At 58.9% G+C, this 50,369-nt stretch carries 46 protein-coding genes, 1 tRNA gene and 7 pseudogenes; 29 read left to right on the forward strand and 25 right to left on the reverse strand.

Annotation, left to right across the window (positions count from 1 at the left end; all coding sequences use genetic code 11):
- From P353_RS29975 to P353_RS17285, 5 genes and pseudogenes are all read left to right on the forward strand, one after another.
- Positions 1 to 264, forward strand: a pseudogene (locus P353_RS29975) (hypothetical protein); the annotation flags it as partial.
- 630 nt (positions 265 to 894) lie between these two features.
- The gene (locus tag P353_RS17270; RefSeq protein WP_034372163.1) at positions 895 to 2,361 is read left to right on the forward strand and encodes a S8/S53 family peptidase; all 1,467 of its coding nucleotides are present in this window, start codon (positions 895 to 897) and stop codon (positions 2,359 to 2,361) included.
- A 368-nt stretch (positions 2,362 to 2,729) separates the two neighbouring features.
- On the forward strand, positions 2,730 to 5,033 hold the full coding sequence (locus P353_RS28360; protein WP_034372165.1) for an AAA family ATPase: 2,304 nt from the start codon (positions 2,730 to 2,732) through the stop codon (positions 5,031 to 5,033).
- 308 nt (positions 5,034 to 5,341) lie between these two features.
- Complete coding sequence (locus tag P353_RS17280; RefSeq protein ID WP_198529092.1) at positions 5,342 to 5,980, forward strand: hypothetical protein; 639 nt, start codon at positions 5,342 to 5,344, stop codon at positions 5,978 to 5,980.
- 57 nt (positions 5,981 to 6,037) lie between these two features.
- Complete coding sequence (locus tag P353_RS17285) at positions 6,038 to 8,035, forward strand: patatin-like phospholipase family protein (protein WP_198529093.1); 1,998 nt, start codon at positions 6,038 to 6,040, stop codon at positions 8,033 to 8,035.
- A 625-nt stretch (positions 8,036 to 8,660) separates the two neighbouring features.
- Here P353_RS17285 and P353_RS29980 read toward each other — a convergent pair.
- The 3 genes and pseudogenes from P353_RS29980 to rdgC (P353_RS28885) form a co-directional block, all read right to left on the reverse strand.
- A complete protein-coding gene (locus P353_RS29980; RefSeq protein WP_232776631.1) occupies positions 8,661 to 9,020 on the reverse strand; it encodes a tyrosine-type recombinase/integrase in 360 nt (119 codons plus the stop codon).
- Positions 9,021 to 9,117: 97 nt separating this feature from the next.
- A pseudogene (locus P353_RS30270) lies at positions 9,118 to 9,237 on the reverse strand (integrase); the annotation flags it as partial.
- A 205-nt stretch (positions 9,238 to 9,442) separates the two neighbouring features.
- Positions 9,443 to 9,789, reverse strand: a pseudogene (gene rdgC, locus P353_RS28885) (recombination-associated protein RdgC); the annotation flags it as partial.
- 148 nt (positions 9,790 to 9,937) lie between these two features.
- Between rdgC (P353_RS28885) and P353_RS17295 the strand changes: the two are divergent.
- Positions 9,938 to 10,369, forward strand: coding sequence for a hypothetical protein (locus P353_RS17295; RefSeq protein WP_232776634.1), 432 nt, complete (start codon positions 9,938 to 9,940; stop codon positions 10,367 to 10,369).
- On the opposite strand, the gene P353_RS17300 is transcribed toward P353_RS17295, so the two are convergent.
- Entirely contained in the window at positions 10,363 to 10,572 is a 210-nt protein-coding gene (locus P353_RS17300) for a hypothetical protein (protein WP_034372263.1), read from the reverse strand. The two genes, P353_RS17295 and P353_RS17300, sit on opposite strands and share 7 nt — an antisense overlap.
- A 32-nt stretch (positions 10,573 to 10,604) precedes the next feature.
- A complete protein-coding gene (locus P353_RS29600; RefSeq protein ID WP_198529094.1) occupies positions 10,605 to 10,742 on the reverse strand; it encodes a hypothetical protein in 138 nt (45 codons plus the stop codon).
- Between the two features lie 152 nt (positions 10,743 to 10,894).
- Between P353_RS29600 and P353_RS17305 the strand changes: the two genes are divergently transcribed.
- From P353_RS17305 to P353_RS29300, 4 genes are all read left to right on the forward strand, one after another.
- Positions 10,895 to 11,122, forward strand: a complete 228-nt coding sequence (locus P353_RS17305) for a hypothetical protein (RefSeq protein ID WP_113707734.1) — start codon at positions 10,895 to 10,897, stop codon at positions 11,120 to 11,122.
- A gap of 1,497 nt (positions 11,123 to 12,619) precedes the next feature.
- Positions 12,620 to 12,784: a DUF4406 domain-containing protein gene (locus tag P353_RS29990; RefSeq protein WP_232776642.1), complete on the forward strand. Its 165-nt coding sequence runs from the start codon at positions 12,620 to 12,622 to the stop codon at positions 12,782 to 12,784.
- A gap of 1,172 nt (positions 12,785 to 13,956) precedes the next feature.
- Complete coding sequence (locus tag P353_RS17320) at positions 13,957 to 14,139, forward strand: CsbD family protein (RefSeq protein ID WP_034372173.1); 183 nt, start codon at positions 13,957 to 13,959, stop codon at positions 14,137 to 14,139.
- Between the two features lie 210 nt (positions 14,140 to 14,349).
- Entirely contained in the window at positions 14,350 to 14,655 is a 306-nt protein-coding gene (locus P353_RS29300) for a hypothetical protein (RefSeq protein WP_157839627.1), read from the forward strand.
- Between the two features lie 148 nt (positions 14,656 to 14,803).
- On the opposite strand, the gene P353_RS17325 is transcribed toward P353_RS29300, so the two are convergent.
- On the reverse strand, positions 14,804 to 15,199 hold the full coding sequence (locus P353_RS17325) for a hypothetical protein (protein ID WP_053284491.1): 396 nt from the start codon (positions 15,197 to 15,199) through the stop codon (positions 14,804 to 14,806).
- Between the two features lie 570 nt (positions 15,200 to 15,769).
- Here P353_RS17325 and P353_RS17330 point away from each other — a divergent pair.
- The 3 genes and pseudogenes from P353_RS17330 to P353_RS28385 all read left to right on the forward strand — a co-directional run.
- A complete protein-coding gene (locus tag P353_RS17330; protein WP_232776636.1) occupies positions 15,770 to 16,306 on the forward strand; it encodes an autotransporter domain-containing protein in 537 nt (178 codons plus the stop codon).
- Positions 16,307 to 16,630: 324 nt separating this feature from the next.
- On the forward strand, positions 16,631 to 16,777 hold the full coding sequence (locus P353_RS29605) for a hypothetical protein (RefSeq protein ID WP_196354151.1): 147 nt from the start codon (positions 16,631 to 16,633) through the stop codon (positions 16,775 to 16,777).
- A 398-nt stretch (positions 16,778 to 17,175) separates the two neighbouring features.
- A pseudogene (locus tag P353_RS28385) lies at positions 17,176 to 17,727 on the forward strand (IS5 family transposase); the annotation flags it as partial.
- 58 nt (positions 17,728 to 17,785) lie between these two features.
- Here the strand turns inward: P353_RS28385 and rdgC (P353_RS28390) are convergent.
- The 5 genes and pseudogenes from rdgC (P353_RS28390) to P353_RS17365 form a co-directional block, all read right to left on the reverse strand.
- Positions 17,786 to 18,192, reverse strand: a pseudogene (rdgC, locus tag P353_RS28390) (recombination-associated protein RdgC); the annotation flags it as partial.
- A gap of 348 nt (positions 18,193 to 18,540) precedes the next feature.
- Positions 18,541 to 18,758: pseudogene (locus P353_RS29995) on the reverse strand (hypothetical protein).
- Between the two features lie 639 nt (positions 18,759 to 19,397).
- On the reverse strand, positions 19,398 to 19,688 hold the full coding sequence (locus P353_RS17355) for a hypothetical protein (protein WP_034372186.1): 291 nt from the start codon (positions 19,686 to 19,688) through the stop codon (positions 19,398 to 19,400).
- A complete protein-coding gene (locus P353_RS17360; protein WP_230847801.1) occupies positions 19,685 to 20,572 on the reverse strand; it encodes an SPFH domain-containing protein in 888 nt (295 codons plus the stop codon). The genes P353_RS17355 and P353_RS17360 overlap by 4 nt, the downstream gene beginning before the upstream one ends.
- Positions 20,573 to 20,805: 233 nt before the next feature.
- A complete protein-coding gene (locus tag P353_RS17365) occupies positions 20,806 to 20,985 on the reverse strand; it encodes a hypothetical protein (RefSeq protein ID WP_034372189.1) in 180 nt (59 codons plus the stop codon).
- Positions 20,986 to 21,127: 142 nt separating this feature from the next.
- On the opposite strand from P353_RS17365, the gene P353_RS30190 reads away from it, so the two are divergent.
- The 6 genes and pseudogenes from P353_RS30190 to P353_RS17390 all read left to right on the forward strand — a co-directional run bounded on the left by P353_RS30190 (position 21,128) and on the right by P353_RS17390 (position 24,087).
- Entirely contained in the window at positions 21,128 to 21,514 is a 387-nt protein-coding gene (locus P353_RS30190) for an FMN-binding negative transcriptional regulator (RefSeq protein WP_269799969.1), read from the forward strand.
- Entirely contained in the window at positions 21,439 to 21,762 is a 324-nt protein-coding gene (locus P353_RS30195; protein ID WP_332835654.1) for an FMN-binding negative transcriptional regulator, read from the forward strand. The genes P353_RS30190 and P353_RS30195 overlap by 76 nt, the downstream gene beginning before the upstream one ends.
- A gap of 611 nt (positions 21,763 to 22,373) precedes the next feature.
- Positions 22,374 to 22,703, forward strand: coding sequence for a hypothetical protein (locus P353_RS17380; protein WP_034372195.1), 330 nt, complete (start codon positions 22,374 to 22,376; stop codon positions 22,701 to 22,703).
- A gap of 255 nt (positions 22,704 to 22,958) precedes the next feature.
- Positions 22,959 to 23,096 (forward strand): annotated as a pseudogene (locus P353_RS30360) (IS30 family transposase); the annotation flags it as partial.
- A 27-nt stretch (positions 23,097 to 23,123) separates the two neighbouring features.
- Positions 23,124 to 23,522 (forward strand): autotransporter outer membrane beta-barrel domain-containing protein, encoded by a 399-nt coding sequence (locus P353_RS17385; RefSeq protein WP_157839628.1) that lies wholly within the window; start codon positions 23,124 to 23,126, stop codon positions 23,520 to 23,522.
- 488 nt (positions 23,523 to 24,010) lie between these two features.
- Positions 24,011 to 24,087: transfer RNA gene (locus P353_RS17390), tRNA-Arg, on the forward strand.
- Between the two features lie 108 nt (positions 24,088 to 24,195).
- On the opposite strand, the gene P353_RS17395 is transcribed toward P353_RS17390, so the two are convergent.
- Together P353_RS17395 and P353_RS17400 are read right to left on the reverse strand one after the other, a co-directional pair.
- The gene (locus P353_RS17395; RefSeq protein ID WP_034372202.1) at positions 24,196 to 25,932 is read right to left on the reverse strand and encodes a M14 family zinc carboxypeptidase; all 1,737 of its coding nucleotides are present in this window, start codon (positions 25,930 to 25,932) and stop codon (positions 24,196 to 24,198) included.
- Between the two features lie 212 nt (positions 25,933 to 26,144).
- Entirely contained in the window at positions 26,145 to 27,983 is a 1,839-nt protein-coding gene (locus P353_RS17400) for a DEAD/DEAH box helicase (RefSeq protein ID WP_034372205.1), read from the reverse strand.
- Between the two features lie 264 nt (positions 27,984 to 28,247).
- Between P353_RS17400 and ettA the strand changes: the two genes are divergently transcribed.
- Both ettA and P353_RS17410 read left to right on the forward strand, forming a co-directional pair.
- Positions 28,248 to 29,909, forward strand: a complete 1,662-nt coding sequence (ettA, locus tag P353_RS17405; RefSeq protein ID WP_003063408.1) for an energy-dependent translational throttle protein EttA — start codon at positions 28,248 to 28,250, stop codon at positions 29,907 to 29,909.
- 48 nt (positions 29,910 to 29,957) lie between these two features.
- Positions 29,958 to 32,261, forward strand: coding sequence for a DUF1631 family protein (locus P353_RS17410; RefSeq protein ID WP_034372208.1), 2,304 nt, complete (start codon positions 29,958 to 29,960; stop codon positions 32,259 to 32,261).
- Here P353_RS17410 and P353_RS17415 read toward each other — a convergent pair.
- Positions 32,258 to 33,295, reverse strand: a complete 1,038-nt coding sequence (locus P353_RS17415; protein ID WP_052084920.1) for a P1 family peptidase — start codon at positions 33,293 to 33,295, stop codon at positions 32,258 to 32,260. The genes P353_RS17410 and P353_RS17415 overlap by 4 nt on opposite strands.
- A gap of 162 nt (positions 33,296 to 33,457) precedes the next feature.
- Here P353_RS17415 and P353_RS17420 point away from each other — a divergent pair, with 162 nt between their 5' ends.
- A complete protein-coding gene (locus P353_RS17420) occupies positions 33,458 to 34,294 on the forward strand; it encodes a MetQ/NlpA family ABC transporter substrate-binding protein (protein ID WP_034372211.1) in 837 nt (278 codons plus the stop codon).
- A gap of 206 nt (positions 34,295 to 34,500) precedes the next feature.
- Positions 34,501 to 35,343, forward strand: coding sequence for a MetQ/NlpA family ABC transporter substrate-binding protein (locus P353_RS17425; RefSeq protein WP_034372275.1), 843 nt, complete (start codon positions 34,501 to 34,503; stop codon positions 35,341 to 35,343).
- A 3-nt stretch (positions 35,344 to 35,346) separates the two neighbouring features.
- Here P353_RS17425 and P353_RS17430 read toward each other — a convergent pair whose 3' ends face one another.
- On the reverse strand, positions 35,347 to 36,549 hold the full coding sequence (locus tag P353_RS17430) for a leucine-rich repeat-containing protein kinase family protein (protein WP_034372214.1): 1,203 nt from the start codon (positions 36,547 to 36,549) through the stop codon (positions 35,347 to 35,349).
- A gap of 65 nt (positions 36,550 to 36,614) precedes the next feature.
- On the opposite strand from P353_RS17430, the gene P353_RS17435 reads away from it, so the two are divergent.
- Positions 36,615 to 37,592, forward strand: coding sequence for an SMI1/KNR4 family protein (locus tag P353_RS17435; RefSeq protein ID WP_034372217.1), 978 nt, complete (start codon positions 36,615 to 36,617; stop codon positions 37,590 to 37,592).
- A 7-nt stretch (positions 37,593 to 37,599) separates the two neighbouring features.
- Positions 37,600 to 38,103, forward strand: coding sequence for an ankyrin repeat domain-containing protein (locus P353_RS17440; protein ID WP_232776639.1), 504 nt, complete (start codon positions 37,600 to 37,602; stop codon positions 38,101 to 38,103).
- A 57-nt stretch (positions 38,104 to 38,160) separates the two neighbouring features.
- Here P353_RS17440 and P353_RS17445 read toward each other — a convergent pair whose 3' ends face one another.
- From P353_RS17445 to P353_RS17480, 8 genes are all read right to left on the reverse strand, one after another.
- Positions 38,161 to 38,529, reverse strand: a complete 369-nt coding sequence (locus P353_RS17445; RefSeq protein WP_034372277.1) for a copper-binding protein — start codon at positions 38,527 to 38,529, stop codon at positions 38,161 to 38,163.
- A 23-nt stretch (positions 38,530 to 38,552) separates the two neighbouring features.
- Positions 38,553 to 39,041: a DUF411 domain-containing protein gene (locus tag P353_RS17450; protein WP_034372221.1), complete on the reverse strand. Its 489-nt coding sequence runs from the start codon at positions 39,039 to 39,041 to the stop codon at positions 38,553 to 38,555.
- A 19-nt stretch (positions 39,042 to 39,060) separates the two neighbouring features.
- The gene (locus tag P353_RS17455) at positions 39,061 to 39,543 is read right to left on the reverse strand and encodes a cupredoxin domain-containing protein (protein WP_034372223.1); all 483 of its coding nucleotides are present in this window, start codon (positions 39,541 to 39,543) and stop codon (positions 39,061 to 39,063) included.
- A gap of 15 nt (positions 39,544 to 39,558) precedes the next feature.
- Positions 39,559 to 40,953 carry a multicopper oxidase family protein gene (locus tag P353_RS17460; RefSeq protein WP_034372226.1) on the reverse strand — a complete coding sequence of 465 codons (1,395 nt, stop codon included), beginning with the start codon at positions 40,951 to 40,953 and terminating at the stop codon, positions 39,559 to 39,561.
- A 1-nt stretch (position 40,954) separates the two neighbouring features.
- Positions 40,955 to 42,400: a TolC family protein gene (locus tag P353_RS17465; protein WP_034372229.1), complete on the reverse strand. Its 1,446-nt coding sequence runs from the start codon at positions 42,398 to 42,400 to the stop codon at positions 40,955 to 40,957.
- Positions 42,397 to 42,756: a hypothetical protein gene (locus P353_RS17470; protein WP_034372232.1), complete on the reverse strand. Its 360-nt coding sequence runs from the start codon at positions 42,754 to 42,756 to the stop codon at positions 42,397 to 42,399. Before P353_RS17470 ends, P353_RS17465 begins: the two co-directional genes overlap by 4 nt.
- Positions 42,757 to 42,871: 115 nt before the next feature.
- On the reverse strand, positions 42,872 to 43,333 hold the full coding sequence (locus P353_RS17475) for a hypothetical protein (RefSeq protein WP_034372235.1): 462 nt from the start codon (positions 43,331 to 43,333) through the stop codon (positions 42,872 to 42,874).
- Positions 43,334 to 43,438: 105 nt separating this feature from the next.
- Complete coding sequence (locus P353_RS17480) at positions 43,439 to 45,574, reverse strand: heavy metal translocating P-type ATPase (RefSeq protein ID WP_034372238.1); 2,136 nt, start codon at positions 45,572 to 45,574, stop codon at positions 43,439 to 43,441.
- Between the two features lie 39 nt (positions 45,575 to 45,613).
- Between P353_RS17480 and P353_RS17485 the strand changes: the two genes are divergently transcribed.
- Genes P353_RS17485 through P353_RS17500 form a run of 4 tightly spaced genes read left to right on the forward strand, consistent with a single transcriptional unit; the run spans position 45,614 to position 48,652 of the window.
- Positions 45,614 to 46,087, forward strand: a complete 474-nt coding sequence (locus tag P353_RS17485; RefSeq protein ID WP_034372241.1) for a Cd(II)/Pb(II)-responsive transcriptional regulator — start codon at positions 45,614 to 45,616, stop codon at positions 46,085 to 46,087.
- A gap of 57 nt (positions 46,088 to 46,144) precedes the next feature.
- Positions 46,145 to 46,948: an MlaE family ABC transporter permease gene (locus P353_RS17490; protein WP_034372244.1), complete on the forward strand. Its 804-nt coding sequence runs from the start codon at positions 46,145 to 46,147 to the stop codon at positions 46,946 to 46,948.
- A gap of 13 nt (positions 46,949 to 46,961) precedes the next feature.
- Positions 46,962 to 47,951, forward strand: coding sequence for an MlaD family protein (locus P353_RS17495; protein WP_034372247.1), 990 nt, complete (start codon positions 46,962 to 46,964; stop codon positions 47,949 to 47,951).
- A complete protein-coding gene (locus P353_RS17500; RefSeq protein ID WP_034372250.1) occupies positions 47,948 to 48,652 on the forward strand; it encodes a hypothetical protein in 705 nt (234 codons plus the stop codon). Before P353_RS17495 ends, P353_RS17500 begins: the two co-directional genes overlap by 4 nt.
- A 92-nt stretch (positions 48,653 to 48,744) precedes the next feature.
- Here the strand turns inward: P353_RS17500 and P353_RS17505 are convergent, their stop codons facing one another.
- Together P353_RS17505 and P353_RS29305 are read right to left on the reverse strand one after the other, a co-directional pair.
- A complete protein-coding gene (locus tag P353_RS17505) occupies positions 48,745 to 49,782 on the reverse strand; it encodes a porin (RefSeq protein WP_034372253.1) in 1,038 nt (345 codons plus the stop codon).
- A 15-nt stretch (positions 49,783 to 49,797) separates the two neighbouring features.
- Positions 49,798 to 50,070: a hypothetical protein gene (locus P353_RS29305; RefSeq protein WP_157839629.1), complete on the reverse strand. Its 273-nt coding sequence runs from the start codon at positions 50,068 to 50,070 to the stop codon at positions 49,798 to 49,800.
- Between the last annotated feature and the right edge of the window lie 299 nt (positions 50,071 to 50,369).

Below are 50,369 nucleotides of genomic sequence, written 5' to 3' on the forward strand. Positions count from 1 at the left end.
AATGCCGCTGACGTCTGGGAGCAGTCGCACCAAGCCATGCTGGTGCGTTTCGAGAGCATGTACGTTGCCTTCTTTGATAGGGTCACCAAAGCCAATGCAGCGCAGTTCCTTCGACAGGTACTTGTGGCCCTCTCGCACCGCATACCTACCGTTTTGACGGACAACGTACTAAATGCAAGAGGTGTTCCACCAATCGGCAACAGCATCGCGCACCGGTCTGACAGTGCAGATCGGTGGATGGCAAAGAGCAATGAGCAGAGTTAGCGACGCGGTTCCGCCGCACAGGGATGCCTCGGTTAACCATAGTAGAAACAAGATTCACGGCGCTACCGTCGTGCTCTTCACCGTACCTAAAACAGCATAGGCAGCCCAGCGGAAGGTCCGAGCATTATCTAGGGGGGCCGACCTCAGGTCACCGCGCGGATTCGATCTTCGTATGAATACATGAACTACCTCTCAGTAGTCCAAGTTTTTGTTCGCATCCCCCTTCGGTGTAGTAAATCCGCGATCTTTGCGTCATGCCAACACTCCTTGCGCCAGTGGCGGTCATTGTGTTGCATTGATCAGTTGAATCCACAAGCGGAAGCGGCCGACTGCAGAAACTGGTCGAGCTCACGCTGTTTTCCTCTAAGCGGTTATTGTGCTCAGCGACCTATTCAAGCCAAGCGCGAGCGCAGTGTCTGGACGCATGTTGACGCCGACAGCAGCTTGAAGAAGTGGGGGCAGAGCCTTTCTAGTCGAAAAACAAGGCTTCAAAGACAGTTCACTTTAAGGTTTCATGCGATTCCTAGGCCAAGGAATGAAGGAGTCACTTCTCATTCATTTGCGTCCGGCATTGTCTTATTGATATGCGTATCAAAGCGATGTACAACAGCGCTAGAAAAGGGGGGGCGTATGGATTCTCTGACTGATATCGCTGATGGTCATATCACCACAGTGCAGCTAGTGTCGAGTCGTAAGGGCCAAACCAAGTTCTTGCGGCAGTTATCCGATGCGATTGCTGTGTCTTGCACGCTCTCAACGCTAACCCCTGGTCCTTCGGACAATGTGTATGTCATTCCGCAAAATGTGCAGGATGCTGTTTGGCGGATACGTGGGATCACCTCCATCGATGCTTGGAATCTGCTGCTCAAACAATGGGGGGCTCTGTCGGTTAACACTCTGACCAGGGATGCGTTTTTTGCCTTGCAAGCCAGAGGGGTGACGCTGGTTGACTCTCAGGTCATTGGTGGAAGCAAGATTTCATTACCAGTACCAGTTCCTGCAGCTTCCTCCGACGGACCAGGCTTCCTGCCGAAGGACTTTGAAGGACCCTACGATTGGCAAATCGATCACAGAGGTGTCAATGCTGTAGCAGCTTGGAAAATGTTTGCCGCTGAGCCTCGCTTTGCCAGTGCACTGCCCTGGGCCGATATCCATGTAGGGCACATCGATACGGGATACACGGAACACGCTGCCTTAGGCTGGGATAAAGGGGCAAGTCCAACCGTACAGCCTTCACAAGGGTATGATTTTTGGGAGGGCGATCATGGTCCCGATCCCAGGGACATGTGGCTGCCGGGATTTCCGGGCCATGGGACACGCATTAGTGCCGCCATCGCAGGGTATGGAAGGAGCGCACCAGACCATCCTTTCTATGGTGTGGCCCCTGGTGTACAGATTGTTCCCTACAGGGTGACTGACTCCGTCATTGTGGATCATGTGCAGGCCCATATTGCAGCGGCCATACGCCGTGCGGTCAACGATGGTTGCCACGTCATCAATATCTCTTTAGGTGCTTTGCGTCGCGACAAGCATGTGGCTGCGGCATTGGACGCCGCCTACGATGCCGGTGTGATCGTTGTCTGCGCGGCTGGCCAAGTATGGGGAGAGGTGATCTATCCGGGCCGATTCAATCGATGCATCACGATGGGCGGGGTCGGCCCTGGATTGAAGCCATGGAGTAGTGGGGCCAAGGGAATTTACGTTGATCTTTGCGCTCCGGCGGATGCTATTCGTCGCATCAAGGCGGAGAACCTTGCCCCCGGAAAAGCCAGCAATGCGTACTATTCCAAGGCGGATGGAGATGGCACTTCTTACGCCACTGCCGCATGCTCTGGGGCCGCAGTACTTTGGCTCGCGTGGCATGGCATTGACAATCTCCGTGCTCGATACGCTCCGCATGGGCTTTGGCAAATACCCAAAGCTTTCAAGTCAATGGCACGACAACACGCGACCCCAGGAGTTTGGGGGAGCGCAGATGCTCAGAACTATGGAAGTGGGGTGTTGAACATCGAGGCAACTCTGAACGCTCCACTACCAGAGGATGGAGCCATGGTTCCCGCGCTTCCTGCCATGGATGTATTCGATCCGAATGACTAACGATCTCTGCGGGATATGGTGAATCGCGTTGATGATGCACGGCGACGTGTTCGAGAGTCTGCCAGTGTCGCATTCTGTCGACCATGGATCGCATTTCCTGTGGGCTCAGCGTTTTATGTCCATGGACGCCGACTGCCCTTGCGGTCCGCAGTTGCGGCCAACAGTTGTCGGGCTCTGTTTTGCTCCATTGGCGCGGCGCCTGGGGACAGGCTCCCATCGACATTGATCGCTTACGGCCTCTTTGAAAGCTTTGTTCTAAAGAGCGAGGGCGAGAGCTTCGGTCCAGACGTCCTGGGGCTTGACGACTTCTAGATGAGTAAAGCGGAGGTCACTTCAGTGCCTTGCCATCCCGCTTTTTGGAGGAGCGAATGCAACGTTTCGATCGCACGACAGAACCGCCACCGATCGCTCTGCAGGGCGATGCAGCTTCTCAGGCACGTCGGGTTCTGAGTGATTTCATGCGCTATGGCGATGAGAGGCTCAGCCAGACCAATGTTCCGAGATCAGAGCTACCCTTAGAAGATGCCAGCATCCGTGAAGCGCTCAACAGACTGTTTCGCGGTCGATGCGCCTTCTGTGAGTCACGGGACAAAATTTCTCCCTATCGATTTAGACCAGCGACAGAAGCGGTCCCATCCAGTACGCCAAGGCAGGCGCATCTTTACTATGCCTGGCTCGAGCATGCCTGGGAGAACATGTACGCCATCTGCTCGTCATGTAGGCCCGCAGAATCAAACTACTTTCCAGTGAGCGGGCCACGAGTGAGACTACCCACTCCGGAGGAGCTTGACCGCTACGCTGAAGAAAACTTGGGCCTCTGGCGCGCGTATCCAATCCGAGAAAAAGCTGTTTTCCTCGATCCCTGTGCAGAAGGCGATTTCTCCAAGCACTTGTGGCCGCAGACCAATGGCAGCTTAATCGGGATATCGACCAGGGGCGAGACCACCATTGAGAACTTCAACCTCAACGCCCCCGAGAGGGTCGTCGGCCGGCGCGCGAGGTATGTAGAGTACTTTGCACGTTTGAGTGAGTGTCTCACCGACTCTGAATCCATAGCGCATGCGCCTGGCATGTTCGAGTTTCCCGAGTTTGAATTTGGGGGCTCGTGGTACCTGCTGCTTCGCCGTCTTGCCTTGTTGATGGGCCCTGAATTCGGCGGTAGGCCGATCGTCTCGCAGGCGCGAATCCAACGCTTCTACATGGCCATGCTGGGCAAGCCGGACACGGCAAATCGGCTAAGGCAAGGTTGGGGGCGCCTTGTCCATGAAGATCACAACTACAAGGCTGCACCGGCGATTACCAAACGACCGAGCAAGGCAAGGGTCACGAGTATAGGCCTGAGGAATTTCAAGGCGATTGAAGATCTGTCGATCGAACTTCCCAGTCCATCACAAGGTAATGAGTCCTTCGACGTCATGCATCCAGTGCCTTCGTTGCTTATTATTGGCGAAAACTCTGCGGGAAAGAGTTCCATACTCGAAGCCATTGCGCTTGCGATTTCGGATGAAGCAGCTCGCAAAAAGTTGGCATTAAAACCAGGCAACTTTGTACTCAACCCCACGTATATGGGGGCGGTAAATGTCGCTGCAGTAGAGCGGGCTGAAGTTCAAGTTGGTCTTTCCAATGGTGCATCACGGAGACTGACGATAGATCTTGGGGGCATGAAGGATCATGGCGACCCTGGCTCGGAACTCATCCCTGTCTTTGCCTACGGGGCGTTTCGACAGTACCAACACAAGCAGCGTCCTCGATCACCCGACAAATACATTCGCAATCTTTTCGACGGAAGTGTGCTATCCAATCCTGAAAAATGGTTACTCAGCCTCCAGCCGTCGGCCTATGCCATGGTCATGAGGGTGTTGCGTGAGATTCTGTCGATCGAGGGTGAGTACGAGGTTGTTCAGCGAGACCTGGAAGAAAAGCGTTGCTACGTGATCACCGCCGCCGCTGGCATTCACGGCGAGCCGAGGTTTAGTCGCACGCCGCTTGGTGCAGTCTCCTCAGGATTCAGGTCGGTTCTGGCAATGGCTTGCGATGTCATGCAAGGCTTGATGGACCCCAATGTCTATGTCGGGTTCGAATCTCTTTCGACAGCGCGAGGAGTCATCCTGATCGACGAAGTGGAGGCGCATCTCCATCCACGCTGGAAGATGCAGATCATGCGTGGCCTTCGCCGGGCTCTTCCTCAGATGACGTTTATAGCAACCACACATGACCCGTTGTGCCTTCGGGGCATGGAGGATGGTGAGGTTGTGGTACTCCAACGGGTCTTGGCCCAGGACAGTCACTCGACTACGGACCTCCCGGTCTTTGTTGAACGGCTGGTGAACCTTCCGCATGTATCTGAACTGCGAATAGAGCAGTTGCTGACGTCTGATTTTTTTCAGCTCCACTCCACGGACGCTCCAGAGATGGACGTTCAGCTTGCCCAGATCGGTGACTTGCTGGCAAAAGACCCTCGTGATCTGAGTCCGACCGAAGGCTCGACGGTGGATAAGTTTCGTCGTGACATCGCGGCAGCACTGCCGATTGGGGCGTCGGAAGCCCATCGGCTGGTGCAAGAGGCGGTTGCCGAATACTTGATGGAGCGCCGTGAGGTATCGGAGCGTCGAACAAAAGAGCTCAGGCAAACCGCCAAATCACGCATCGTTGAGGCGCTGAGAGGAATCTGAGCATGCGAGCCGTATCTCGAGATAGTCTAACTGCTCCTGCATGTCTAAATGCGCCAGACAAAAATGGACTGACTGAACTTGCACGAGCACGAACTCATCAGGCAAGCACCGAACCCAAGAAAGGAAGCTTTGAGTTTTCCGTATACAAGCATGAGGAAGTAAAGCGGCGACTTGACGCTTTGTTCCACGGAAAGTGCGCATATTGCGAGACTTTCTACTCAGCCTCCGCCCCAGTCGATGTTGAGCACTACAGGCCAAAAGGGGCGGTGAGCGAAGACCCTGGGCACCCAGGGTATTGGTGGCTTGCGATGAGTTGGGACAACCTCTTGCCTAGTTGTATCGACTGCAACCGCAAGCGAAAGCAGCGCGTCCCCCGGATCTCGACAAGCTTGGTAGATCTCTATCGAAGCAGTCATGCGAGCACACTTCCGTTAGTGCAGTCGGGAAAGAAAGACAGCTTTCCAATCGCCAATACTGGACAGCGGGTCCTTCCAGAAGGACTCGGATTCGGTGCGGAGCATCCCCTTCTTCTCGATCCGACCCGTGACGATCCGAAAGAGCACCTGCATTTCCATATTGATCACAAAGCACCACTCGGAATGGTGCTGCCGGGGAAGGCAGTCGGCGTTGAGAGTGAGCGTGGATCGGTGTCCATCTTCATCTACGGTCTCAACCGGCTTGGCTTGGTGCAGGAGCGAACACGACTACTGCGTAGGTTGGAGTTTCTTGGAGACCTGGTCATTGAACTGGGGACTGTCATCCAAGAGATAGAAGTGCCTGCTGTCGCCCTGGCCCTCCAGGGCGTTGGGGTTGAGGATGTTCCGAAGCGTTTGCGCCTGTTACAGGATAAGACTTTGAGGGAAATGCGTGAGATGGCGAGTCCGGAGGCTCCTTATTCGGCCATGGTCCGGGCTTGGCTTCGAGCGTTCAAGAATCGGCTGAGCTGAATCAGCAATAGCCAATGGCTTCTAGGTCAATCAAGATCCTTGGTAAGGGAGGGCTCTATGGATAAGGAGATCGGGGCGGATGCATCCATCCGGATTGAGGATGAGTCTGATATGCCATCCCCCTTCGTGGCTGAATGCGATTTGGTCATGAAGGGCGGCATCACGAGCGGAGTTGTTTATCCGTTGGCCATTGTGGAAATTGCAAAGGCATTTCGCTTACGGTCTATCGGAGGCACAAGTGCTGGCGCAATCGCAGCCGCTGCAGCAGCCGCAGCCGAGCTTGGGCGGCAGCGTTATGTAGCCAAGATGCTCAAAGACGACCCTGATGGCTTTGATGAGCTTGCCAGGCTTCCAGCTCTATTGGGGGCCACCGCGGCGGACGGACACAGCACGAGGCTCTCTGCGTTCTTTCGGCCGAAGAAAAGCCTTCGCGGAGTCTTCCATGCCCTGTTGGCGGTCACTGGAACGAAGAGCCCAACTGCACGCGTCCTATCGTTGCTAGGAGCGCTCATTTGCAGTCACTGGCTTGCAGCAACCGTGGGCCTTGTGATAGGCCTGATGCCTTTGTTTTTCGTGCAATGGACACCTGCTTCGTGGGTTGTTTTCTTATTGTGTGGATTATTCGCGGTTGTCTTGGCTATTGGCGTGGTGGCCATGAAGGCTACAGCCCTTGTGCTTAGAGAGCTCCCCAAAAACTGTTTTGGCTTCTGTTCAGGGATGCCATCCGATGGAGATGCTGCGCCGGGAGAGGCCTTGACGTTATGGCTTGCTGGCTACATCGATAAGTTGTCTGGCCAGCAAGCCCTCCACGGTGGGAAGAAACCGCTTACCTTCGGCGATTTGAAAGCATATGGCATTGATCTTCAGATGATGACGACATGCCTGACGCTCGGAAGGCCCTTTCGGCTTCCATTTCGTGATGATGAGCAGGTGCGCGAGAACAACCAGTTTTTTTATAAGGAGTCAGACTTCGCAGAGCTCTTCCCTCCCCATGTAGTTGCGTGGATGAAAGAGCATGAGCGTCCTCGCGCCAAAGCACAGAATTCTCCATTCGGCGAAGTGGACTATGCTGGCTATCTTGCAATGCCAGCGCCAGACGATCTACCGGTTGTGGTCGCTGTGCGGATGAGCCTGAGTTTCCCAATTCTCTTGAGCGCCATTCCGCTGTACTCCGTTGATTTTCGCCAAAAGTCCCGGCCACAAACGCCTCAGTGCTGTTGGTTCACGGACGGCGGTGTTGGATCCAATTTTCCCATCCATTTCTTCGATGCCCCGCTTCCTACAAGGCCGACGTTCGGCTTGGACCTTGGTCAAGCGGAGGAAGGAAGCGTCGAGGGAGGAAGCGTCAAAAGAGTCGTCTTTCCTGCTGACAATGGCGATGCACGCTTGCCTTACTGGCGCCACCTAGAAACTAAGGAAGGGTTCGGCTCAATTGCTGGCTTTCTCGGTGCGATCGTCAACGTTGCGAAGGATTGGAATCATGAGGCGTTGTCTCATCTCCCAGGCTTCCGCGACCGCATTGGTCTTGTCAAATTGACGGACAAGGAGGGAGGGCTGAATCTAACAATGCCGAAGGAATTGATTACCCAACTGACGGACTACGGTCGTGAGGCTGGACAGAAATTTGTCGTGCGCTTTGGGGACCCAGCAAAGTGGACTGCCGAGCCGGATCAATGGGACACTGCCATGAATTGGCAAAACCATCAGCTGATCCGTTTGAGATTGTTGCAGGCCTCCTTGCAGGAGATGTTGGGTAACCTGGGAAAGACTATTGAAGCGACTGCAGGAACGCAACACGACTATGGGCGTTTCTACAAGCTCCCACCATGTGGTCCTAGGAGCTATCGCTTTGTTGGACTTGGCAAACTTTCGACTGACTCAATCTCTGGCCTTCATGTAACTCAGGCGGGCTTGGCCCACTGGACCCTTGAACAACTGTTGGCGATAGACGCTCACGTGGCAAAGACGGTTGCGGCCAATTCCGGTGCCACCGTTCACCCGAGCGTCAATGCTCCGAAGCCGACTCCAGAGTTGAAGCTGCGGCCACGTGTTTGATATGTATTTAATTCGCAGAACCTGCATAGATTAGGCCGCGAGGAACGCCAACTTCTCTCGATTTCAGGCGCAACGTCTCTTGCGTGTTTTCCGACCAGCCCAGTCAAGCTGCAGGTTCAGGGTGTGAAGCGGCCACTCAGAACTGGCAGCGTTCAACGACAGGTGTTGGCAGTTGCTGCCGTTTAGGCAGTGGACTGTGAATGCCTCAGATCAGCTTGTTGCTGTCAGAAAGGGCGTGTTGAACGGGGTGAAAAGTTATTGAACAATCAAGTCCTGAGGGGCCGCAGTTGCTGCCAAGTTGATGGGGCGTGGTCCTCGTTCAAATCCGTGTCTTGCGCCTCATTTGGTAATTTTTTTTACCGTGCACGTGCAATAATCCTAAAGCTAGCTAATGTCTTAAGCGTTCTAACCCAATCCAGCCTTAAATTTGGACTTGTGGGGGAACAACGTGGGGCACATTGGGGTGAAAAAAATTTATGAAACCTTTGCTCTGTGCGGGTTTCAGAAGAAGATTCAATTCCCGCCAGCCCACCACTCAAAACACCGCCACACACTAGGAAAACCTAGTGTGTGGCGGTTTTTCTTTGCCTTTGGGTGTCCTGTGGTGTCCCCCAAATCGCACCGATCATTTTTCTCCCACAATGCGAAATTCAGGCTTGGGCTTCTGGTAGTCGTCCCTGATGAATTTGCCATAGGTGCGGAAAACCATCTCCACGTCCTCATGCCCCAACTGGCTGGCCACGTACCATGGATTGGCGCCGGCCGTCAGCAGGGCCGAGGCATAGGTGTGGCGTACTTGGTATGGGTTGCGGTACTCCACTTCGGCGCGTTTGCAGACCGGCTGCCAGAGCGTCTTGCGGATCTGGGCGTTGGTGCTCCATGACTCGCCCGTGTGAGGGTTGAGCCAGATGCGCTCGCCCTTGAGCTCGGAAATAGGGCACTGGGCGCGCAGCGCTGCGAGTGCCTCCGGCGGATAGCTCCACATCTCGGATACCGGCAGCTGTCTTGAGACCTTTGATCACGCCTGCGACCTGATTGAGCTCTATCCGGGCAATGGCTCGTTCCCAATCGATGTGGCTCCACTGCAACGCTTGCAACTCGCCTGGGCGCAGGCCTGTCTCAAACCAAAACTGGAGCATGGGCCTTTTGTCGGGGCGGCAGGCCTTGAGGATGGCCTCGCGCTCTGCTGCGGTGAATGGCATCACCACATAGTCGCTGGCCTTTGCCGTTTGTCGAATGAGCTTGGATAGAGCGATGCGCTCGAAGGATTGAAGTCGATCGGCTCATCATTGAGCGCATCCTCAAACAAGCTGCGCAGCGGAGTGAGCATGTTCCGTATGGCCTTGCTGGTGCAGTCCATTCCGAAACCCATCCACGCAGCAGACTGGGTAGTACCTCGCCCACCTTCATGGGCAGCAGATCAAGCTTGGCCTCGTCCTTTAGGTCGTGCTTTTCCTTCTTGCCGGGCTTGCGACCCTCCGTCTTTTCGATGTGCTCGGCCTTCTCGTCGACCTTGCGATTGAGCACGCTGGCCGGCAGCGCTTTTGCCTCGGCCATGAATCGCATGACCCATTGACCGGCGACGGACTCGACCAGCGGGCCATGAGCCTTGCCGCGCGGTGCCCCCAGCCCACGGAGCGCCCCTGTGTGGCGCCGCACTTCTCAAAGACTGTGTTTTGCAGGGCATCTTCCAGCGCCTGCAGATGTCTTTGCCAGCTTGAGGCAATGCAGTACATGGTCATGTTCTTGAACATCAGGGCTCCAACAAAAATAGCCCACTGATGGCGGGCAATGGTTTTCCACTAAGAATTGAAATAGTTCGACCTGCCAGGCTTTAGACAATGTCTTGGGTGCTATCAAAATGAGATAGTTAAATCGCGTTTTTGTTAAGCGTTGCAGGCCATGAGAACTAAAGCTATTGCGGTTGGCGTCGCGGCAATTTGCGCTTCATCATTTGCTTTGGAGTGCTTCGGGCAAAACTCCAATGTTGTCGCCGGTGAAGTCAACAAAGCAGCCTCAGAGTCATTGAAGACTTATCGAAGACATGGCATAGCGGGGATGAAGGGAGCTGTGTCGGGATGCTGGCTACATCCGCGTGATTTCTGCCTGTATTTGGACGTGGCATCACAGCGAATTGCTGCCACTGCTAACCGCAGCGGCACGGCTGTTGACAAGTATTTTTTTACCTCAGTGGCTCTGGAGCGGGCTCATGGATGGCTATCGCTGAGTGCTCGACGTCCCAAGGCCAATGTTCAATATTTGCAGGCTGTAGAGCAAATGATGGACAGCATCTTGACCTCCCAGCAAGAAAAAATGTCCCGCACCGGTCAATAGCTTGTGGTCTGCTCCTCTTTTAAGCACTGCACGGTCTTCTCATCCAGCCACTCTGCATGCATGCGAGGGCAGGCGAACTCGTCTCGCAAGCTTTGGGTGATGAATTGGGATTCATCGGCCTGGGCATCAGGCGTGGACAGCCAGGCTGTGAGGAGCAGGGCGCCAACGATGACCAGCAGGGAGTCAACAATCGTCTTCAGCATGAGGATCTCCTGTTCAATAAAGCGATCGCTGATCAGAGGGGCCATGCCTCGGGCGTGAGTGCCATCACTACGGCAGCGCTGACCAGGCAGAACAGGCCGAGGCCGGTGAGAGCCCATTGCGCCGCGATCAGCAGCTTTGTCGTTGGGGCGGTGGTTGGAGTCGAATGCATGAGATCTCCTGTAGGCAAAGAAAAAGCCCGCGAGCGGATGCTGCGGGCTGATACGAAGAACCGTTACTGATGGCGGGTGCGGGGAATATCTGTTTACAAGTTGGTCTGACTATGAGTCCTAGACTGGTGGCAACAACTAACAAGGAGTTGCCATGAAGAAACTGTCTGCTCTGGCTGCAGTGGTGGCCGTTGCTGCGTCACTTGGTGGATGTATCGTGGCTCCGCATGATGGGTACTACGGTCATGGCCACGGAGGCCGCTACGACAACGATCGTGGGGGGCGCTATGAATATGAGCAGGGTCGCTGGGATAACGACCGAGACCAGAGACCTAATAGGCCCGACAGACGCCCGGATGACCGCTGGCGGTCTCAGTACTGACCTTGTGACCATTGCCGCTGAATAAAAAATTCCGACCAGTGGGGTGAGCTCACGGTGAAGTGCGGCAGAGGTGGGGCGATGGCGCAGCGGTTCGCCAGATGAGGGTCTGGCTACAGTTTTGCGCACTTGGGGGTTAGTAGAGGGTGCTGCGCCATCTGGTGTGACCACTGTCGCCACGGCGCAAAGCGCCGAGTTCTCAATTGCCGGCGGCCCCGGCGAATTCCGGAGCTCCCGTACCTGCTCGAGCAGTCACGCCAGATAGCTCGTTAGCTACAAGCGTTCGCAGCAGAGTTCGGCCGCAGATGCAGAGCTACTTCAATGGACGTTTGCGTAGGTCCCCCATTTCCGCTTTGAGAATCGTTCTGTGCACAGACTCACTTTTCTCTGAATCCTCAATATTTGCTCTATAGTTTTTGCCTATGTAAATTGGTGAATTCATATGAGTGTGAGGCGGCAAAGCGAGAACCCTGGTTATCAAGGAGTGAACTGGAGGCAGGCGCCCGAGTTGGCGCGCTGGTGGGCTCTAAATCAGGATGGTCAGGCCTATTGGTTTTTTGAGCCAAGCTACGATGAACTCAGAGGCATCTGGTTTCCAGAGATGGAGCTTGCTCCAAAGTTTGGCTACATGGGACACCATAAAGACTCCCTGACATCGCGCCCCGTTTAGCCCTGCGGGAGAGAGCTCATGCTTGCAGCATGCTGGCTAAACGCTCACATTTCAATCTCCTGTTCAAACCGCAGCACCCTGGTTCAAGACGCTCTGGTTTGTGCCGGGATTCCAACCGGCATAGCACGTTTCTTTTCTTGGCGCGCCTGCGCCTCACCGCCGCATAGAACCCCGCGGATGGACTTCGCGTGGCCTTTCGATGTTCCTGTTGCCGATCCCATCCGGGGGCAGAGCAGTACTGACTAGAGCGACCGACGACGTTTTGTATCCCGCTGCCGCCCGCGGTGCCCTGTGTTTATCCAGCCGTGCAGCTGCATGAACCGGGGTGCTGGCTCGATCACTTGGCACCCATCGCAGCGAAGTGATCGAGGATGTGAAGGGCGTTGAGACCCTTGAATTTAAGATCAAGCACCACCTGATGAAGGCTCTGCTGGGGTGGGAAGTGCGGGTGATCAAATTGCCCGAGCGCTTGACCCCGCATTCTTTGGCAAGGTCGTGCCACTGGCTGGCCAGCGCAGGCCTCCGAGCCCTTTGGTTCCGACACGCACCCTGGTGCCAGATCTCGAGCGACTGCCCGATGGCCGCTATCTGCAGACCACCTGGATGCGCGATCGTTATGAGAACCTGGTGGAAGTCGGCTCGCGCACGGTGTACGTGGTGGGCGACTGTGGCTTTCTGGTGGCCGTTGAGGACAGGGGCGCACATGGTGGTGAAGCGCATCTACATCGCTGGGCCCATGAGCGGCCAACTACCCCGCCTTTCATGCTGCTGTGCTGTGCTGTGCTGTGCTGTGCTGTGCTGTGCTGTGCTGTGCTGTGCTGTGCTGTGCTGTGCTGTGCGCCCACGGCCACCACGTTGAGAACCCTGCGGAGACCCCCAGCCGGCCTTGCGGCACCTGGCAGGGCTACATGCGTATGTCGCTGCGCCAGATCGCGGCCTGCGACTGCCTCTACATGCCAGCCAAGCTGGCGCGGATCCCGTGGCGCCCGCATTGAGCATGGGCTGGCGCTGGATTTGGGTCTGGAGGTGCGGGACTTTGGGGAGGGCTCCAGATGCTGAATCGACTGAACGACAAAGAGCGCGCTCACCTGGCTGCGATCAAAGAGCTTCCCTGCAGCGTGTGTGATCAGGCCGGCCCAGCGTGGCGAACCACATCGAGCAGCGCCAGCAATACACCGTCGTGGTCTTGTGCGAGAGCTGTACCGTGGCCCGTGGATGGGGTGGCACGGTCAACGCCGGATGTGGGCAATCAAAAAGATGGTGGAGCTGGATGTGCTGAACGTGACTGTGCGGCGCTTGCTAGGGAGCAGAGTAGCTCGATCGTGGAAAAAGGCTTGGCTAATAGGAGAGGGCCGCTGGCTAGCTAAAACGCTGCAAGCCCTCGCTTGTCAGCGCCCCACGATGAAGAGGCGGCACAGCGATTCGCTGCACCATGGAATGAATCATAAACGCAATTGAGAATCGTTTGCAAATAACCGTGCGTAACGCAAGACTTATGAAAGAGAGGGGCTGATGCGTAGAGACCTAAATTTGAATGTGCCCCAGGATCTGCAGCAGGCCGAGGAGCTGCTGGAGAGGTATGGGCGATGGGCCCAAGATCGGTACAAGAAGCAGCGCTGTGCGAGCGCGGAAGGGAAGTATCGGCCGCCGCCTCAGACTCGCAGTGATGACGAACACCTGGTCCCCTTGATGCCGGACACGAGCGCGCGACATGTCCAGCTGACGCTGCAGTCCATGCCAATGTAGTTTCGACGTGTGCTCTTTGCAATCTACGTCCCCAGAAGGAGCATCCGAACTCTGCGCGCCGCCGCCTAGGCTTGTCGAACCAAGGCTGGAACGATGGACGGCTACATGGTCTGCGCCACTTCTGGTCGATTGATTCTGCGCGCTAATTGCGCACCTTGACAAGGCGTGAAACAATCGCGACCAATTACCGCGACACTGAGTCGTGTGCCCTGGCTGCCTGATGGTAGCCAACGGCGTGACCAAAGCCCCAAGCATTGCCAGCTGGGGCTTTTTGCTTTTGGCTTACCGTTGTGAGTAATTGATAACGTGTAAGGGTTTGCACCACATGGATGCTCAAACCAGTCCCACGGCAGTCAACCTTCACAACGTTTACCTTTGAACCCAGGCCGCAGTTAACGGCTTTGTTCATAAGGAGGACATCATGAATACTGATCAAGTCAAGGGCACGTTGAAGGACGCAGCAGGTAAGGTTCAGGAGAAGTTTGGTGAACTCATCGACAGCCCTGAACAAGAAGTCAAGGGTATTGCCAAGCAGGTCGAAGGCACTGCTCAGAAGAAGGCTGGTGACCTGAAAGAGGCGATTCACGACGCGGCTAAAAAGTAAGCCGCTCGAGATCAAATGAACACAGCCCGCTAGGTTCACCAGCGGGCTGTGTTGCATTAGGGATGCTAAGACGAGCAGAGTCATTACGGCGACAAACTGTGCTCCCTTACGTTGAAGTGGCGGCGATGATCACAGAGCCAGGGCCGCAGTTGAGCGTACAACGAAGGTGAGGAAAGATGCTTTTATCTTCCTCACTTTGAGGAGAGCACCATGGCTTCATCAACATCTCACAAGTATTTGTTGGGCATGCCAGTTGATCCGGACCTTGCTGAGCAAGCAGTTCCGGGGCATGGAGTGCCATCGCAGGATCCTGACCCCGCAGCTCAGTATCAAATGAGCGAGAAGGAGTCAGCGCGTGAGTCAAGGTCAACCCTGGTTGCGGGCTGCATGATTCTTGGGATTATTGTCGGCGCAGGACTATGTGCTGCTGTGGCTGGTCTTATGGGTGTTTTTATTGGAGGCGCCGCCGGCGGCGTGATCGGCGCTGGGATTGCGACATGTTTACCGATGGATTGAGCACACCGTCTTGTGGGGAGCTTTCTCGTGTTGCCTATGGGCTTCCCTGCTGGCTTTGGTCAGCGTTGGCTTCCTGCTGCACCTTGGAGTCATGAGACAAGTTAAGCCAGCTAGCCTCGCCAGCGGGCTTTGCTTGAAGTTGAGCAGACTAGTTTTTGGTAAACCTCATTTCGTCTTGGCCGCGACTGCCTGTAACGGTGCCGTCAGGCTGCATTTGCATTTTGATGTTCGTGTCTTTGCAGCCCATCAGAGCCTCTGAGTGGCGAGCTGTAAAACGCATTTCCTTTGGTGACACGCTCTTTATTTCAAGCTGGGCTTCTTTCCCGACGCACGGGTCTAGCTTGCGTTGAGCCAACGTTTGCCACGTTCCACCGGCTTCGGTGATGACGACATTCGCCTGCAGCGATCGGCCATCCTTGTTTTCCCAGGTTGCGGTCCATTTGCCTATGAATGGATTCTCGCTTTGGGCCTTCGCTGGCGATACGCAGCTCAACACACTTAGGTAGACAAGGATGGCTGGCGCTGGTCGGATGCCGGTTTTCATCTGTCGCTCCATGGGTTGGTAGAACGTCAATATCGAGAATGAAGACCTGCAACGCAGTACCTTGTTTTTGTCAACTGTGGCTGAAGCTGACGAAGTTTTGCCATGAGACTGTCATATTGAAAAGGCAAGATGAACAACGCTGGGTTCAGGTTGTAGCACTGAAAGATGGCTTAACCCCTGGCGCCAATTCCAAAGCCTCGGCCACCGTGCCGGGGCTTTTCGTTTGTCTCCCTCCAGCCATGGGCTGGTTGCTGCCGCTTTGGCTTCACCTTGGCGGCTTTTTTATTCCTCGTTCGCTGCCACCGAGCACGCTCGACGATCACGCACATTGCAGTAGGGGCGGATCACTCGGTGGTGGCATCTATGTCTGTGACAAAAAACAGAAAGGGCCTACTAGGTAGGCCCTTCACTCACTGAAACTTGCCGATAGAAGAGGGTGTAAATGAACTTCAGTCGTGATCTCTCTCTGGATGGAGTCTCTGGTGAGTGATTCCATTTTGATCTTCTCACGCAAGAGGTTGATAGGTGTTATCCCTTGGGTGTTTTACGAGGATGTGCATCGAAAAGGCGATGCAGCATGCCGTGCTGCAAGGCGCCGACTACCGCAGCGACCTGCGCACCGCCGGCGACACAGCCCAGGCCCGCACCAAGGGCAGCGGCTGGCTGGCTTCTCTGGAAATGGGCAAGGCCTTCGAGCTGAGCAGCCACTGGAAGATCGAGCCCCAGGCGCAGATCATCTACCGCAAGCTGAGCATCGACGACACAGCGCTGAGTCTGGCCACGGTCAAGAACAAGGCTGACGATGACTGGACCGTGCGCCTGGGTGCCCGCCTCAAGGGCAACTTTGCGACCGGCGCCGGCGTGCTGCAGCCCTATGGCCGCATCAACGTCTACAAGGCGAGCAACACCACCGACATCGCCAGCTTTGCAGCGCCTGGTGGAGCCACCGACATCAAGGCCAAGTGCGGCTACACCGCCGCGGAGATGGCTGCCGGTGCCAGCCGCACCAGCGTCTATGGTGAGCTGGGCAAGCTGTGGGCCAATGACGGGGACAGCCGGGTCAAGAGCGGGCTGCAGGCTTCCATTGGCGTGAAGGTGCAGTGGTAGAGCTGGCTACCAGCTTGGTGCCCTGACAAGGCAAGCAGGAGCGAAGACAAAGGCTCGCAGTCATCACGCAGCGGCCCTTTTTGTTTGTATGACAGGTATCGCGTGTGGCGCTGAAGCCGAATTACCGGTTTTGAAGGACGGGAATCGCTGCATACCAGGCTCCGGTCGTCAAAGCTCGGTGACGGAAATGGGTTGTTAGCGGACCTGAAGCAGGCCGTTGAGCTGGGCTGGAAGCAAAACAAAAAACACTCTCGGGTGAATTAAGACTCCCCGGGACGGTACATCGGTTATGGTGGGTAACTTAAACCACTAAGGAATCGCCTGATGCCAAAACCCAACTATCAATTCGAAAAAAGGCAGCGGGAGCTCGAGAAAAAGAAAAAGAAGGCTGAGAAGGCTCAGCGCAAAGCTACTGGGCACGAAACAGCTGCGCCAGTCCTGAACTCTGAGGCTCTGGTTGAGAACAAGTAGGTAAGGAGCTTTGTGTCGGTGCGACTTTTGAGAGTCTCAAAAGAGCCGCGCTGGCACTTAGATCAGCGACTTGCCAAAGTGTGATCAATGGCGTTTGGAGATCTACAGCCTTGAACTTTGTAAGCTGCAAAAAAGATTGCCTGCAAGATGAGTCATCGTGCAGGCAATCTTTTTGCTAAAAACCGGAACACATGCCGGAACAGTTCCCCGAACGTCTTTAAAAGTTATAGCTTTACTACTTTGGTGCCCCGAACCGGAATCGGCCCGGCACGCTTTGCGGGTGGAGCCAACTACATCAAGGCTAAGGGCGGCTGCACCGCCACTGAGATGGCTACTGGTGCCAGCTTGCAGATCAACCCGCGCACCAGCGTTTATGGTGAGTTGGGCAAGCTGTGGGCCAATTCCTGGGCGAAGGCGAATGGAAGTGCAAAAAGCATGGCGCGGAACGTCGACGTCAATGGCGCAAGTTGCACATCGGTATCGATGCCCAGACACTGCAGGTGCGAGCCATCTGCGTCACCTCCAACAACGTCAGCGATACGGCCTTGGTGGCGAAATTGTTGACACAACTGCCGCTAGACGAGCCACTGCTGAGCGTCACAGGTGACGGTGCCTATGACACGCAGGCTGTGCATGCCGCAGTGATGGAGCACAACGCCATGCCCATCATTCCTCCATGAAAGAATTCCTGCATGCGCAAAGGCGCTGCCTTTGCACACCTCAATGCGGCAATCGCTGCATCCAGGCGCTTTGGACGCAAGTGATGGAAAAGTTGGAGTGGCTATCACCGATGCAGTCTGGCAGAGATCAAGGTGAACTGCATCAAGCAGCTGGGTGAACGAGTGATGTCACGCACATTCGTGCGACAGGTCAATGAGCTGCACATCCGAGCCACCATTCTGAATCGGTTCACTGAACTGGGCTGCCTGCAAACGGTGGCGGTGGCATAGCCATGCCTGGGGTCAGGGGTAGCCGGGCACGAAACTGTTTTATGCAACAGCGCCCCAGTGGGCAGGTCTGCGTGTCCAGCTGTCCCAGGGCGAAGCTGGGCAGGCCCTCGACCAGCAGCCCACTTCGTCAGCGTGGTCCTGGGCGCCGGTATCGAGCATCAGAGTGCGCGCCTGCGCATCGATCCAGACCCACATGCTGCCCTGCTTGGTGAAGGCCATGGGCGGCAGGTCCAGCTCGGCCTCGTCCTTGAGCTCCTTCTTGCCGGGTTTGCGGCCCTCGGCCATGAAGCGCATCACTCATTGACCGGCCGCGGATTCGACCAGCCGGCCGTGTTGCTCGCCGCGCGGCGGCACCCAGCCCGCGGAGCGTTCCTGTGTGGCGCCGCACTCCTCAAACTCCGTCTTTTGCAGGGCATCCTCCAGTGCCAGCAGATCGCCTTGCCAGCTCTTGGCGATGCGGTAAATGCTCCATCAGGACTCCATGAAAAAAGCACGCTTTAAAGCGGGCAGTTATACGAATTGGGTAGGAAAGGGGTTAGACAACAAGTATTTACAGCTGGGCCTTTCTGCAGGATTAGTCTGGAGGACTCCACTTTCTGAAGGAGTTGCTATGAAAGCGCTACTTTTAATTGCCGCAGTTACCGGCGCACTGGCGGGGTGCTCGATGATGCCGGGGCGTAGCTCTGGCTCGATGCCTGCTCAGGGGGCCGGTCAGACCATGGGATCAATGAATATGAGTGCAGGCCGAGACTCTTGGTTGGTTGACGACAATGGACGCCCTTGGACTAGCGGTGACGGCGCTTTCTACGGCTCTCAGAACAGATAGACAAGGGGCGTCAGGGCTTTTTCCTTGAAGCATTGCACGGTCTTGTCATCCAGCCACTCGGCATGCCCGGGTAGGCGAACTCGTCGCGCAGGCTTTGGGTGATGGTTTGGGGTTCGTCGGCTTGGGCATCGGGCGCGGACAGTCAGGTAGCGAGAAGTAGGACACCAACGATGACCAGCAGGGAGTCAACAATCGTCTTCATCATGGGGATCTCCTGTTCAATAAATTGCGTGGAACTATCAAAGCTGAATGCTCAGAGGAGTCATGTTTCTGGCGTGAGCGCCATCACCACGGCAGCACCGACCAAGCAGAACAGGCCGAGGCAGGTGAGAGTCCATTGCGCTGCGAGCGGCAGCATTGTGGTGTGGGCAGGGGATGGAGTCGAATGCATGGGGTCTCCTGTGGGCAAAGAAAAAGCCCGCGAGCGGTTGCTGCGGGCTTGAATAAAGATCCGGTGACCTTTCGGGGCGCGCCTGGGGAAGAAGGTGAGAGGGAGGGAGAAGAGAAGCCCAGGCCCGGCTACACAGATAGATTGCACAGCAGTTTGCCCGATGAGGGTCAGGCAATCAATGCGCACTTTGGTTAATGAAAAAGAATGCTGCGCCATCTGGTGTGACCACTCTCACCGCGACGCGGCTGCCGTGTCGTACCGTGCTCCTAGTTGACGATGGCCTAGGCGAATTCCGGAACTGTCGCACCTGCTTGAGTGGTCACGCTGGATGGCCCGCTAAGGGCCTGCGGGGGAAGGCACATGCATGCCGCATGCTGGCTAAACGCTCACATCTCAAGATATCCGGGCACAAAAAAGCCACCTGTAGGTGGCTGTACTGGTGACTAGATAGGGCTACTGCTTGAAGTCAAGTCCTTGCTTGACAGCATCTCGCATACGCTGGTCCCGCTCACCTCCGGGCATTGGTTTGCTATTGCGATCCTCAATCCTGGCCTCAGACTCGGTGAAGACCGGCGGCTCCGAGCGTGTAACCTGCCCTTTAGGCATATATGAAGGCTGAGCCTGGAAGTAGAGAAATAGGGTGGCCACAGTGGCTGCAGCAACCCATAGCTTTTGAAGCTTCCAGCTCAAGCCAAAGCCTATGGCCGCGATCAAGAGTGGGATCAGGTTGATGAGCAGGGTCATTTGCCAATGTTAACCATTGGAACGGCATCGCCCAGGGAGGTGGTAGGGAGTTGGCCATTCCACTTTTCAATCCAGGCGCGCTCATTTTCCAGCTTGCGCAGTTGCAGCACTCGCGCATCGACGGATTGAGCCAGTACGGACTGAGACATGGCTTCGGTTTCTGCCTTTTCCTTGTCAATTGCACGTTGCAGACGAGCTTCCTGCAATTCCCGCTCTAACTGAGCCTTGGAGATGGCCAGCTGCGCTTCTTCCTTTTGGATAGCTTCGCGTCGTTCGGCCGCGGACTCCTGAGCATCCGTAATGATCTTTGGATATCGCAGGTTGGTAATGCCAACAAAGCGCACCGAGAAAGGTGTAAGCGCTTCAATGGCTTTGCCCAGCTGTACGCGCAAGTCAGAGTTTATTTTTTCGTTGCTCGAGGCGATTTCACTGATCGACAGTTTGCTCAAATATTCGCGCACCTCGGCTTGAATAATCTGGCTGGCATAGGTGCGGTACACCTGCTCATTGGCAATCGTGGACACATAGTCCGAAACCTCTTTTGGCGCGACTGCATTAAAAAGCTCAGCCGTCTTTTTGGAGTTGATGCTCAAGGTTGCGCGAATGGTCACATCCAGGTTGAGTTTGTCTTCGGGGATAAAGATGCTCATGGACTCTTCATAGCCCTTGTCAGACACATCTAGCAAGACTAGTCGATCGCAATAGGCCCAACACTTGCCAAGACGGAACTTGGAGGTTGGAATCAGGCTGTCCTGATAGCCGTCTTTGGTCATGATCTTGCCAACGTGCGCAGGCGGAACCTCCACTTTTTGACCGCATGCTGCTAATACAAAGGCAGCAGCTACCGCTGCCAAACTGGTCTTGTGCTTCTTCAATAACTTCAAATCGAGCCGCCTCCTTCGCAGCTATAAAAGTGGGATTGAAACAAACTGCAGCTCTGTATGCAAGGCTCTAGTTTGAAACCCCAGATGTGTTCCGAGTGGTCCGCTTAGCCCTGCAGGGAAATGCATATGCATGCCGCATGCTGGCTAAACGCTCGCCTCTCAAAATCTCCGGGCGCAAAAAAGCCACCTCAGAGGTGGTCAGTCAAAGAAAGACCGCTTAGGGCGGGTATTGGTTAATCAATGAAACCGAGTTCGCGCAGTGCTTCTGTTTCTTGGGTGTACTCAGCATCCTCGATTAGCAGCACGCCGTCAGGTCCATACACATTGCGTTGGGGCACGCCCATGGGTTGCTCAATGCGTTCGACTTTGTAGCCGTGCCGCTCCCATATCTCGGTGGTGTTGATGCGTGTCATTGGTTCACTTTACACAAACTGAGGCCCTTGCAAGCAAGGTTTTGGTTTTAAAAACTTCTACCACTAAGACTGGCGCAGAGGCGACTTTCGGATACAAGTGAATGCTCGACACTGACGCTGCACTTGATGAAGGCCACATCGTATGTACGTACAGCCGCTTTTTTCCATTTCTGAGGTCAGTGAGTTGCATCAGGTCATGAATAGCTATCCGCTCGCAACACTGATTGCTGAAGGTGCAGGCGAGGTGGAAATCAATCTGCTGCCTCCGCTGTTGGTGAATGCGGGTTCGTTGGGGCGGCTCACCGGACACGTGAGCCAGAGTCATAACTTGTATTCAAAGGGCCGCAGCATCAAGACAGTGACTGCGATCTTCCAAAGCCCGAATGTCTATATCTCTCCCAAGTGTTATGTCAATGGGCAGCAAAGCGGGCGAAATGCCCAAGCTGGAACTACATGGCCGTTCAAGCGCAAGGCCGCATGCGATTTATCGATGATGCTTTGTGGATGCGCGAGCACCTGGATGCCCTAACGCATTCCCAAGAGATGTTGAGGGAAGAACCATGGTCACCAACTGAAGCGGATCCCGAGTTCCTGGGATCAGTGGCGGCGCGGCTCATCGGCTTCGAGGTGGACATAGAAAACCTATGCGGCAAGCGATTCCTATCCCAGCAGCGCACAGCCGCTGATCGGGACAGTCTGATTCAGCACCTGGCTCAGGATCAAGGACCTGGCGCAGCTGCGGTCTCCAGGCTGATCAAGTCTTCGCGAGTGCCATGATCAGCCAAACCGCAGCGCCCTGAATCAAGACGCTCTGGTTTGCGCCCTGCTGTCGCTCAGGGGCTGGCGCTGCTTGCGTAGTCTTGTGCGTGTTGCGGCATCATCTGGTGTAAGAGGGCGGGCGATTCTTCAAGCCATCGGCCAACTTCGAACCCGTGCTGTCTTTCGTGCGGCTTCCACGCCTGCCTGTGAGTGGCAGAGGTTGGGCCGGGTCATCCGGCCTATACGGCCGTGGTTTTGTGTGAGAGCTGCCACCGTGGACCGCTGATGGGGCAGCATGGCCCGCAAGCGCCTGGAGGCAGGAGCTGTGGTCGAGCTCAAGGAGACCATGAGGATGCATCAAGATGCTGCCAGACCGGTAGCCACTGATAGGGCGCTTCTGCAGCGCTGCCAGCAGCTGGTAGCTGCCTGGGAGGTGACGGACCAGACTTTGTGTGGATCATCCTTTCTGCGTGGGGTTTGTTGAAGAGGATATTGATTTCATTGGGTATTTCCTGCGTTCCAATGTGACAGTCAGGCCGCAGATGTCACCATACCCCCTCTAGAGAGGGGTAGCGGCGCGCGATGAAGTCAGTACGATCCCTGCTCACACTCAAAGGAGATGAATGCTCATGAAAGCAGCACTGATGATCTTGGCCACATTGATGTCGGCAGGCATGGTTTTTTCTGCGCATGCCGACGAGGCAAAAGCAGCCATAGCTTCAGGAACCATCAATATGGCCGCGAACATGAATGAGCTCGCTTTGGCTTGTGGGCACATGAGTTCCCAGGATGTGGAGACTGGGCGCATCAAGCAGCGCGACGCGGCCATCAAGGATCTTGGTGTTGCTCCCGCCAGCTACGACAAGATGTATGCCGGTTACGCATCCGACTTCAAGAAGAAATGGGGCACCATGACCCCGGAAAAACAAAAAAGCACCTGTGATCAGATGAAGCGCTAGCAACGCCTTCACATCCTGCAACCGAGGCCTGCCTCGGCGGGCTTTTGCATGTTTTCAGCTGCTGTGGAGGCTCACGCCAGAGCCATCCCAATAGCCTTCCATCAAGGGCATTTACGTTCTACCGACTGCAATCATCATGACCCCCATTGTTGATGGGGAGTTCGTATTAGCCAATCCATAGCAGTGACAGGCCTGTGGCTGCAACCAACACAAGGCAGAGAGCTGCAACGAGTAGCGGGAGTGCCATAGACAGCATCAGAGCCACATGGACGGATCGTCGATGCAGTGCCCATCAGCGAGCGACCAGCTTGCATCGAGGATCGGGCCGTATCGGGGCACTGGGAGGGTGATCTGTTGTTCGGCGATGCCTACAACCAGATTGCGACATTGGTGCTGATTTCGCACTAAGGACGTGTGCTGATGCCAAACAGCAAGCTCAAGCGATTTGATGAAACAGGTGCAGGCATCCATGCGCTGACTTGCTTTGACCAGCGTGTGACGACGACCTCGGGCGTGTTGGGTTTGCGCACGGAGTTCTCGCAAGACACTCGTTGGGGCGTTTTGCAGCCATTTGCTCGTGTGGAAGTTCAACATGACTTTGAAGGCCAAAGCGATGCCCGCCTTTCTTACGCAGACATTGTTGGGCTGGACTCGGTCTATCAAATCAGTGGCACACCTTATGGGCGTGACCGCGTGCAGTTGGGCCTTGGCAGCAAGCTGAGAACCAAGGCGGGAACCTGGTCGCTGGATTTCCAGTTGATGCGTAGCTCAGGCATGCTGGATCGCCGAGCTCGAATCATGTTTACGACTCAGTATTAAGTTCTGCATCGCGCTCTATTTGAGTTTCTCTGTCAGCCCACGGTCGCTAAGCGAGTGGGCGGCTTGATGTCAATCTCTAGCTAGAGTCCAGTCACAGTCGTTTCGTGGAGCCTGCGGCCGGGTCTGAATGGGAGTGTGCGAACGCAAATTTGCAGGATGCCTGCGCAATTCGCTCACGGCCTCAATAGGAGGCGGTAGGGCTGTGATGAGGTGGCCGAAGTTGTGGGTGCATGCGATCCGCTTTTAGTTGGATGGGCATGCCGCCCCATAGTCTATGACTGTGTATGCATCCAGTTTATGCGGTGGCCACCTTCATTCGCTCTGTGACCCTATTGGGGGGATGCATGCTGGCTGCAGGTTGAGCCAATGACGGGGGCTGAACCGAGGCATAATAACGACCGGTCATATCAAACGAGAAATGATCGATGCGGAGCGCTCCGCAAATCTAGGTTTAAGCGAAGCAAGAAAAACCTAGTGAAATCAATCATCTGCCCGTAGCTCAGTTGGATAGAGCAACAGCCTTCTAAGCTGTGGGTCACAGGTTCGATCCCTGTCGGGCAGGCCAAGTGAACAAAAAGCCCATTCATGCAATTGCATGAATGGGCTTTTTGTTTCTGCATCAGTAGTGTGACGCAGAGTGCATTTAAGACTCTGCGATCTTGCCTCTATATTTTCATTCCATCTCTTCTTCAAAAACGACCGATGGTGCGGCGACGACGCGTGCAATGTTCGTGGGGGCCGTAATCAGGCTTTTGCTTACATAGCTGAAGGGTGTGTCAGGCTCGAGGGCTGCAGTCGCCAAATGCGCTTTTGCCTGGTTGAGGGTGATGTAGTAGCTGCCCATGGGCGCTTCAATGGCGCCACGTGTCAGCACAGGGGTGTTGCTGCCGGTACGGGATGGGGTGTAGTTTTCTGCCAGCATTTGGCCAGATTCTGCAATCTGCATGACTTGCACTCCTTGCAGGCGCAAACGGTCGACGGCTCGCCCTGAGTCAGCCGACAGCCAGTAACCGCATGGGCGGGGACGGCTTTGTTCGGGCTTTATGTTCAGCGATGAATTCCAGTCCACACGGGCTTCGATTTCCTGGCCGGATTCGGCTTGCAGCATGCGGATGGTGCGCTGCTCAGCTGTTTGTTTGGCCTGGATGGTCAGGGTGTTGCGGCAAGCAAGAGCGGAAATGTCGCGGGACACAAAGGATTCGACCTGCTTCAGGTTTTTTGATTTCTCGGCCGTGGCTCGCAGTGCTGCAGTTGCCGCGGTGACCAGGCTGTGCACGCGGCGCTGAATGTGCAGGCGCCCCAGATCGGAGCCGCGGCTGGCTATCAGCAGAGCGACAGAGTTTTTGAGACTGCTGGTGTTGGCAAGAGTGTCGGCAGTCAAACCGGCCATGGACATTGATTTGTCCTCAGGCTGAGCACTGGGCTGAAAAAACCATTCATTGCTGAGCTCTGCCTGCTTGAGAGCGTTGCGTATGGGTTGACTGAACCACTCTCGCGCTGCCTTGTTGACAAATTCGTGTGCATTGGCCGTGGCTGCGGGCTGCAGCAGTACGTCGTAGCGCTGCACTGCCTGAAATTTCTGCAGCAACGTGCCAGCTGCTGCAAATTCACGTAGATCAATCACAGCTGCTGGGCGGTAGTTACGGCTCAGGCGGGCGAGGGCCTGTGCTTCCGGAGTGCTCAGCAGCAGATGATCGTGAACGAGGTCTGTGCCGTCTGCTGTGACGCGGCTGGCCGTGCCTGCCGCATCAGGATTGGCTCGGGGTACGATGATGATGTTGGTCTGCTGCAGCAAGGGCGCCAGCAGGCCGCCCTGGCTCAGTTCGCGTGCGACGACCAGCAGGGCCTCAGTGCTGGCAGGCTCGTCGCCACGCTGCCCACCGACCAAGAGCACGGTGGGTTTGCCGCTGCTGTTGATGGCCGTTGCCTGGGTGCTTTGGCCCTGAGTCGCAATAAGTGCTTGAATCGGCAGTCCTCTTTGAGAGGTGCCGATAGTGATGGTGGACAGTTGCGAGCCGTTACCGGGCTTACTACTCACTGTTTGCAGCCATGCAGAAATTTCTGTCTGCGTGCTGAACTGCTGTCGCCCGCTACCCAGACCCGGTGTGTCATAAAGAGTGGTGGGATCGGTGAAGAGAGACTCGATGGCCGGGTTATAGGGCAGGGCTGTCAGCTGTGGCGTAGGGGCAACCGCCTGGCTGATCACCGAAGGAGCGGCTGGAGAACTTGCTGCGGAGGGGGCTGGGGCCGGTGCTGGGCCTGACATGCCAGCCCAGGGCGGCAGCTGCACATTGGCACAGGCCGTCAACAGCACTGCCGAGCCCACCGTCGTCAGCTTGAGCATGCTTTGGGTCCATACGGACTGCGTGCGCTTGGCATGAGAGAAAACAGGCTTGGTAAGAAATGTCATAAGTTCAACGCAGATAAAAAGAACATGCCAAGAGCGAAAGCTCAAGCTTCGCACATCTGGAACCCATATTAGGTCGGCTGGCTTGCTGTCGGCTGTCAGCGCGCAGCGATGCTGCAGCTGGAAAAAACAGAAGGGCTGCAACATTGGAGATTGCAGCCCTTCAGGAGGTTGGGTTGAAGGTGACTCACACCTTCAACCATAGACGCCGTGGATTAACGGCCGTAACCGCCGCCAAAGCCTCCACGGTTGCCACCGCGATTGCCTCCGCCAAAGCCACCGCGACCGCCGCCAAAGCCGCCACGGCGACCACGGTCAGCCATGCTGTCCACGCTGGTACGCATGGGATCGGGCTGGCCACCACCGTTGCTGCCGCGTGCGCCGTTGAGTCGGGCGTGGCCTTGCTGCGTACCCAGGTGCGCATCGGCGCGGGGGGGCTGGTCGTCGTAGCGGCTGCCGCGCTCACGATCACCGAACTGGCGGGCGCTGCCGCGTTTGGGGGCTCGCTGTTGATCGCTATTGCCTTGGGGGCGTGGAGCTCGGTCGCTTTGACCAAGCGAGTTGCTGCGCTCGCCATGGCGCTCGGTGCTGCGATCGGAGTTGCGTTCGCCACGTTCCACTGCTTGCTGGCCCTGGCCGCGCTGGTTGTTGACGCGGCTGTTGCTGCGGGGCTTGTGCTGGCGTGCGGGGCGTTGCTGTGCTTCACCTTCTGCCTCGCCTTGCTGGGCATCTGCAGCAGGACGGCGACCACTGCGGCCTCCATTGGGAGTCTTGTTGGAGCGGATACGCTCCATCATTTCCTGGCGGGCTGCCTTGGCAGCGGCCTGCATCACATCACGGCTGGGAGGCTTGCCAGCGCCACCCCACAGGGTCTGTCGGCCCATGGCGATGGGCTCGGCGATTTCGCCTTCTTCAGGACCAAAGCCTTCGATGGGCTGCACCGGAATCTCCTGCTTGGTAAAGCGCTCAATATCCATCATGAAGCCTTCTTCGTCCATGCAGACCAGGCTGACAGCGTTGCCTTCGCGGCCGGCACGGCCGGTACGGCCGATACGGTGTACATAGTCTTCCGAGATATTGGGGATCTCGTAGTTCACCACGTTGGGTAGCTCGTCAATGTCGATGCCGCGTGCCGCGATATCTGTTGCCACCAGCGCGCGCAGCTCGCCCGTTTTGAAGCCTTCCAGGGCTTGGGTACGGGCGCTCTGGCTTTTGTTGCCGTGCAAAGCCATGGCGGAAACGCCGTTCTTGGTCAGGTACTCGGCCACATTGTTGGCGCCAAACTTGGTGCGGGTGAACACTAGCACCTGACTCCAGTTGTTTTCCTGGATGATGTGCAGCAGCACCTGCTTTTTCTTGCCGCGACCCACGGGGTGGATGACCTGCTTGATACGCTGCACGGTGGTGTTGCGCGGCGTGACCTGGATGGATTGGGGGTTGCGCAGCAGGCCATTGGCCAGTTCGCGAATTTCATCGCTGAAGGTGGCAGAGAACAGCAGGCTTTGCTTGTCCTTGGGTACCAGAGCCAGAACCTTCTTGACGTCATGGATGAAGCCCATGTCCAGCATGCGGTCGGCTTCGTCCAGTATCAGCATCTCGACGGTGGACAGGTCCATAAAGCCCTGACCGGCCAGGTCCAGCAGACGGCCGGGCGTGGCAACCAGAACGTCAACGCCTTTTTCGATGCGGGCGATCTGCGGCTTCATGCCGACACCGCCAAAAATCACGGTGGAGGTAATGTCCAGGTATTTGGCGTAGCTACGCAGGTTTTCTTCCACCTGTGCCGCCAGTTCGCGGGTAGGGGTCAGCACCAGAGTGCGGATGCCCTTGCCGCCAAACTTGTTCTTGGGCGCTGTGCCGTTTGCCAGGCGCTGCAGCATGGGCAGCGTGAAGGCTGCTGTCTTGCCGGTGCCGGTCTGAGCGCCGGCCAACAGGTCGTGCCCGGCGAGAACCAGAGGAATGGCCTGTGCCTGAATGGGAGTCGGGTTTTCATAACCCTGTTCTTGTACGGCCTTCAGAATGGCGGGTGCCAGATTCAGTTCTTCAAATGTCATTGTGATCAATTGCGCCAATCCTGGGCGCGGGGTATCAGCCTGTCATGGCACCCGTGGGGTGCCTGGCCAGTTGTAGGCAGATATAGTTTGCGTGTTGGGAGCTTGGAAACGCTTCCTTTGTCCCCAGCTGAAGTGCTGCTGCAGCAGGCAACTGGACGCCTGTTGCGAGGGGTATTGTCGCATGCACTGATAATCATGGTTTGATTGCCGTGTAAAGCGGCACACTTTTTTGCATAAATCCAAGTAACTCAAAGCATTTCGGACATGGCTCAATACGTTTTTTCGATGAATCAGCTGACCAAGACGGTGCCGCCCAAGCGCCAGATCTTGAAAGGCATTTCCCTGAGTTTCTTCCCCGGCGCCAAGATCGGCGTGCTGGGTCTGAACGGCTCGGGCAAGTCTTCGCTGTTGAAGATCATGGCCGGTGTGGACAAGGAGTATGAAGGCGAAGCCATCCCCATGCAGGGCCTGTCCATCGGCTACCTGCCCCAGGAGCCTCAGCTCAATCCCGAGCACACCGTGCGCCAGGCTGTGGAAGAAGCCATGGCCGAGGTGAACAATGCCAAAGCCCGTCTGGAAGAGGTGTACGCTGCTTACGCAGAAGAGGATGCCGACTTTGACGCCCTGGCTGCCGAGCAAGGTGAGCTGGAGGCCATCATCGCTGCCGCGGGAACGGACTCAGAGCATCAGCTGGAAATCGCTGCGGATGCACTGCGCCTGCCGGCATGGGACGCCATCGTGGGTCAGCTCTCTGGTGGTGAAAAGCGCCGCGTTGCCCTGTGCAAGCTGCTGCTGTCCAAGCCTGACATGCTGCTGCTGGACGAGCCGACCAACCACTTGGATGCCGAGTCCGTGGACTGGTTGGAGCAGTTCCTGCACCGCTTTAGCGGCACCGTAGTGGCCATTACCCACGACCGCTACTTCCTCGACAACGCGGCCGAATGGATTCTTGAACTGGACCGTGGCCATGGTATTCCCTACAAGGGCAACTACTCCGACTGGCTGATCCAGAAGGGTAACCGCCTGGAAGCCGAGCAAAAGGGCGAAGAAGCACGTGCCAAGGCCTTGAAGAAGGAGTTGGAGTGGGTTCGCCAGAATGCCAAGGGTCGTCAGGCCAAGTCCAAGGCCCGTATTGCGCGCTTTGAAGAGCTGAGCGATTACGAATACCAGCAGCGCAATGAAACCCAGGAAATTTTCATTCCTGTGGCCGAACGACTGGGCTCCAAGGTCATCGAGTTCACCAATGTCTCCAAGTCCTTTGGCGACCGCATGCTGATCGACAACCTTTCGATGAACATTCCTGCTGGTGCCATCGTCGGCATCATCGGACCGAATGGTGCTGGTAAGTCGACTCTGTTCAAGCTGATCGCGGGTAAGGAGCAGCCTGATTCAGGTACGGTGGACATCGGCCAGACTGTGAAGATGGCCTTTGTGGACCAGCATCGCGATGAACTGGCCAACGAAAAGACCGTGTGGGAAGACATCTCCGGCGGTTTGGACATGATCACCGTGGGCAAGTTCACCATGGCGTCGCGCGCTTACGCGGGCCGCTTCAACTTCAACGGCCAAGACCAGCAAAAGAAGGTCGGCAACCTCTCCGGTGGTGAACGCGGTCGTCTGCACCTGGCCAAGACGCTGATTCAAGGCGGAAACGTGCTGCTGCTGGACGAGCCCTCCAATGACTTGGACGTGGAAACCCTGCGTGCACTGGAAGACGCGCTGCTGGAATATGCCGGTACCGTGATGGTCATCTCGCATGACCGCTGGTTCCTGGACCGTATTGCCACGCATATTCTGGCCGCCGAAGGCGATTCGCAGTGGGTGTTCTTTGACGGTAACTACCAGGAGTACGAGGCCGATAAGAAGAAACGACTGGGTGAAGAAGGTGCTGCGCCCAAGCGTATGCGTTACAAGGCGTTGAAGTAAGCATCAAAATGTCTCCGGCATCAGCTGGAGCGGGTATTCTTAGGGGCTATGAGCCTCGCACATGCATCCGTTTCCGTGCTGCGCACCTGCCTTGTCCAGGTGGTGCGTGGCGCTGATGCATTCGCGCTGCGATTGTTGCAGCGCACCGAATATGCGTTGGAGCAATCGCTTTCGACGGGTTTCCACTCTGCAAGGCGCGATGTGCTCGGCGCTGCGCTGCATAACCTGCAGCAGCACCGGGCCTCGGTGATCAGCAGCTTCCCGCAGAACTTGCTGGAGGCGCTGGTACTGTCAGCGCGCCAACCTTTTTCCTTTTCTGCACAGACGCTGGATACCGTCACTGGCCGGCTTTTGCCATTGGCGGCCATGGCCGAGTCGGCCAGCCGTCAGCTCAAGGCCGAGCACAAGCTGGTGCAGATGGTCGAGCCCCAGGTCGAGCTGGCGCTGGCCGATCTGGATGCTTTGATGAGCGGCGCTCAGGGGCTTGAGTCCGCTCAGCCAGAGTGCAATCCGCTGCGGCTGGAGAACTATGTACGCGCTTTGAGCCAGTCGTTGACGGCTGTTCAGCCCGCCACGGAGGTGGCCGACTGCTGGCATGAATTCATGTCGCAGCAGCTGGGCTCGATTCTGGCTTCTGAATATTCCCGTGCTGCCAATTTGCTGCGCCAGCATGGCGTGCAGCCTGCCCGCTATGGGGCGGATGGCGACACCCGCCCCCAATGCCTGCTGACCTTGCGGCTATTGCAGGAGTTGGCCTCAGATCTGCGCTGGATTGATGATTCGCGCTGTACCGTGCCCCAGTCGCTGACTGACTCCATGCTGGAGGGTTGGCCTGCGACCGAGCCGGCCTCCATTGCGCCTGCGCAAGACTTGGGGCTGGAGGCGGGCTGGACTTCGTATTCGGCCAATGCGCTGCAGACTTCGCAGCAACCCTGGGTGCCCAGTGATCTGAGGGGATTGCGCGCGCCACAGCCCAGTCAGGCGCCCAGTGCTCTGATTCAGATACGCACGCTGCAGCGCATGATGAGTCATATGACCAGCGACGGCCGCCTGCTGCCGCCGGTGCAGCGGGTCTTGTTGCGGCTTGAACCCATGTTGAGTCAGTTGGTGGCGCAAGACGGTGCTTTCTTTGAAGATCGCTTGCACCCGGCACGGCAGTTGCTGGATGAGCTGACGGCTCGCAGCCTTTGGTTTGCCAGCGAATCTGCTCTGGGATTTGCTCACTTCATTACCGTGGCTGAGGCTGCGGCGAACCAGTTGGCTAGTGCAGGGCAGGCAAGTGCGCATGTGTTTGCCCAAGTGCTGCAATTTGTGCGCGAGCAGTGGCCGCCGGAAGGTCGCATGAGCCGTATTGCGCCTCTGAGCCAGCATACCGAAGTCGAGCATTCCACGCGACAAGGGCTGATGAGCTCGGCGCTGGGGCTGGTTGATCGTCAGATTGTGGGCGCCATCGAGCAGGTCAAGCCCGATGCTCTGCAACTGGCGCAGATGATTCGCAGCTTGCCCAGTGCCAAGGGTGTGCCTGAAGATATTCTGGATTTTGTGACCGGCCCTTGGGCCGGTGTGATTGCCCAGGCACAGCAGCGGGCCGAATCAGGGCAGGAGCGCGACCCGGGTGGCTATCTGGCGCTGGTGCCCAGCCTGCTGTGGAGCGTGTCGCCGCAGGCCGCTCAGGATGTAACGCGATTGGTGGCCATGGCGCCCAGGCTGCAGCGCCGTCTGGCGCGAGGCTTGCGCAGCGTGGGCCGCACGGATGTCGAAATCGCCGCACTGGCGGCCCGACTGGGAAGCCTTCAGCAGCGGGTACTGGATGCGGCCGAGGCCACGGGCCGGTCCGGCTCCGACGAATTTGCCAGGGCGGATGTGCTCGGTGAACTGCCCAGCGTGCTGGCGGGTCTGGATGGTGCCTCAGAAACCGTGCGTGCAGGACTGGATATCACCTTGCCGGTACTGACCGACAGAGTCGAGGAACTACCATCAGTGGCCGTGATGCGAGAGCCGCAGCCTCAGGCCGCAACCCATTCCTCGGGGCCTGCCTTCAAGACCACAGCGCTGCAAAAGACAGTAAGTGCTCCATTGGGCGAGACTGAAGCAGTTGTTTCTGCTCTCATGCCGACGCACGCACCCATGGGGCAGAGCAAGCCTGTAGATGTTGCCGAATGGCCTTTGGGGACCTGGGTGGAGCTATGCAACGAGCGCCAGCAACTGCGCACCAAGCTGACCTGGGTCAGCCCGCAACAAAGCCTGTTTCTGTTTACCGCTGAAGACGGAAGCACCCAGTCCATGACGCGCCGCATGCGCGACAAATTGCTGACGCAGGGGCAGTTGCGGCGCCTCGAGGCGATTGCCTAACTTCTTGCCTGTAGATCCTGATAGCTGGGCAGTGTCATCTGGCCTTCGATCTGTACCGATTGAGCTAGCAAAACAGCGCGTGCGGTGGCTATGGCCACGGCGTCGGCCGCCAATGTGCTCAGCGTCATCATTCCCAGCGAGTTGCCGCTGCACGCCGTGCCCAGGGCAAACAGGCTGTCGCCATCGCTCATGGTGTGCACGGGGTTGATGGCACGTGCCAGGCCGTCATGGGCTACCACGGCCAGGCGGTGAGCCTGGGCCTTGGTGATGGTGGCATCAGTTGCCACAACGCCTATCGTGGTGTTGCTGCCGGCCAGAATCGGCCTGGGCTCTTCTCCCTCCAGCAAGGCATCGCGGGTGCCACGCAATTGCAGGCCGTCTGCCGTGCGTGCCCCGGCCAGCAACTCACCGTTGAAGGGATTGAATACATCGCCCAGCGCATTGCAGGCAATGATGGCTCCCACGGTGACGCCATCGACGGTAAAGCTGGCTGTTCCTATGCCGCCCTTCATGGCGCGTTGATGGCCGAAGACCTTGCCCACCACGGCGCCAGCGCCAGCGCCTACGCTGCCCTCGGCAGGTCGCCCGGTGCCGAAGTCAGATCCCGCATTCCTGCTGGCGGCATAGCCGGCTGTGGCATCAGGGCGTATGCGCATATCGCCCATCATCACGTCAAACAGCACGGCGGCGGGCACCAGCGGGATGCGGCCCACGCCGATATTCAGGCCCGCGCCTTGTTCTTCCAGCCAGCGCACGGCCCCTGTGGCTGCGTCCAGCCCCCAGGCACTGCCGCCGGCCAGCATGACGCCGTGGACCTCCTGCACCAGATTGCTGGGGTGCAGCAAATCGGTCTCGCGCGTGCCGGGGGCTGCGCCGCGTACATCCACACCGCCTACGGCACCCTGGGGGCAAAGCACTGCGGTGCAGCCCGTGGGACGGCGCGAGTCGCTGAAATGGCCGACGGAAATGCCCCGCACACGGCCGATATGGCCTTCGTGTGCGAGCAGATCCTCAATGGTTGAAAAAGCGCTCATGTCGGTACTCCTTGTATTCTTTATATGTTTTTATGGATAAACAGATGGTTTTTTATTCTTTTGGGTTTGCCCGTGTAAGGTTCATACTTACTCACATTGTTGCAGCCCGGTAAACAAATGAGATCCGTGCTGCCCACGCGCATCAAATTCAAGGAGTGATCCATGCCCGCCCATTTTTCTTTTGCCGCCAGCCGCCGTGCCGTTCTGGCCACTGCTGCAGTCGCATTGCTGGCGACTGCCGGTGTGCCTGCTCTGGCGCAGGACGCGGCCAAGAAGAACCTGCTGATCGGTGCCACTGCCGGCTCCAACTATGACTTGCTGCAAAAAGGCATAGTGCCTCAGCTGCAGAAAAAGGGCTACCAGATCAAGCTGATCGAGTTCAATGACTATGTTCAGCCCAATCTGGCGCTGTCCGACGGTTCGCTGGATGCCAATTTCTTCCAGCACCGCGCCTATTTCGACCAGTTCACCACCGACCGCAAGCTGGCGCTGAGCGCGATTGCTCAGGGCCCAGTGGCACCCATGGGTGTGTACAGTAAAAAGCACAAGTCTCTGGCCGATATCAAGAGCGGTGCCAAGGTGGCTCTGCCCAATGATCCCAGCAACCTGGCCCGTGCATTGCTGGTGTTGCAGCAGGCTGGCCTCGTCAAGCTCAAGGAAGGGGTGAATCCGGCCCGTATCTCCGAGTTGGATCTGGCCGCCAATCCCCACAAGCTCAAGTTCGTTGCGCTGGAGGCAGCCCAGTTGCCCCGCGTGCTGGAAGATGCTGACTATGTGGTGGTCAACGGCAACTTTGCCGTTTCCTCGGGCCTGAAGCTGAGCGAAGCCGTGGTTCTGGAAAAGACTCCCGATCTGTACCTGAACGTGGTGGCCGTGAAGACCGGCAACGAAAACAGCCAGTGGGCCAAGGATCTGGCCGCAGCCTACCGCTCGCCGGAGTTCAAGTCCGTGGTGGACAGCCAGTTCCCTGGCTATTCCAAGCCAGCTTTCCTGAAGTGATCGGGCTGGACTGATGAAAAAAGGGCCGCGATTCGGCCCTTTTTTCATGCCCGTGGATTTGCTTGTTTTAGATGAAAAGTGAATAAGGGCATGGGTTTTTGTTGGTTGGAATTTACGTCCGCGGTCTGGATACTGCAAAGGCCTTTGCATGGATGCAGAGTCAGACCTTTGGTATCAAAACACAGTACATCAACGAGGAGCAAAGCATGACCACTCTTTTTTCCGTAGCGCACCGCCGCCGCCGTCTTCTGGCCACAAGCTTGCTGGCAGGAGCCGCTCTGGCCATGGGAGCCCTGCCGGCCGCGGCGCAGGATGCCGGCAAGAAGCAATTGGTCATCGGCGGCACGGCCGGCTCCAACATCGACCAGCTGCAATACGGCATCGTTCCCATTCTGCAGAAGAAGGGCTACAAGGTGCGCCTGGTGGAGTTCAACGACTATGTCCAGCCCAACCTTGCTTTGGCCGACGGTTCGCTGGATGCCAATTTCTTCCAGCACGAGGTGTATTTCAATCAGTTCAAGGGTGACCGCAAGCTGGATCTGACGGCCCTGGTGCAGGGGCCGATTGCGCCCATGGGCGTCTACAGCAAGCAGCGCAAGAGCCTGGCCGAACTGAAGGAGGGCGATCGCATCGCCCTTCCCAATGACGCCAGCAATCTGGCGCGGGGCATCTTGCTGCTGCAGCAGGCGGGGCTGGTCAAGCTCAAGGAGGGCGTGAACCCGCTGCGCGTGTCCGAGCTGGACCTGGCCTCCAATCCCAAGAAGATCAAGCTCGTGCCTCTGGATGCGGCTCATCTGCCGCGTGCGCTCGATGATGCGCAGTACGCCATCATCAACGGCAACTTTGCGATTTCCTCGGGCCTGAAGTTGTCGGATTCGGTGTTGCTGGAAAAGACGCCCGAGCATTATCTGAACATCGTGGCTGTCAAGACCAAGGACAAGGATGCGCAATGGGCCAAGGATCTGGCTGCAGCCTACAAGTCCGCCGAGTTCAAGGGCGTGGTGGACAGCAAGTTTGCGGGCTATGCCAAGCCCGCATTTCTGCAATAAGTCTCAGCCGAAGAGGGCCTGAACCTCGTTCTCCAGATGGCGTAGCGCGCGCAGCTCGATCTGCTGCAGCTGCGCTTTCTGCGTTTCGGGCAGGCCCTGTAAAAGTGCAGCGGCGCCAAAGTCGCTGAGTACGGCCCGCCCGGTCTGCAGATTGCACAGGATATTGTGGGCATACAGATCTCCATGCAGCAAACCTCGCCCGTGCAGGTGGGTGATGGCAGAGCGTATGCCTTGCAGCAGTAGCTGGGCCATGTCAGTTTGCAGGCGCAGTTCGGGGTCATAGACATCACGTGTGCAACTGTCGAAGCTTGGCGGCCCGGCCAGCGGTTGCATGGCTGAATCCAGCAGGGGCAGGGCCGTGGCCATTTGCCCGTCAGGAGCACCCAGAACCTGCGCCAGCGGCGTCAGCAGATGAGGGTGCTGTCCTGCTGCAATGCCTGCTGCCAGTTCGGATTGTGGCGTGCCGTCGCTGGTCTGGGCGGCCTTGAAAACCTTGAGTGCCAGCTCCTGTCCGTTGAGGCTGGCGCGGTAGATATGGCCGCTGGCACCCTCGCCCAGCTTGCCGGCGATCTGCAAATTTTGATAGAAAATGGGCTCAATCCCATGCCTTGAAAGCGTATCCAGCTCCTGTTTTTGAGTCATTGGATTACCTGCCAGTGCCAGCCATGCCAGGTGTGGCAGCCGGAAGATGACTTCGGGAGCATCTTCGAAGCGGTTGCTTGCAATGCGCAGCAACTCCAGCGCCTGGCAATGCTCCAGGCTTTGGGGCAGCTGCCTCAGTTGGTTGCACGACAGCATGAGCTTTTGCAGGCGCGTGCATCGGCCAATGGATTCGGGTAGCTGTTGCACGTGGTTGTCTGTGAGAATCAGCCAGCGCAATCGTGGCGGCAGGCTCTCCTTTGGCACATGCGCGATGCGGCAGGCCTTGAAGCCCACCATTTCGAGTTGCGGCATGCGGCCCAGCACGCGGGGCAGTTCGCTGAACGGATTGTTCGAGGCAAACAGAATGCGCAACCGCGCAAAGCGCGTCAGATCATCTGGCAGAGTGGTGAGCTGGTTGCAGGACAGATCTAGGATCTCCAGCGTCTCGGCCAGCTGATAAAGCGCGTCGGGGAACTCGGTCAACCCATCGCTGAGCCTGATATGGTGTGCGCGGGCCAGTGAACCATTGGCCAGTCCGGAGTGAAACTGCTCTAGCGTCAACATAGGACGCGCAGTCTAAGCCCTGCGCACCCCATGCACCCCAAACACACAATGCACGGAATGCCTGCATGAGAATCTTCAAAGACCTGCCTGCGCTGGTGCAGGCATTGCCCGAACTGGCGCTGAGCGACTGGGTGGATCTGCCCGCCGATGCAACAGCCCAGCTCGATGCGCCACATCGGTCCCCGTCAGCAGATCTGCTGACACAGCCTGCTTTGCGCTTTGTGGCGCGCGATGCGAATGAGGTGCCGCGCATGGGTTATATGCCGTGGATACCGGTGGCGGTACTCGCCCAGATGCACTGGCCTTCACCATTTGACGCGCAGGCATGGTCTCGTTTTTTGCAGGCCGAGTTCGGGCGCAGCCAGCGCTTTGTAGAAACCCATGCTGTGTGGGATGAGGCCGATGTGCCCGAGCCGTATTGGCCGCCCGCCGATGCTTCGTTCGATCAGCGGCTGGCCTATTGGCATCATGGCCTGCAAGCCCATGCCTGGATGGACGAAGAGCCTGCTTCAGTCCAGCCCTTCAGCCGGGCTGAGCTGCGACTGTGCGAATGGCGCCTGGGCTGCAACCTGCCCCAGCCCTTGCGTGACTATCTTTTGCAGCTCGGTGTACTGGACTGGGCCGAGCGCTTGCTGAGTCCGCGCTTTGATCTGCTGGCGCCGGATGCTGACATGGATGCCATCGGTACGGTGCAAGTCGTGTTTCCGGGCATTGCCGACATTGTGGAAATGAGTGCACCGCAACAGGCGCAGGACCTGATGGCACAGCTGGGCGAGCTGGTGGTGTTCGGGGACTACCTGGGCAATGGCAATCTCTGGTGCTTTGACCGTCGCGATGGCTCCGTCTGGTATCTGGACCATGACAGCAGTCCCTTGCTGACCCGCATGTTTGACGATGCGGGTGACTATCTGGACGCGCTGGCCTTGATGTCGCTATGCCGCAGTCATGCCGTGGCCCAGGGGCGGGATGATGGTGATGAGCAGGCCGAAGTGCTGCTGGCAAAGCGCTTCGGGCAGACGCTGATCAGGAAATGGATGTACTGAGATGAGCATGAAACTGCTCAAAGCCGCTGAAAAAGGCGATATCGTTGCGCTGAAGCTGCGCCTAAAGGACGGTGACGATATCGCCTATGTGCAAAAGAGCACAGGCCTCAATGCGCTGATCACGGCCCTCAATTGCGGCAACGATGCCGCGGCCCAATGGCTGGTGGAGCAAGGCAGTCCGCTGGATCAGGTGAGCCTGACAACCGGCATGACCGCAACCGCCTGGGCGGCCTTCAACGGGCGCACAGAGATGCTGCAAGTGCTGCGGCAAGCGGGGGCCGATCTCGACAAGACCGGGGATAGCAAAGGCCGCACCCCGTATCTGATTGCCGTGGACCATGGCGCCTGGGCGGTGGTGCGCTGGTTCTGGTCGGCCGGGGTCGATCTTCGGCGAAGAGATGCCCAGGGTCGCAATGCATTTGATCTGCTGGTGCACAGCGGTCGTGATGTGCCTGGGGATGTACTGGAGCGCGTGGCAGGCCATGCCGCTGCACCGCCCACGGGGCGGTGACGGGATGAAGATGCCATGCTTGCATGGCATCTTCATCGCCTCAACGGCGGGACTGCATCAGGACGCTGGCTGGATGCGGGTGATGATCAGCGAGCCATCCTTGTCCTCGGCATGGAACAGAACCTTGTCGCCAGCCTTGAAAGAGGCCGACTGAGCAGAGTCAGACAGCGCAAACACCATGGTCATGGGAGGCATGTCCAGGTTTTTGATTTCTTCATGGCGGATCGTGAGCCTGCCTGTGCGGGCATCCACACGGGTGACTTCACCGGCGGTCAGCACATCGGTCTGGCCGGTCGATGCGGTTGCCGAAGCATCGGCCATCCCATCATGGCCTGCGTGTGCCGAGTGATCCTGTGCGGAAGCGGGTGCAGCCAGCGCAATGCCAAGGCTCAGGGCTGCCAAAGCGGTGTGAAAGAGGTTTTTCATCATGTTCTCCTGACTTGAGGGGGTCAGCCGCGATAGCTGGTGAAGACGGAGGTGCTGACATCGCTGCGCATCAGGCTTTGGGTGACCAGCAGCACGTCGTAGGGGTCTTTGCGGCCACCGTACTCGGGGCCGTCCATACCGGGACTGCCGATGGGCATGCCTGGTACGGCGATGCCCAGCGCCTTGGGTTTTTGCTTCAGCAGCTTGTGCACATCGGCGGCAGGCACATGGCCCTCGACCAGATAACCGCCCACCAGGGCGGTATGGCAGGAGCCCAGACGGGTAGGCAGTCCCAGTTTGGCGCGTACGGCGCTGTTGCCCACGTCGTGGACCTTTACGGCGAAGCCAGCCTGCTCAATCAGGACAATCCAGTCCTTGCAGCAGCCGCAGTTCGGATCTTTCCAGACCTCCATGGCAATCTTGGCGGGAGGAGCAGCCATTGCTGGCAGTGCAGCCATGCCGGCAGCGGCGGCCAGCAGATGCAGGGCATGGCGGCGGTTGGTGCTTGTCATCGGGAATTCCTTTCTTGCGTTATTCGGTGACGGTGATGCGGCCCGTCATGCCGGCCTGGTAGTGGCCGGCGATCAGGCAGGCGAAGTCGAAATTGCCTGCGCGGTTGAAGCTCCAGACCATGTCTTCGGTCTGGCCTGCGGCGACATGGGTCATATAGGGTTCGGCATGTTCCATGCCGGGGTACTTGAGCATCATCTGCGCGTGCTCATCGAGCGATGCCCGGGTGCCCAGCACCATCTCGTGCATGAGATGGCCTTTGTTGACCACGCGCAGGCGCAGGGTCTCGCCTTTTTTCACACTGAAATGACTGGGGTTGAAGCGCATGTCGTCCGTCATCTGGATGGTGATGGTGCGCCGGGCCCCTCCGGCTTCGGCGGCAATGCCCCAGGGCTTTTGCTCCTTGATCACGGGACTGCTGGCATGGGTGTTGTTTCCATGCGCAAAACTAGCGCTGGCGCTTGCTGCTAAAACGCAGGCAGCTATGAAATGAATAGTCTTCATGGGAGTCTCCTGGCATCAGTGCTGGGGGTGAGCACTTGTGGCGGGGCCGGTTTCGGGTTTGCGTATGGTGGCCGCACCGGGTGCGGTGCCGGGCGTGCTCTGGCGGGGGGGCTTGGCATCGAAAGGTGCTCCCTGCCATTCATAGGCCCGGGTCCCTTTGGGCTGCTGGTACCAGCCGGGGTCCTTGTAGTCGTTGGCACCCAGGTTTTTGCGCACCTTGAAGCTGGTGAACATGCCGCCCATCTCTATGGGGCCGTAGGGGCCTTTGCCGGTCATCATGGGGAAGGTGTTGTCGGGCAGAGGCATTTCCATGGTGCCCATATCGCCCATGCCGCGCTCGCCCATCAGCATGTAGTCGGGCACGATCTTCTGGATCTTGCCCACCAGGCCACGGTGGTCCACACCGATCATGGTGGGCACGTCGTGACCCATGGCGCCCATGGTGTGGTGGCTCTTGTGGCAGTGGAAAGCCCAGTCGCCGGGTTCGTCGGCAATGAATTCCACCTGGCGCATCTGGCCCACGGCCACATCCGTCGTCACTTCGGGCCAGCGGGCGGACTTTGGCACGGGGCCGCCATCGGTGCCCGTGACCTCGAACTCATGGCCGTGGATATGGATGGGGTGGTTGGTCATGGTCAGATTGCCCACGCGGATGCGCACCTTGTCACCCTGACGCGCCACCAGCGGACTGATGGCGGGGAAGGCGCGGCTGTTGAAGGTCCAGATATTGAAGTCCGTCATCTCATTGATACGCGGCGTCATGGTGCCGGGCTCGACCGCGTAGGCGCTGAGCAGGAAGGCATAGTCACGCTGCACCTTGTCGATCAGCGGATGGGCTGTCTTGGGGTGGGTGATCCACAAGCCCATCATGCCCATGGCCATCTGCACCATCTCATCCGAATGCGGGTGGTACATGAAGGTGCCGGGGCGGCGCGCTTCGAACTCATAGACAAAGGTCTTGCCCGGAGGGATGTGGGGTTGGTTCAGACCGCCCACGCCGTCCATGCCATTGGGCAGACGCTGGCCATGCCAGTGGATGGTGGTGCTCTCGGGCAGCCGGTTGGTGACGAAGATGCGCACCTTGTCGCCTTCCACCACCTCGATCGTGGGGCCCGGCGACTGGCCGTTGTAGCCCCACATATTGATGAAAAAGCCGGGTGCCACCTCGCGCACCACCGGCTCGGCCACGAGGTGGAACTCCTTGACGCCCGCATTCATGCGCCAGGGCGTGGTCCAGCCGTTGAGCGTGACCACGCCCTGGTAGGGGCGACCGTTGGGCGGCGCCAAGGGCGCAGCCGTGTCGGCGCCGCCTTGCATGACGGGCTCGGGCAGGGCCGCCATGGCAACCTTGCTGACGGCAGTGGCTGCCACTGCAGTGGCAGCGCCGGTGAAAAAGGATCGGCGTTGCATATCAGTGACCTGCTTCGTTGTTGGCAGCGGGGGCTGCGCTGGTGTTGACGGTGGGGGATGTTCCTGGCGATGTGCCTGTCAGGGCCAGGCGCAGATCGGTTTCGGCCAGCCAGAAGTCGCGCTGTGCTTCGGTGGCGGTCACCACCGCTTGCGTGGTACTGCGGGCCTGTGCCAGTAACTGCCACACACTCATGAACATGCCGTTGTAGCGGTAGACGGTTTCTTCCTGCATCAGCTTGGCCAAGGGCAGGACCTCGGCCTGCTGCTGCTGGGCCAGGTCGTAAGCCGTGCGATAGGCCAGCCAGTTGCTGCGGGCTTCGCTACGCGCGCGTATGGCGTTGTCGCGCAGCAGCGATGCGCTGCGCAGCACCTGGTTGCGTGCCATGCCGCGCGCGGCAAAGCCCCAGTCAAACAGCGGCAGCGGCACTTCGAACTCCCAGCCCTGGGTCTTGTCGCTGTGGCCGGTGGCGCGTTCGGTGCTGGTGTTGTTGCTGTAGCTGGCGCCGATATCGCCAAAGATGCTGCCAATCGTGGCCCAGCCCTGGCGGCCGGCGGTCACATCCAGGTCGCGGCGCAGCGCGCCCAGATCCAGCCGCTGGCGAAGCGCCGTGGCCTCGGCGTCATCGCCGCTACGCAGTTCGGCTATTTTCGGCAGGGCGGGCAGCTGGGCGGGCAGCTTGTAGGTCAGTTGCTGCCCCCACAGACCCATGCGGCGGGCCAGCTGCTCGCGTTCCAGCTGGGCGTTCAGACGCGCGCGTGCCAGCTGGGCGGTGGCTTGCTGCTGTTGGGCCAGTTCTCTGGCCTGGTCCATCTTGCTGAAGTTGCCAACCTGAGCCATGCGGCGGGCCAGCTCGCCGCCCAGGGCAGCGGCCTCATGCATGCGTTCGTTGGCGGCCAGGGCCTGCTCGGCGGCAACGGCACGCAGCCACGCGCGGCGTGTATCGGAGGCCAGCAGCAGCACCTGCTGGGCGGCCGTCAGTGTGGCCTGTTCCATCTGCCAGCCCTGCCAGCGGCTGCGCCAGGGCAGAGTGATGAGTTGCACCAGCCCAAAGCTGAGCTGGCGCTCGATCTCGCGCTCGTGGCCGTTGCGAAAGCGGCCGAAGGTAAAGCTGGGGTTGGGCAGGGTCAGCGCTTGCACGCGCTGCGCGTCGGCAATCCCGAGCTGCGCGAGCTGCGCCTGCAAGCCGGGGTTGTTGAGCAGGGCGATGCGCACGGCGGTGTCGGCATCGACAGGGGCTTTGAGCCAGTCGGCAATCTGGGTCTGTGCATCCTGCAGGGCCTGGGCGTGCGGCGAGGGTAGTTGCGCGCCCGCGGGTAGCCTGCCTTCGGTATGTCTGGCCACATTGCCGCGCAGTCCGTCGGGCGAAATGCTGGCGCAGCCGGCCAGCAAAAGTGTGAGTGACATTGCGGCGAGCAATGGCGCGGCCTTGAATGCAAGGCGCTTCATGGCTGGCCTCCGTGAAGGTGCTGATGTGCGGAAGCACCGCGGCCCGGTGCTGGATCGGAGGCATTGCCCTGGGATTTCTCCCACTTGAGCACATCGCCATGGCCGTGCGGGAACTCGCTCACCGCGGCATTGGCGGCTTTCCAGTCACCGGGCTGGGTGACGATGGCAGCGCTGGCGGCGAGCGGCCGGTGCTGCAGCGCCAGCGTGGGAGCGGCGGGGTTGAAAACGCTGTGACTACTGGCCGGGGATTGGGCCGCCGGGAGCGCCGGATTGGACTGTTGGGCCAGGACCGGGGGGCTGACACCGGCCATGAGCAAAGCCATGGCTGTCAAAGAAAGAGGATGCGCTTGGCGCATAGAGGATTCCTGTCATCTAAAACCGGGAGAAGGTCCGCAGTTTTGAGCGTTTTGCGGCTCAAGCCTAGACAGCAAGCGCGATGACTGCTATCAAAAAGCGGACGCACCTAGGGCGTCAGAGCGCAGAAATCGGTGGTTTGACGAGGTCGGCAGGCGCGGCGCTGGCAAAGCGCGCGGCGCCATGGGCCGGCTGGGCGGCCAGGGGGAGGCTGGAGTGAAGCGTCAGCAACTCGGGGTTAGCCAGCGTCGAGTGGCAGATGCCGCAGGCCGTGCAATGGCCTTCATGCTGGTGGCAGTCGCTGTCGGCGACCTTGGCGCTGCAGCTGACGGCCCCTGCAGGGCCTGCCTTGTGGGACGCGGCCATGTCGTGATGCGGCTGTGCGTCGGTCGCGAGGCTTGCATGCGCGTGGTGCACAGCGGCTGCCATGGCGGCCACTTCGTCCAGGCTCTGCGTCTGCACCAGCGCATGTCCCATGTGATGGGACTGGTCGGTGTTCTGCTCCATGGCCATGGCATCGCCTGCCAGACCGCGCAGGGCCAGCAGCAAAACCAGGAACAAGGAGAAAAAGCGACGCATGGGCTGAATGATAGCGAAGGGCGGGGTTTAGTTCCCCCGCTCGGTGCAGTAAATCGTAAATTTGATAGCTGCTTGCGCTTGACCATAAAGGGCTAAGGTCGAATTTCATGCATTTTCAGGTCTGTTGCCCCAATGGCGCAGGCGCAGGCCGTTGGCGACCACCAACAGGCTCACGCCCATATCGGCCAGCACGGCCAGCCACATGCTGGCATTGCCGCTGACGGCCAGAATGAAGAAGGCCAGCTTGATGCCCAGGGCCAGGCTGATGTTCTGCCAGAGCACGCTGTGCGCGCGCTGCGAGAGATCGACCACCTCGGGGATGCGGCGCAGGTCGTCGTTCATGAGCACCACATCGGCAGTCTCCATGGCCATGTCGGTGGCATGCATGCCGCCCATGGCAAAGCCTATGTCGGCCTGGGCCAGCGCTGGCGCGTCGTTGATGCCGTCGCCCGTCATGGCCGTGGGGCCGATGTCGCGCTGCAACTCGCTCAGGGTCTTGAGCTTGTCCTCGGGCAGCATGTTGCCTCGTGCATCGCTGATGCCTGCTTCTGCGGCCACCGTGCGCACGGTGGCGCTGTTGTCGCCGCTGAGCACAATGGGCTTGACACCGAGCGCCTGCAGTTGGGCCACGGCCGCCTTGGCCTGCGGGCGCAGCGGGTCGGCCACGGCAAACAGCGCCTGCACGCCTTGCTCATTGGCCAGCAGGGTGACGGTGCGGCCCTGCTGCTCCTGCAGCATCAGCGCGGCCTGGAGTTCGGCGCTGTCCCAGCCTTGCTCGCCCACCCAGCGCAGATTGGCCAGCGTCCAGCGTTCACCACCGATCTGTGCCTGCACGCCGCGGCCGGGCAGGGCTTGCAATTGCTGTGCTTCGGCAAAGTCCTTGCCGACCTGGGTCTCCAGCCCCTGGGCAATCGCGCGCGATACCGGGTGGTCGGAGCGCGATGCCAGCGCATATGCACGGGCTGTGGCGTCATCGCTGCTCGCCGCGCTCCAGCTCTGCCAGTCCACCAGCTTGGGCGAGCCCGTGGTCAGCGTGCCGGTTTTGTCGAGGGCAATGGCCTTGAGCTGGCGAGCCGACTCCAGGGCGCTGCCGCCCTTGATGAGAATGCCGCGCTTGGCGGCTGCCGTGAGCGCACTGACCACGGTGACCGGGGTGGACAGCACCAGGGCGCAGGGGCAGGCGATGACCAGCAGGGCCAAGGCCTGGTAGGCGGCCTGATGCCAGCTCCAGTCCAGCAGCCAGGGCGCGAGCAGGCCCAGGGCAATCGCCAGCACCAGAACGATGGGGGTATAGACCTCGGCGAAGCGGTCGACAAAGCGCTGGGTGGGGGCCTTGGAGGACTGCGCCTGCTCCACGGCATGGACGATGCGCGCAATCAGGCTGTCGCTGGCGGGTGCGGTCACGCGCAGCTGCAGCTCGCCATCCTGATTGATCGAGCCGGCGTAGAGCTCGTCGCCCGGACCTTTGTGCGCCAGCGCGCTTTCGCCGGTGATGGGAGCCTGGTTAACCGAGCTTTCCCCTTCGGTGACCAGACCATCCAGCGGCACGCGAGCGCCAGGCGTCACGCGCAGCACGGCGCCCAGGGGCACCTCGTTGGCGGCCATGCGCACAGTGCTGCCGTCGGGTTGCAGCACATCGGCGGTCTCGGGCGCGAGTTGCAGCAGATTGCGGATGGCCAGGCGGGCCTTGTCCATGGCCTGGTCTTCGATGCGCTCGGCCGCCGCATAAAGGGCCATGACCATGGCGGCTTCGGGCCACTGGCCGATGATGAAGGCGCCCGTGACGGCCACGGCCATCAAGGCATGAATGCCGAGCCTGAAGCGCAGCAAATCCTTGAGGCCGGCCTTGTAGACGCCCAGGCCCGACAACGCTATACCCAGCACGGCCAACGCCATGCCCAGGTATTGAAGCGTGGAGTTGGTGCCGTCGCCGCCAAACCAGTGGCAGGCCTCGGCCGCCAGAGCTGCAGCCAGAGCGGCATAGATGCGCGGCCAGCCGGGCAGCACGCCATGGTCGTGGGCATGGTTGTGACCGTCACTATCATCGTGTGCCTGGCTCTTAGCCGGCTCGCTGATGGAAAACGGCGCGCAGCAGCCGGTTGCGCAGGCAGATGTGGCGCTGGCGGCCAGGGGTTTTGAAGTGGCGGCGGCGTGATCATGTGCTGATGCATGCTCGTGATCATGTGAATGACCGCTGTGGTCGCCGCCATGGGCGTGGGTGGACAGGCTTTCTTGCTTCATGGCAGTATTGAAAACAATAAAGTCACTTCAAGGTCAAGCATGTCCCTCGATTCGCACGATATTCCACGCTGGCGCATTGGCGAGGCGGCCAGGCGTTCCGGCATCGCGGCAGCCAATATCCGCTACTACGAGAAGGAGCAACTGCTCTCGCCCGGCGTGCGCGAGGATAACCAGTACCGGCTCTACACCGATGGCGATGTGCACCGCCTGCGCTTTATCCGGCTGTGCCGGGCCATGGATATGTCGCTTGACGAGGTGCGCACCCTGCTGGCGCTCGATGGTGCGCGCAAGGCCGATTGCGTGGCTGCCAACAAAACCCTGGATGCCCATCTGGGTCATGTGCGCGAGCGGCTGGCTGAGCTGCTGGCGCTGGAGCACGAGCTGATGCAACTGCGCAGCCAATGCGATGGCTCGGACAGCTTCTGCCACATCATCGAGGCCCTGCATGCCCAGGCCGACGAGCCCCTGCCCGAAGGCCTGCAAGGCAGCGCTGCGGCAAAGCGTCATGTCTGACAGACTGCTACAGCGGCGGCCGCGCCTGCACCCTGAAGTGGACGCTATCATTCCTGCATGAGCTGGAGCGAAACCACCATCAAGCTGCCGGGGCGGATCTGGGCCGCGCTGGGCGCGCAGGCCCTGGCGTGGTGGCGCAGCATTTATCTGACCGCCGTGCTGCTGGTGCTGGTCGGCTCGCCGTCGAGCTATCAGAAGCGGGGGCGGGCCATATTGGCCCAGCAGATGTATGCGCAGACCGCGCCCATACTCACGGGCTTCACCGCGCTGGCAGCCCTGCTGTGTGCGGTGATTGCGCGCATCGTCATCGTCACCGCGCAGAGCTATGGCCTGTCGCGCTATGCGATGGATCTGGTGGTGCGGGTGATGGTTATCGAGCTGATACCGCTGACGGCCGCGCTGTTTGTGGCCATGCGCTGCACTATTCCGGCCGGCGTGCAGGTGGTGCAGATGCGTACCCAGGGCCAGCTCTCGAAGTGGAAGACGCAAGGCATTGACCCTGTCCGTGCGGCGCTGGTGCCGCGTGCGGCGGCGGGAGTGTTTGCGGCCGTCACGCTGGCTGCGCTCAGCTGCATCGTGGCCCTGGTCACCGTGTACCTGAGTGTCTATGGCTTCAGTCTGGCCGGGTTTGTGGCCTACACGCGCATCTTCGGCCAGATCTTCACGCCGTCGCTGACGCTGGTGTTTGTGCTCAAGACCTGGTTTTTCAGCCTCACGGTGGCCGTTATGCCGCTGGCCTCTGCCATGTACACGCCGGTTGCGCGGCACAGGCAGGGCGGGGCGGAGCTGGGCGGTTTTGCACGCATGTTTGCCGTGCTGCTCCTGATCGAGGTGATCTCGCTCATGGGCAACTATTACTGAGAAGGATGGAGCCATGAGCGAAACGCGTATGGCCGAGGAGCAACTGATCGACGAGGAGTTGCTCAGCCTCAAACCCGTCGCGCATCTGCGCGCCAAGGCCGCGGCGCTACTGACGCTGACCCTGGTCTTGATTCTGAGCGCGGCCGCTTATCTGCTCTACGCGCGCGGAGTGTTCGAGCCTACGCAGCGTCTGGTGCTGACTGCCGATGACTCCGAAGGCGTGGTCGTGGGCATGGACATGACCTTCTCGGGCTTTCCGATAGGCCGTGTGCACAAGATAGAGCTGGCCGAGGACGGCTCGGTCCGCATTCTGGTCGATGTGACCGAGAAGGACGCCCACTGGCTGCGCCAGTCCAGCGTGTTCACGCTGGTCAAGGGGCTGGTGGGCGGCACCACCATCAAGGCCTATACCGGCATGCTGGGCGATGCGCCGCTGCCGCCGGATTCCGTGCGGCCCGTGCTCAGCGGCGATGCCACGGCCGAGCTGCCCCAGATCATCAATTCCGCCAAGGAGGTGCTGGCCAATGTGGCCGCCCTGACCGCCACGGATTCGGCCCTGGGCGGATCGCTGGCCGAAGTGCGCAAGCTGGCCGAGCGCATGCAGGGTCAGGGCGGGGTTCTCGGTGCGGTGCTTGGCAGCGACGAGGAAGCGAAGAAGGTCGGCCAGATGCTCGAGCGCGCCAACTCCCTGCTCGGGCGCATGGACCGAATGGTGGCGCGTGCCGACAGCCAGGTCTTCGATGCAAACGGCGTCATGCCCCAGGTCAAGGCCACCATGGAGCAGCTCAACGGCTTGCTGGCCGATACGCGCAAAAGCATGGCCAAGGTCGATGCCGTGCTGGCCGATATGCAGGTGGTGGGCAGCAATGCTCGCGAGGCCTCAACCGACCTGGGCGCGCTGCGCGCCGAGGTCGAAAGCAATCTGCTGCGGCTGGAGTCCGTGCTCAACGATCTGCAGCGCAAATGGCCGTTTTCCCACAAGCCGGAGTTGAAGCTGCCATGACGCAAAAAATCAAGAAAAAACAGACTCCAGGCCAATGGGGTAGAGCGCTGGCTGCTATATCTGTCATGGCGATTTCGGCCTGTGGCAACCAAATCCCGGCACCCGATTGGGCCTTGAATGCTGAAGCTGCGGCGCAAAAAGCCAGCCAGGCCTATTTGCAGGGGCAGCAGCGCGTGGAGGCACTGCAGTGGCAGAAGGCGCGGGATGCCGTGGCCAGCACCGGCCAACCCGCACAGGCCGCCAAGCTGGAGCTGATGCGCTGCGCAGCGCAGGTGGCCAGCCTGGACTGGAACAGCTGCCCGGCCTATGAGGCGCTAGCGCAGGATGCGGGCAAGCCAGAGCAAGCCTATGCCCGCTATCTGCAGGCCAGCCCGCAAGCCGGTGATATCGAGCTTTTGCCCGAGGCGCAGCGTGGCGTGGCGCGGCAGTTGCTCGGCGGCGGCGCAGGTGGTGCTGCCCTGGCCGAGATCAAGGATCCGCTATCGAGACTGGTGGCTGCGGGCGTGCTGCTGCGTGGCGGCGCGGTGGGTCCGGCTCTGCTGCAGCAAGGCGTCGATACCGCTTCGGCGCAAGGCTGGCGCAGGCCTTTGATGGCCTGGCTGCTGCTGCAGCTCAAGGCAGCGCAGCAGGGCGGCGATGCGGAACAACAGGTGCAGCTGCAGCGTCGGCTGAAGCTTCTGGAGACATCCGCGCCCAAGTGAACTCGCGGGCCGCCAGCTCGGAAATGAAAAAGCGAGGCTCAGACCTCGCTTTTTTGTGGATGGCGAGCCAGAGGCCCGCTCAAACCCGGTGCTTAGAAGCGGTGACGGATACCAGCGATCAGGCTGGTGCCGGTCTTGGGGTTGGCATCGGTCACGCGGTCATACATCAGAGCCGTGTAGACATCGGTGCGCTTGGACAGGAAGTGGTCGTAGCCCAGCGTGGCCGTGGTGCGGGTGGCATCAGTGGCGGCATCGTACTTGGTGCGGGCCACGGCTGCCTTGACCGTGCCGGGGGTGCCCGAGACGGGAATGTCCAGGCCCAGCGAGTAGGTCTTGCTCTTGCTATCCAGATCCTTGACCTTGGCCTGGCCGTAGGTGGCGTAGAGCTTCACGACATTGAAGTTGTAGCTGCCGCCGACCATCCAGTCGCTCTTGGTGGGCATGACTGTGCCGCTGCCGGGGTTGGTGATCTGGTCGCGCTCGTAGAAGGCTGTCAGGCTCAGAGGACCGTTGAAATACAGGGCGTTCACGCCGACGTTCTTCTTGCTCTTGTCGCCAGGCGTCGATTGCTCGCCGAACTGGTAGTAGACATTGGCAGTCAGGCCACCGAAGCTAGGCGTCGTGTAGACCAGCATATTGCTCCAGCCAGTGTCGGCGGGCGTGGTCAGACGGGCGCCGCCCCAGGCTGCAGTGGGCGTGTTGGCGTGCAGCACCAGAGGCGAGATGGTGAACGAATCGCCAAAGGGGTTGGTCAGGATGGTGGGCAGGAAGTTGGGCGCCTTGTCGCGGCCCAGGCCGATGCGACCGAAGCTGCCGTTCAGGCCGATGTTGGCATCGCGCGAGAAAAAGGTGTCGCCTGGGAAGCGACCCATTTCACCGGTATCCATGCGCATGAAGGCTGTGATGTTGAAATCGACCTTGAGGCCGCCGCCCAGGTCTTCCGTGCCCTTCAGGCCCCACCAGGAAGTGGTCATGCCGCCGGAGCCGACAACGCCCTTGCGATCCTGGCCGGCCATCTTGACGGAGCCGGCATACATATCGGCCAGGCCCGTCAGTTGCACATTGCTCTGGGCATAAGCGGCGCCGGAGCAGGCCAGGGCCGCAGCCATGGCGATGAAAGCAGTCTTCATGAGTGTCCTCTCGAGTTAGATGTTGGATTTACGTTTTGAAATATAGCGGGGGTTTGTATACAGCTTGCTCTGCAGTTCCGCGGAAGCCGATGAAATCATCTTTTCAGCGATATGACAGTGGTTTTTTTGCCTCAAGGCCCCCGGGAAACCACTTGTGTGCACCGTGTTGGTGCTATCGATATTGTTGTGCGCAGCCGCCTGCTCAAGGCTGTTGCGCGAGAGTGAGTGCTGAGGGTTTGTGGTGTCAGGAATAACAGTCATTCCTGAAAGAAGGGGTTCGGAACGCATCCTGCAGGCTTGCCCTGCCAGGGCCGGAATCAGGGTTGACCCCAGGAGCTATCAGCGCCCGGCTGTCCCGAAGCCTGCGCGACCTGCCAGCTCCTGAGCTGGCGGGCTTGCACGCGATGCGAAGCAGGCTCTGCCGCATGCCTGTGCGCCCTATCCTTGCAGCCTGCGCCGGCATCCGGCTCGCCGTCTGTGGCACTAATTTGAACCTTTTTTGAAAAAAGTGCGCGTTTTCCCAGGGGAGGCTGTTTTTACTCCCTATAATTCGATCCATCGACACGGAATGTAGCGCAGCCTGGTAG

The organism is Comamonas testosteroni, from assembly GCF_000761245.1.
Classification (GTDB): Bacteria; Pseudomonadota; Gammaproteobacteria; order Burkholderiales; family Burkholderiaceae_C; genus Comamonas; species Comamonas testosteroni_C.

Bases quoted from the DNA above. Each gene is read 5' to 3' on its own strand.
- P353_RS17270 (WP_034372163.1), top strand. From the start codon at position 895: ATGGATTCTCTGACTGATATCGCTGATGGTCATATCACCACAGTGCAG.
- P353_RS28360 (WP_034372165.1), top strand. From the start codon at position 2,730: ATGCAACGTTTCGATCGCACGACAGAACCGCCACCGATCGCTCTGCAG.
- P353_RS17280 (WP_198529092.1), top strand. From the start codon at position 5,342: ATGAGTTGGGACAACCTCTTGCCTAGTTGTATCGACTGCAACCGCAAG.
- P353_RS17285 (WP_198529093.1), top strand. From the start codon at position 6,038: ATGGATAAGGAGATCGGGGCGGATGCATCCATCCGGATTGAGGATGAG.
- P353_RS29980 (WP_232776631.1), bottom strand. From the start codon at position 9,020: ATGTGGAGCTATCCGCCGGAGGCACTCGCAGCGCTGCGCGCCCAGTGC.
- P353_RS17295 (WP_232776634.1), top strand. From the start codon at position 9,938: ATGAGAACTAAAGCTATTGCGGTTGGCGTCGCGGCAATTTGCGCTTCA.
- P353_RS17300 (WP_034372263.1), bottom strand. From the start codon at position 10,572: ATGCTGAAGACGATTGTTGACTCCCTGCTGGTCATCGTTGGCGCCCTG.
- P353_RS29600 (WP_198529094.1), bottom strand. From the start codon at position 10,742: ATGCATTCGACTCCAACCACCGCCCCAACGACAAAGCTGCTGATCGCG.
- P353_RS17305 (WP_113707734.1), top strand. From the start codon at position 10,895: ATGAAGAAACTGTCTGCTCTGGCTGCAGTGGTGGCCGTTGCTGCGTCA.
- P353_RS17320 (WP_034372173.1), top strand. From the start codon at position 13,957: ATGAATACTGATCAAGTCAAGGGCACGTTGAAGGACGCAGCAGGTAAG.
- P353_RS29300 (WP_157839627.1), top strand. From the start codon at position 14,350: ATGGCTTCATCAACATCTCACAAGTATTTGTTGGGCATGCCAGTTGAT.
- P353_RS17325 (WP_053284491.1), bottom strand. From the start codon at position 15,199: ATGAAAACCGGCATCCGACCAGCGCCAGCCATCCTTGTCTACCTAAGT.
- P353_RS17330 (WP_232776636.1), top strand. From the start codon at position 15,770: ATGCAGCATGCCGTGCTGCAAGGCGCCGACTACCGCAGCGACCTGCGC.
- P353_RS29605 (WP_196354151.1), top strand. From the start codon at position 16,631: ATGCCAAAACCCAACTATCAATTCGAAAAAAGGCAGCGGGAGCTCGAG.
- P353_RS17355 (WP_034372186.1), bottom strand. From the start codon at position 19,688: ATGACCCTGCTCATCAACCTGATCCCACTCTTGATCGCGGCCATAGGC.
- P353_RS17365 (WP_034372189.1), bottom strand. From the start codon at position 20,985: ATGACACGCATCAACACCACCGAGATATGGGAGCGGCACGGCTACAAA.
- P353_RS30190 (WP_269799969.1), top strand. From the start codon at position 21,128: ATGTACGTACAGCCGCTTTTTTCCATTTCTGAGGTCAGTGAGTTGCAT.
- P353_RS30195 (WP_332835654.1), top strand. From the start codon at position 21,439: ATGGCCGTTCAAGCGCAAGGCCGCATGCGATTTATCGATGATGCTTTG.
- P353_RS17380 (WP_034372195.1), top strand. From the start codon at position 22,374: ATGAAAGCAGCACTGATGATCTTGGCCACATTGATGTCGGCAGGCATG.
- P353_RS17385 (WP_157839628.1), top strand. From the start codon at position 23,124: ATGCCAAACAGCAAGCTCAAGCGATTTGATGAAACAGGTGCAGGCATC.
- P353_RS17395 (WP_034372202.1), bottom strand. From the start codon at position 25,932: ATGACATTTCTTACCAAGCCTGTTTTCTCTCATGCCAAGCGCACGCAG.
- P353_RS17400 (WP_034372205.1), bottom strand. From the start codon at position 27,983: ATGACATTTGAAGAACTGAATCTGGCACCCGCCATTCTGAAGGCCGTA.
- ettA (WP_003063408.1), top strand. From the start codon at position 28,248: ATGGCTCAATACGTTTTTTCGATGAATCAGCTGACCAAGACGGTGCCG.
- P353_RS17410 (WP_034372208.1), top strand. From the start codon at position 29,958: ATGAGCCTCGCACATGCATCCGTTTCCGTGCTGCGCACCTGCCTTGTC.
- P353_RS17415 (WP_052084920.1), bottom strand. From the start codon at position 33,295: ATGAGCGCTTTTTCAACCATTGAGGATCTGCTCGCACACGAAGGCCAT.
- P353_RS17420 (WP_034372211.1), top strand. From the start codon at position 33,458: ATGCCCGCCCATTTTTCTTTTGCCGCCAGCCGCCGTGCCGTTCTGGCC.
- P353_RS17425 (WP_034372275.1), top strand. From the start codon at position 34,501: ATGACCACTCTTTTTTCCGTAGCGCACCGCCGCCGCCGTCTTCTGGCC.
- P353_RS17430 (WP_034372214.1), bottom strand. From the start codon at position 36,549: ATGTTGACGCTAGAGCAGTTTCACTCCGGACTGGCCAATGGTTCACTG.
- P353_RS17435 (WP_034372217.1), top strand. From the start codon at position 36,615: ATGAGAATCTTCAAAGACCTGCCTGCGCTGGTGCAGGCATTGCCCGAA.
- P353_RS17440 (WP_232776639.1), top strand. From the start codon at position 37,600: ATGAAACTGCTCAAAGCCGCTGAAAAAGGCGATATCGTTGCGCTGAAG.
- P353_RS17445 (WP_034372277.1), bottom strand. From the start codon at position 38,529: ATGAAAAACCTCTTTCACACCGCTTTGGCAGCCCTGAGCCTTGGCATT.
- P353_RS17450 (WP_034372221.1), bottom strand. From the start codon at position 39,041: ATGACAAGCACCAACCGCCGCCATGCCCTGCATCTGCTGGCCGCCGCT.
- P353_RS17455 (WP_034372223.1), bottom strand. From the start codon at position 39,543: ATGAAGACTATTCATTTCATAGCTGCCTGCGTTTTAGCAGCAAGCGCC.
- P353_RS17460 (WP_034372226.1), bottom strand. From the start codon at position 40,953: ATGCAACGCCGATCCTTTTTCACCGGCGCTGCCACTGCAGTGGCAGCC.
- P353_RS17465 (WP_034372229.1), bottom strand. From the start codon at position 42,400: ATGAAGCGCCTTGCATTCAAGGCCGCGCCATTGCTCGCCGCAATGTCA.
- P353_RS17470 (WP_034372232.1), bottom strand. From the start codon at position 42,756: ATGCGCCAAGCGCATCCTCTTTCTTTGACAGCCATGGCTTTGCTCATG.
- P353_RS17475 (WP_034372235.1), bottom strand. From the start codon at position 43,333: ATGCGTCGCTTTTTCTCCTTGTTCCTGGTTTTGCTGCTGGCCCTGCGC.
- P353_RS17480 (WP_034372238.1), bottom strand. From the start codon at position 45,574: ATGAAGCAAGAAAGCCTGTCCACCCACGCCCATGGCGGCGACCACAGC.
- P353_RS17485 (WP_034372241.1), top strand. From the start codon at position 45,614: ATGTCCCTCGATTCGCACGATATTCCACGCTGGCGCATTGGCGAGGCG.
- P353_RS17490 (WP_034372244.1), top strand. From the start codon at position 46,145: ATGAGCTGGAGCGAAACCACCATCAAGCTGCCGGGGCGGATCTGGGCC.
- P353_RS17495 (WP_034372247.1), top strand. From the start codon at position 46,962: ATGAGCGAAACGCGTATGGCCGAGGAGCAACTGATCGACGAGGAGTTG.
- P353_RS17500 (WP_034372250.1), top strand. From the start codon at position 47,948: ATGACGCAAAAAATCAAGAAAAAACAGACTCCAGGCCAATGGGGTAGA.
- P353_RS17505 (WP_034372253.1), bottom strand. From the start codon at position 49,782: ATGAAGACTGCTTTCATCGCCATGGCTGCGGCCCTGGCCTGCTCCGGC.
- P353_RS29305 (WP_157839629.1), bottom strand. From the start codon at position 50,070: ATGCGTTCCGAACCCCTTCTTTCAGGAATGACTGTTATTCCTGACACC.